This window comes from Lyngbya sp. CCAP 1446/10 (genome assembly GCF_026130175.1).
Taxonomy (GTDB): Bacteria; Cyanobacteriota; Cyanobacteriia; order Cyanobacteriales; family Microcoleaceae; genus Microcoleus.
The window spans coordinates 1-57671 of record NZ_JAIGNI010000153.1 but is presented as its reverse complement, the minus strand read 5'-3'; the positions used below and the strand labels follow the sequence as shown (position 1 = coordinate 57671).

The window sequence follows — 57671 nt, the reverse complement described above, 5'->3', positions numbered from 1 at the left end:
GACAGCACTCAAAGAAAAAAATGCTTTTTACAAAAATGAGACGCTCCCATTAACTCTCTATATAACCTTGCATATTTTCTGGTTCAAATTGCTGCAAAATATTAGCAGCTTGATTGGTTAAATCGTCATTACCTTTAACTGCAATCAAAAATTTGCCGGCATTCAAACGGTTGCGGTAGGGCAAAGCATCGCCACTACCAAAAGCCATTCCTCCGGCACCGCCGACAAAAACGCTGCCCATCCCGGCGGCGATCGCACCTAGGACTCCGCCGATCGCATGATCGCCAATTTCGCCCGCCCATGCAAAGGTTTTCAACTCAGTCATCAAGCTGAAAGTAACCCCGGCAATAAAGCCAAACGGTATCAGCCAAACAGCCATGAGTTTTGCTTGTTTTTTCGCTTGCTGGTTGGGGTCGATTAAGCCAAATTCATCAGCCGTTTTGTAGCCTCGGCCCAAAATGCTCACTTGGTTCATGGGTAAGCCTGCTTTTTCGAGGGCACAATAGGCAGCTTCGGCTTGCATTCGATCGGGCAGTACAGCGATAAGATAATTCATTAGAAACAATTCCTGATACTTAGGTTTCAATACCCAAAATTTATTATACCCTGAAAAGACTTGCTAGCTAAGCAATTGGGCGTTTTTAAGACGATCGCTCGCATTCGATCGCCCGCACAGCTAAAATATTTCCAGCAAAAACGGCCGACCTTGACCGAATACAGATACAATTCAGACTGCACAAAGGCAAGCTTGAGCTGAGCTGTTAGATACTGCTCTAAGTCTAAGTCTCAACTGTGAGTTCGCCAATGCTCGGCCTATTTTTAACTATTGCACTCAATTGCTTGCTATGCCTAAAGTTCTAGTATCCGATCCGATCGACCAAGCCGGAATTGACATCCTCTCCCAAGTCGCGCAAGTTGACGTAAACACAGGACTTTCAGCCGAAGAGCTGGTTAAAATTATTCCAGATTACGACGCTTTAATGATCCGTTCTGGCACCCAAGTTACCAAAGAAATCATTGAAGCCGGAAATCTACTCAAAATCATCGGTAGAGCCGGAGTCGGCGTAGATAATGTAGATGTACCCGCCGCTACCCGCAAAGGAATTGTAGTCGTCAACTCCCCCGAAGGCAACACGATCGCAGCAGCCGAACACGCGATCGCCATGATGCTTTCCATGTCTCGCCACATCCCCGAAGCCAACGCCTCCGTCAAAAGCGGTAAATGGGAACGCAACCGCTTCATCGGCGTAGAAGTTTACAAAAAAACCCTCGGTATCGTCGGTTTGGGCAAAATCGGCTCCCATCTAGCCGCCGCAGCCAAAGCAATGGGCATGAAACTGCTCGCTTACGATCCCTTCATCTCCACCGAAAGAGCCGAACAGTTGGGCTGTCGCTTGGTAGAACTCGAACTGCTGATGCGCGAATCCGACTACATCACCCTGCACATCCCCAAAACGCCGGAAACCCTGCACTTAATTAACGCTGAGGTGCTGTCGAAGATGAAGCCCACGGCCCGCATCATTAATTGCGCTAGAGGTGGCATCATCGACGAAGCAGCCCTGGCAGAAGCTATTAAATCAGGCCAGATCGCCGGTGCAGCGATCGATGTTTACGAACATGAGCCGCTGGAAGCTGATTCTCCGCTGCGGACTGTCGGCCAGAACATCGTGCTGACGCCCCACTTGGGAGCTTCCACGGCTGAAGCTCAGGTGAATGTGGCGATCGATGTTGCTGAACAAATTCGCGATGTCCTGTTGGGGCTGCCGGCGCGATCGGCTGTTAACATCCCAGGAATTTACCCAGACTCGATCGAAAAACTCAAACCCTACCTGCAACTAGCCGAAACCCTAGGCAACCTCGTCAGCCAGCTAGCCGGAGGCCGAGTCGATTACCTCAACGTTCAACTACAAGGCGAATTGGCCAACAACCAAAGCCAGCCCGTAGTCGTTGCCTCCCTCAAAGGCCTGCTCTCCCAAGCCCTACGAGAGCGCGTTAACTACGTCAACGCCAGCATTGAAGCCAAAGAACGCGGAATTCGCGTCGTCGAAACCAGAGACGCCTCAATTCGCGACTACACAGGCTCTCTGCGCCTCTCGGCCAAGGGAACTCTGGGCGAACACACAGTCACAGGTGCAGTGCTCGGCGAAAGCGAAATTCGGATTACCAGTGTTGACGATTTCCCAGTCAACGTTTCCCCGACTCACCATATGCTGTTTACCCTGCACCGCGATATGCCGGGGATTATTGGCAAGATTGGTTCCCAATTGGGCAGTTTTAATGTCAATATTGCCAGTATGCAAGTAGGCCGTAAAATCGTGCGAGGCGATGCGGTGATGGTTTTGAGCCTTGATGACCCTCTACCAGAGGGCATATTGGCCGAGATCCTCAAAGTTCCGGGGATTCGGGATGCTTACACCGTGAATCTTTAAAGGATTGTAGATTTTAGGTTCTGCTAATCTAAAATCTCAAATCGTTAGATGGTAAATCTTTAAAAGATTTGAGATTTTAGGTGATGCCAATCTCAAATCTAAAATCTCAAATCGTTAGATGGTAAATCTTTAAAGGATTTGAGATTTTAGGTGATACCAATCTCAAATCTAAAATCGTTAAACAGTAACTATTTGAAGGATTTTGGAGCTGAGATTTGAGATGCAAGGACTGATAATTATTAATGGGTGATTGGTCATTGTTAATTGGCAAGAAAGCTGGAATTTTTATATTAGTCCATCCTCATTCCTAACTCCCCAGTTCCCCCTGCTCCAGTTCCTGACGGGCCAATCTAAAATCTAAAATCTAAAATAGTCATGGCACATAGCTGGTGGGAAATTAGAATTATTTGCGATCCGGCGCTGGAAGATATCATCTTTTGGCGTCTGGAACGGTTTAACTGTCGGGGAACGGCCACTCAGATTAAAAGCAATTCCTGCCTGATGTCGGCTTATTTGCCCGAAGAACAGGCCGGATTGCTGGATTTGGCGGCCCTGTCTTTGTGGCTGCGCCAAGATGCTTTGTGCGCAGGTTTGCCCTTGCCTGCGATGCAGTGGGATTTGATTGAAGATGAAGACTGGGGCAGCACTTGGAAGCAGCATTGGCAGCCTCAAGAAGTGGGCGATCGCTTTTTAATTAATCCGGCTTGGCTGCCTCCACCAACTGATACCGATCGCCTAATCTTGCGTTTAGATCCCGGTGTCGCTTTCGGTACGGGTGCTCACGCTACGACTCAACTGTGTTTGGAGTCGCTGGAAATGCGCCTCGGTTTTGACGACAAAGAATATGTAGTTGCTGATATCGGCTGCGGATCGGGTATTTTGTCGATCGGCGCGGTGTTGCTGGGTGCAACAAAGGTTTATGCTTTAGATACAGATCCTTTGGCAGTGCGATCGACAATCAGCAACCGACAACTCAACCGCATTAACCCACAGCAGTTGGTTGCAGAGCTCGGAACTATCGATCGGCTGATCGAAATGACTGGCGGCCCGATCGACGGTTTGATGTGCAATATTTTAGCAGAAGTAATCATAGATTTAATACCGCAGTTCACAGCCATTAGCAAGCCAACTACTTGGGCAGTTCTTAGCGGGATTTTGCTCGATCAAGCTAAACCAATTGCTGACACTCTCGAACAGCATGGCTGGATTGTCGCTACTCTGTGGAAGCGCCAAGATTGGTGCTGTTTCAATATTCGGCGGAGTTAATAATTGGGAATTGGTCATTGGGAATTGGTCATTGGTAGGGTGCGTCAGCTAGGATAATTCAATCCACAAGCAATCAGATTTTGGCTGACGCACCTTAAAAAAGTTGGGTGAGATAGCAATTGCAGCAGAATAATTAAGAACTATAAATTAGAGAACGAACGTAAAAAGACACAGACCCGATCAAGTAAAAACAATTCACCAAAATCAACAATATCTTACCAACAAAAGAGTTAACAAAATCAAAAACGCGGTAAGTTGACAGCATCACCAATAACATTTCAACCAAAGAAACAATTGATCCGTAGTGATTCCTATCCCAATAAGAAATCGGACTGATAAAACGGTAATTACTGAACGGGAAAAAGTGCCTGTGAGCGTCATCATTATGTACAGGCAAATCCCCCAAAGAGTGCAAAATCATACTCAAAAACAGAATTTGTAGATTTTGCCTGCCAAAGTAATAAGCAATTAACCAACCAATCACCGCCAGCGGAATCGAATGAAACAGAGCCACAAGATTCTGGACAAAAGGCTCATAGTATGATTCCGACCAGATTTTCGCTTCCGGCAAGCGAGCAATGTACTTCGCCCAAAAGTAAAATAAAAATATTGGGAGATCGGGTAAGATTCCGCCGATCGCAATAATCAGATTAAATTGCGGCAGTTGCGGTTTACCGAGAATCGCCAGATTGATAATAGCGTGACTGGGCGTTTTCATAGGTAGGGTGCGTCAGCTACGACTATTTTGTTGATAATGTATCAGATATTGGCTGACGCACCAAGCCTGTGAGATAATCGGCGGTGGTTACAAGTGAGGTTGCAGTCGATCGATCAACTGCGGTGCTTGCAATACACCCTCAATGCGATCGACCTCAACGCCATTTTTAAACAGCACCAAAGTCGGCAAAGCATAAATGTGATACTGCGATGACAACTGCTCGTACTTATCCGTATCAATCTTAACAACCATCAGCTTATCTTTGGTCTGATCGCTCACCTGCTCTAAAATCGGCACCATCATCTGACAAGGCCCGCACCAAGTAGCATAGAAATCTACCAGTACAGGCAACTCAGAGCTCGATAGTAACTCCTCAAAACTGTTGAACTGTTTTTGAACTGCCATTTTAAAAATGTGGTAAAGGGACGCCCATTATACCCGAAGGGTTAACGAGTAGGGAATTGTCACAACTGAACTCAGTAAGTCAGTATAAATTTTTTTGGTTCTGGATCGATTTTAGTGCAGAATTTTGTGAGCGTAGATTTGCGAGGACAGAATTATGGAATTATTACCAGAGACATATCAGCGATTGCGGGGTCAAGTTGCAGTCGTCACCGGTGCATCGCGGGGAATCGGCCGCGCGATCGCTTTAGCATTCGCAGCAGAAGGCGCTAAAGTCGCCGTGAACTATGCCAGTTCGAGCGCTGCGGCTGATGAGGCGGTAGCAGAAATCATCGCAGCAGGCGGAGAAGCTGTGGCCCTTGCAGCGGATGTCTCCAAAACTGACCAAGTAGATGCACTCATCAGTAAAGTCATGGAAAAATGGGGAAGAATTGACATTTTGGTGAACAATGCCGGCATCACCCGCGATACATTGCTGCTGCGGATGAAGCTAGAAGATTGGCAAGCCGTGATTGATTTGAATCTCACCGGCGTATTTTTGTGTACAAAAGCTGTCAGCAAAATCATGCTGAAGCAGCGCAGCGGCCGAATTATTAATATTGCTTCGGTTGCCGGCCAAATGGGCAATCCCGGACAAGCTAATTACAGTGCGGCAAAAGCTGGAGTAATTGGATTTACTAAAACTGTGGCAAAAGAGTTGGCCAGTCGCGCGATTACTGTAAATGCGGTTGCACCTGGATTTATCACCACAGATATGACAAAAGATGTCAAATCTGACGATATTTTAAAGTACATTCCGCTGGGAAGATACGGCGAAGTTGACGAAGTTGCCGGGATGGTGAAGTTTTTGGCGGCGGATGCGGCGGCGGCCTATGTTACGGGGCAGGTTTTTAATGTGGATGGGGGCATGGTGATGGCTTAGGATTTGGGGATTTTTTTTACCGCAGATGCACGCGGATTAACGCGGATGTCTGCGGTTGAATTTATGTCTGTTAGCGTATTTGAAGTGAAATTAATTAGGCAGAATTTACATATTTTAAGTTTAGTTAATAAATAATAATTACTTTAAGGCGACACGCAACTGGCTGAGAACTTTTTGGTATTTTGCAATGCGTTGAAAATCTGCTTCTGTGGGATTGGCAATGCGACGCAGATCGAGGTTATGAGTAACATCAGCGATTTTGACTCGCAGTGCGATCGGGTTGGCAATCACACGTTCTAAATAAGCTGCATAAGCTTCTCCTTCTATTTTGGTAATCGCCGCGATCGCCGAGACTAAAACTTCAGGAAAACCTTCGCTTCTAAGTTGCTCCAGTGTAAGTTCAGAATCTTCGACCGCATCGTGTAGAACCGCTACGATTTTCTGCTCTATAGAATGTACATTTTCCATCACAAATAGCGGATGATCGAGATAGGGATTGCCTGCCTTATCAACCTGCCCCTCATGAGCTTTGGCGGCGATGGCGATCGCTCGTTGTAGTAAGGATTCGTACTCTGAATTCATATTTGACAGCATAGTAAAGAAGTTGTCTATTAAAGTTTCAGTTCTCTGGCGGGGAAGTGGTCAAGCGTTGCATCGGGCGAGATGCTTAAGTTCCTTCGCAGTCCTGAGCTATGGTTGGCTCGTCCCTGCGAAGGAACGGGACTCAGAATGACCCAATTATGTTAAAAAAAATATCACCGTTTTAACTAAAAATTTGCCTAATCCAATTGTAGACCGCAGCAGACCAAGCCAGTAACTTATTGACAAAACTTTGCCAAATAGAACCTTCCCTTACCTCGGAAATCTCCTCGATTTCCACCGGCAGCGGCGGCATTCCGACAACTTCGTAAAGCGGATATTCGCCGCTCTTTCCCGGAATTTGAACTGATACGCGCTGGTTGACGATCGCCAAATCCTTGATTTCCTGATAAGTCTCCTCGGAAATCAGCAAACTTGTTCCCACTTGCTTGTTAGCAGCTTCAATCCTGCTGGCAAAATTCACCGCATCCCCGATCGCCGTTACCGTCTGATTTTTCTCGGCCCCCAGATTCCCCACAACCACCAAACCGCAGTGAATCCCAATCCCAATCCGCAACCGATGACGGTATAAAGTCTCAAAATAGGGATTGAGTTTCTCTAATTCCTCTAGCATATCTACCCCAGCCCTCACGGCTTGTTCCGCCGCCTTCTCTGAGTTTTCTAACCCAAACAGCGCCATAAAACCATCTCCCATATAATTATTGATCATCCCGCCGTTGCGGTTGATCGCATAACTCATTTTTTGGAAATAGCGATTTAAAATATAAATTACATCGTAGGGTAATAGCGATTCTGCAAAGGCCGTAAATCCTCGAATATCGGCAAACAAAATGGCAATTTTCTTTTCTTGACCCACAGGTGCATGAATAAACTTTCCGACCATTTCGTCGTTAAATGATTCCAAGTCTTCAGAATCGATCGCCAGTCGGCGCAAAATCACCTTCCCGCCCGCCACCTGCGTCTGACACGCCAGCCTAATTTCCGGCTCTAAACGCAGTTTTTTGGCGAGCTCCTCTTCCGCTGAATTGCGGGGCGAGCAAAATTCTAAACCTTCGACAATCAAGACGCGACAAGTCGAACACCGGGCGCTACCGCCGCAGATGTGGGTGTGGGGAATCCCTGCACGCAGGGAAGCTTCCAGAATTATATCGTCGTCGTCTATCTCGATCGCGCGATCGTCCGGCAGATAGTAAATCTGTGGCATATGTGGCGTATCTAGCTAATTAGGAACGAATCTCGCGGACATCTGTTATTGCAACGACTCTATCTGCAAACCCGGTTTTTCGACATTTTTTCTGCATTGCCTGACTTATTCAGTATAAGTCGCGATCGGCATCAGCTTCTCGTGTCGTTACCTCAACCGCCAAACTCACTCAGCAGTAAAATCGCGATCGCACCTGAAAACACCCCAATTCAATCGCCCAGTAAAGGTTGTGGAATCAAGCTCAAATTTCAATTTTCAAATCTTAAATCGACTGACATAATTCTTAATAAATTTATAATGGCTGAAAACCTTATAAATGCGTTATCAAATCCCCTTCTACCGTCAGATATTTTGAGGATTTTGCAGACTTTTGCTGTGCAAACCTTAGTTGGTAATAGTTTGAGCTTTTTGGCTCTTTAACCACCAGCAAATTTGCGTGAGATAGAATAGCAGCATCTTTAAAACCCGTATAACCATGAGTTCATCAACAGCCCTACAAAACATCGAGCAGCACATCCCGTTGGTGGGAAATATCCACCTCAAAAGTCCGATCGCCTACCGAGCAACCCGCGTCGCAGTCAGTGCAGTTAACGCGGTGCAAATGGCCGTAGCAGAGTCCTATATCAACGGCTTAGAAGTACCGGATACTGTATTGCGATCGCTTTTTGATACCTGTATGCCCGTCTTCTTTAAGTATTTTCCCTCCCTCCTCGCACCCTACGAATGGGTACTAACAGAAACAGATCACACCGCCGAAGGCCCACGGGATTTAATGAAAATTCAGTACGACTTACCTCAAGCCATGCTGAATCCCATGTTAGGCGAGAGCAAACTCATTTATCCTAAATACAGCATGGGATTGTGGGAAAACGGAGCCGCCAACCTCGAACAATCCCAAATCCAGATGATGGATGATGTGATTGAAAAGCTAGAGATTCAGGATGGCGATCGCATTTTAGACTTTGGCTGTGGTTGGGGCTGCGTTCCAAATTACATTCTGTCAAAATTCCCCAATGTCCAGTTTACAGGGATTAACCTCAGCCAGCATCAATGCGAATATATGCGTCACAAGATGCAAGACCCCGAAAGCTACCTAAGTTCCGGTCGATTCACCTTATTTGAAGGCGATTTGAACGACGCCCAATTCGATACCAAATTTGACAAAATTCTCTCGATCGGAGTTTTTTGTCATGTCGGCAATTTAACCCAAGCTTTCCAAAAGCTCGCCTCTTTCCTCAAAGATAACGGTCGCGTTTTCATTCACATCATCACAGTTCGCACCCCTAACAACATATCCAGCGTTTTCACCCACAAATACATTTTTCCCCACGGCCGTTACTGGAAATACGATGCTGTTCCCAGCCACAACAAAGACCTCAAAACCATAAACAAATGGTATCTCAACGGCTACAATTACTCTACAACCTTTGCTAACTGGCTGAAAAACTTTGATGATTCTCAGGCGATAGTCAAAGATTTAGACTACGGCATCGACTATGCCAAATTCCGCCGCATCTGGCGGTTTTACTTGATGTGGTTTGTTGCTAATTTCGCCAGTTGCGATGGTGAATATAATGGTAATGGCCAATATTTAATGGTTCATGCCTAATCGCTGAGATTCCTGGACGCATTAACCAGGTTTTTCGCTTCGTTAATTAAAGAATCTCACTTGTAGAGAAACGGCACTGCCGTGTCCGGCGGGGAGTTAAGCCAAGTACAAAAAATTGTTGCTACGGTTATTAAACGTAGCAACAATTTTTTAGGCTTGGTATTATTTGACGATCTTAGATTATAATTAAAGTAGTGGGACTGTTAAAGAAGTAGACTTTTTAGTTACTACAGCAACCTTTGGTAATTTCCAATTAGAATCTAAAATTGACTGATGTTACAAAAAGAAGAACTGTTAAAAGGCATCGAAAACCGCGAATGTGTAGCGCGGGCCCTTGATCAAGCGGAACAAGCAATTAAAACTTGGGAAGTTACTCTGACTGATTTTCTGTCGCCGCCGGAATTGGCGGACACTCTGACGGTATTTAAGCGCTTAACTGATGTGGAATTAGTGGCTTGGGGCGGCTATCCCCAGGGTGAAAGGCAGAGAATTGCGATCGCCCGATCGGAAATCCCGATCGACTCTGGGAGTGTTAGCGTTGCTGCGGTGGAGATAGCCGGCAATTTCCTGTTTGACACCGCCAGTCACCGCGACTTCTTAGGCGCAATGCTGGGTACGGGGATTGTCCGCGAGAAAACCGGCGATGTGATTGTGTTGGGTGAACGCGGCGCGCAGGCGATTGTCATGCCCGAAATGGTAGAGTATTTGGAGATGAGTTTGCAGCAAGTGCGATCGGTTCCCGTGAAAACTCGGCGCATTGAGTTGAGTGAACTCAAAATTAGAGAACCGAAAAAGAAAGAAATGACAACCGTTGAAGCATCGATGAGATTAGATGCTGTCGCCTCGGCGGGATTCGCCATGTCTCGCAGCAAAATGGTTGATTTTATTGACAGAGGCGATGTGCGAGTTAATTGGAAAGACATCACTCAAGCCAGTTATAACGTTAAGTCTGGAGATTTAATCGCTGTTAGCGGTAAGGGAAGATTGGAAATTGGGGAAGTTATGATTACTAAAAAAGAACGGTATCGAGTGCAATTAACTCGATATTTGTAATTATGATAGCCTCGTTGAACTCAAAGAAACCGGGTTTTTTACGAGATTTAGGGCGATCGCAAAGTATTTCAAAAAAACCCGGTTTCTGGCCACCTCGTTGAGTTCAAATAAACGGTTTTTTAGTAGATTTAGGGCGATCGCAAAGTATTTCGATAAAAACCCGGTTTCTCGCCCCCTCGGTTCAAAAAAACGGTTTTTTAGTAGATTTAGGGCGATCGCGAATTATTTTGGACTTTATATATTTTAATAATTATCTTGTAGAGCAGCCTGTAGAATAATTAAAAGGAAACAGGTGAGTTTTATGGGGCGTCTTACCGATCGAGCTTTTGACATTTTACAGGCGGAAGTTGACAAGTGCGTGGCTGATGATGCTCTCGCGGGTGCAGTCTACCGCAAGATGGTGATCAAGCGACTGGAAAAATTGCGATCGCAAAACGGCACTTTCGCATCAAGAGAAGAAATCCGCGATACTTTTAAAGATGAATTTCCCAACTTCAGCGAAGAAGCTCTCAAAGCTGCTGTCAAAGCCAACCGTGCGCCCGGATTGTTCGATAAAATCATCTTAGCTGGCGGTTTGTTGGGCGGCGCAGCGGGGATAATTTGGCTGATTAACCTGCCTTTCCCGATGATTCGCTGGCCCGTGGCGAAAACCATGCCGATATTGTTGCTGCCGAGCTTTATCAGTATGGATTATAATTACCGACAGGCGATCGCCCTTGTAGAACAATCCGATCAACTGATCAATAAAGCCACTGCTGCGGCAGATTTTGACTTAGGCGAAACCAAAGCAAAACAAGCGCAAACACACCTCGACGCTTTGCCGGTATGGTTCCTCGGTTACTATCCACAAACTTATTGCTCTTTTTCGGGCTGCACTTGGCGCTTTACAGTCGATGAATTTCAAGCAGCCCGCAAAAATATCGGGCGGATGGATGCTCAAATTTTCCAGCAAAAAAATGCTTTTATTGAGTTAAATCAAGCCGAACAAACGCTAAACAGCGCAAAACAGGAATACCAGCAAGCGAAAAATGCGGCAGATAGACAAAAAGCTACTATAAATTGGCAAAGTGCGATCGATCAACTCAATCAAATTCCCGCCGAAACCCTTGCGGGAGAAACCGCTAAGAAAAAACTCCAAGCAGCAGAAAGAGACTTTCAAGCAATGGGAGGTGTCGCCACCGGTTCTGTGCGGGCTGACAACTTAATTGAAGCAGCAAAAGAATTTGCCTTAACTGCCGCCTCCGCATCGCAGAAACCGCCCCATTCAGCAGAAAGTTGGCAAAAAATAGCAGATTTGTGGCAAGCAGCCATTGAGAGGCTCAGCCAAATTACATTTGATAATCCGGGCTATCTTGCCGCTCAAACAAAACTAGCTGAATATCAAAATAATTTAGGCACTACAAAGATTCGACTCACAGCAGAGAGAGAGTCAGTGGAATCTTTGAACCAGGCTAAAAGCTTGTTTGCAAACTTGCAAAATAATGTAAATTCTCCCCGTCAAAATCCCGGTTACGCCCTCGGCCAATTGCAACAAATTATCAATCAATTAGAATCCGTCAAACCTGGGACAACTGTTTATCCTGAATCCCAGAAATGGCTGCAATCTGCTCGCAAGAAACAGCAAGAATGGCAAAAAAATTAAAGCGTATCAGTCATACCGCTCGATCGCAATACCGCCAAATTTCCCTTCTTCGGCCCAACACTTGACCCCTTCAATATAGCAAAGGTGGCTGGGATATTCTTCTTTAGTATCCGCAAATCTCGCCAGAAAACCTCCACTCATATCGACGTTATAAAACTTCACCTTTCGCCCTTTACTGTCACAGGCTTTGCTACAGCAAGTCGAGCATACTAGACGGGGATATCGCTCCCAATAGGGGGATGGGATGGAACAGATGGGACAGGGCTTAAGTTGTCGATCGCTCATATAACTAATGACTGATGACTGATGACTAATGACTAATGACTAATGACTAATTACCAAGTCGGATCAACATACAGATTAATTGTAACTTGCTTTTTCCCGGAAGGGATGCCGGAAATACAAGCACAAATCGCCTCCCCGCCGTCAATTTCTACTTCGCAAGCGTGACAAGAGCCCATCATACAACCAGTAGGAATAGAAACTCCTGCACGTTTTGCTACATCTAGCAAAAGCTCTCCTGCTTCAGCTTCCACTGTCACATTATCCGGTAAAAAAACAATCTTTGTCATTCAATTTTTACTCCTGATATAATACAATTTTTACCAAGTTTCGCTAGGGAAAAATGTGAGTTTTATTGACACGAATTCTGCAAGTACAGGTGCGTCGCTGTGAGATTGTCGATATGCAAGCTAGGGATTTATCGCAGAGCGACGCACCCTACGAATCTTCCCTCTTCCCTCTTCCTTCTTCCTTCTTCCTTCTTCCTTCTTCCTTCTAACCTAAAATATGCTTGATATCCAAATGCTTTTCCACTGTATCTGCTAGACTCTCTAACAGAGCTTCTCGGTGTTCCCGGTAATTAGGAATACCCGTAGGCAATGCGCGGAGTCCCCGCTGCTGCCGCAAGTGATTCAACCAAGCTCGCCGCCAAGCTCCATTATCAAAAACACCGTGCAGATATGTGCCCCAAACTGACTGAGAAGTGTTGACCATTCCTAAACTTGGATCGTCAAATAGCGGTTGAGTCGAGTCTGACTCTAGCATTTGCGTTCTTCCTTGGTGAATTTCGTAACCGGAAACTGGTAAACCTGGCTGAGGATAGTTAGATGTTACGATCCGCTGGCGGGCAATTTTGTTCGGTGCGATCGCAGTTTTCAAAGGTAATAACCCCAACCCTTTGAACTCTCCCTGTTCTCCCTCAAGGCCTTCTCTATCGCTGATACTTTCTCCCAGCATCTGAAAGCCGCCACAAACTCCCATGACAGTACCGCCAGCTACCAAGTAATTTTGAATAGCTTTTGCCATACCTGTTTGGCGCAGCACCTGCAAATCGGAAATTGTAGTTTTAGAGCCTGGTAAAATCACGGCATCTGGATGGCCTAACTCGTCTTTTGGGCTGACATATTTGACTGTGACGGTAGTTTCCGAATCCAGAGGGTCAAAGTCGGTAAAATTGGAAATTCGGGGCAGGCGGATGACGGAAATATTGATGTCGGTTTGAGAATTGGGAGCACGCCGATCGAGTAAATCGAGCGAATCTTCGGAGGGAAACACTTCATCTATCCAAGGAATTACCCCAACTACGGGGATTCCAGTCCTTTCTTCTAGCCAAGTCAAGCCGGGATCTAAGATCGATTTTTGTCCTCGGAACTTATTGATAATGAACCCTTTAATTAAAGCGCGTTCGTCGGGATCGAGCAATTCCAGAGTGCCGATAATGTGAGCAAAAGCGCCACCGCGATCGATATCAACTACTAGCAAAGTCCGAGCATTCAAATGTTTTGCTACCCGCATATTTGTTAAATCGCGGTGTTTGAGATTAATCTCAGCAGGGCTGCCGGCTCCTTCGCACACAATCATGTCAAAGCCTTCTTCCTTCAGAAATTCTAAAGATTCCCGAATCGCTTGCCAGCCAATATCAAAATACTGCTCGTAATATTGAGATGCTCGCACATTTGCGATCGCCCGACCCTTGACAATCAATTGAGAAGTCATGTCTCCTTGCGGCTTGAGCAAAATCGGATTCATTTCTACCCAAGGTGCGATGCCCGCGGCCCAAGCTTGCACTGCTTGAGCGTAGCCCATCTCTCCGCCGGCGGCTGTGACATAGGAATTTAGTGCCATATTCTGACCTTTAAACGGAGTTACCCGCCAGCCGGATCGAGAAAAGATTCGACACAATGCTGCAACCAGTAAAGATTTTCCTGCGTGAGATGTTGTTCCCACGACCATAATTGCTTTCATAATATTAAGTGAGAAGGAAGAAGGAAGAAGGAAGAAGGAAGAAGGAAGAAGGAAGAAGGAAGAATGTAAAAAACAGAATATAAAAGGCAGAAGGAAGAAGGAAGAAAGAAAGAAAAATGTAAAAGTAAGGATTTACGGGATTACAAAATTCGACCAAAGAGACGGTTTTTTTACTGAGTATGCGAGTGGCAACGAATTATTTCTTTTTGGGAAAACCCGGTTTCTCGCCACCCGCGCCTAAGTCCTAAAAGGAAGACGGAAGAAGGTAGAAGGCAGAATTTTTTAAATTCTGGTTTCTACCTTTTGCTTTTTGCGTCAAGATGACGGCGGATCTTCGCCGGATATATTCTCAGACTTGGATTCAGTGGCTGGTGTGGCAGGTTCGATTAAATCGGGTTGTTGTCCGTCAGAAGAGGGTTTTTCTTCTGTGGATTCGATCGAGATCACTGACACTGAAACCGTTTCTACCTGCACGCTCAACCCTGGTTCTCCCGGTACTTCTATCTCTACAGGCGGTGCTGAAAAGATTTCCACCACAGTCATTTCTAGAGATACAGCAGGGGCTTCGGCTTCCGGTGCGGCAGCATCTTCTGTCGCTTCATCAACCTCAGCCGCAGGTATTTCTTGGGCTAACGGCGTTATCTGAGTCTCAGCGGATGATTCTTCGATCGCACTTTCCCTTATTTTGGCAGAACTCGCGGTTTCTGCCGCTATCAATTCAGCCATTGCTTCAACATCGGTGGGAAACGGCAATCCTTGGCTTGTTTCCACAGCAGTGTTGCTGGTTTCGGCTACCACTTCGGCGGCCGCCTGGGCTAATTCTGATTCGAGAATCTGGTCGATCTCCGGTGCAGGAATTGCCGTTACCTTAGATTCAGGTGCGATCGACTTCTCTGCCACTTTTGCTGTTGTCACCGGAGTATTTGCATCAGGCTTGTTTTTAGTCGCACCTCGTCCCAACATACCACCGAGACTATTTTTGATATTGCCGAACAGACTTCCGAAACCGCCGGATTTTTTAGCTGTTTTGGCAGGAGTTGGGTTAGCCGTTGGGGCTGCGGCTGCTGTCGCCGCTGCGGTTGCTGTCGCCGCTGCGGCTGCCAAACTAGCATCAGACTGGGAATCTTTAGCCATCGACCTCCACATCTCGTCAAAATCATCATCATCTTCAGTCTGCTTTTTAGCTTCTGGCTGAGCCTCTGCTGGCTCCACAGTTGGTGTGGCCGCAATTTCTGAAAATTCTAGAGGTAGGGGTAAAGGAGTGAAGTTGCTGGCTGATTCTACTGGCGCGGGTTTAGTCTCAGCAGCAGGAGTTTCGACGGAAAACACGGGTATTTCTGTAATTGCGGGTGCGCTCTTGTCGGGAATTTTTAAGTCAGGGGCGATCGAACTTTCGGCAATAATTTCCGCGATTGGGGGAGTCGCCGGTGGTTGAGCTACCTTGACCTCGCCCTGATTCGCAGGTGCTGGAACCGCATCAGTTTTCGGTTTGGGCGATCGGACAAACTTAGGTTTTTTGGCTGCGGGTTCAGGTTTCTTACCAAACAAACCTGCTAACGGCCCGCCCATCGCCCCAGCCAAATTCGGAGATTGAGGAATCGGAGTTTGCTGAGCAATTGGTGCTACCAGCCTGCGCAAAGTCAAAGTTTCCCAAGCAAACCAGCCCAGCAGAGCCACCCCCGCCATTTGACCCAGCAGGAGAGCACCAGTAATTCGCCCCGCACAAGCCCATAAAATTAACGCATAAAAAAGTCCTACCCCGCTCCAAGTAAAATCACTTTTCCGGTGAACTTCTGGAAAAAAGAAGGCCGCCATGTAAATACTAAAGCTGCCCAGACCGACCGCCAACGCCAGAATGTATGCAAGCATCTTGTCGGTACCTCCGCTGTGTCAAATAACTTCTACGCGCTAATTCTACCTTTCTGAGACACTCAACGGCTTCTTTCTGAAGGACAATTCTCGATTTGGAAGGAAGAAGGAAGAGGGAAGAGGGAATAAGGAAGAGGGAAGATTTTTCCCACTACCCCACTCCCCCAGTCTCCCCACTCTCCCTCTCACCCCCTCTTGCTCTCACCCCCTCCTCCCTCGTGATATGTGTCACTTAACTACGCTTGTACGATCGCACTTGCCGGAGAAGAAGTTCTGTATGGTGTAGGTGTAAGAGGAATTATGCCGGAAGGCATACGTAATTGGAGGTAGTGCCATGTTAGAAAAACTGTTGTTAGCCGCGGCTTTAACCTTATCGCTTCAAATTTTTGCCGGAGTCAACACTGCCTCGAAATTACCGAAAAATCTCGTATTGCGATCGATCGATGGGCCGACTCAAACCCTGAAACTTCCCCTCGTTGCAGTACCTGCGCCCTTCAAGTCGAACGTCGAATCCTAATCATGCGTGCCAATATATATAGCCTTTCTCAGAAAGATCAGGTACGCGAACGGCATTGGGCAAACAGGGCAAACAGGGCAAACAGGGCATTGGGCATTGGGCATACCTCACCACGCTTGAGAACCGCTATACGTGCAAATGCCACTTATTGTAAGACAGAGCTTGTCTAATATTTTTTTCAAAGTGTTCTTTTTGATATATAATCGCCAGATGAAACTCAAAGCTAATCAGCACATTGACTGTTAAATCAAGGAGAGTAAAAATGGGACTTAGCGATATTCTATTGAATGAAAAAAACAGAGACACTTTTGTTGATGAGTGTGTAGAGTTGATAGAAAAACAAGTTGCTTCAGCGCCGGGATTGGGTGGTTTAGCTCTGAAAGCTGCCTACTCTACTGTCAAAAAGATACGGGCTGACTATTGCGCCCAAGTCGTCGATCAACTTCTGCCCGAAATCTCGATCGCACTCGATCCGATGTGGACTGAAGCCGTAAACAATGGCAACCCAGTCGAATATCTGGCTGCAAGAAAAGCTCAAGTAGCAGACGAATTGCTCCAAATCAGTGACAAAAAAGCCGAAAACAGCACAAGAGCAGTTGTCAAAGGCGCCTATGCAAAACTCCGCCCCTCAGCTAAGACTTACGTGGAAAACGGCATACCGGATTTAGCTGAAATTATTAATAAACATAGTTCGATTTGATCTTGAATTAGTCGGGCTTTCCCACCAATTCTAATCCTTATCCGGGCGGGGACTTCCCGCCAGCTTAGTTAAATCTTGGGATACAAAAGCTCTCAAAAACAGCTTACCAGAAAGAATTGGTTTAAAGCCGGAACTCCTAAAGGCGAGAAATTAAAATCAGACTATTCATTACTCCAATCCTCGGACTTCTAGGTAGAAGTCGCCCTCATCCCTTCGACTGCGCTGAGGGCAAGCTGTCAACTGTCAACTATCAACTGTCAACTGAATAAATTATCCATTGCCAACAATCCATTGATTCGCAGCCAATATTTTCAACATAGCCTCTCCAGTAATACCCAACCCCAACAACATTACAAACATCGCGCTAATTGCAGGTAGAAATTTGACTGCTGTAATCTGTTTTGGCAGTTTATTAAAATTTTGTTTCGCATAAACCAAGATTAATCCGATCGCACTCAGCACCAAAGCCAATCCCAAACTAAAAGCTACCACAAGCGTCATCCCCAAACCAACATTGCCCAAAGCCGACGCACTCAACAGCATCACCAAAGCGGAAGGACAAGGCAACAAACCGCCGGAAATTCCCAACACTAATAAGCTTTTCCAAGTAATCGGAGAACCGTCAGATCCCGGCGGCAAATGCGAGTGAACGCGGCCGTCTCCATGATGGTGATAGTGGTGAGATGTATCTGGTTTGACAGGTTTAAATTCTCTCTCCCAAGTTCCCCTAGTTAAAAGATTTACTGGTTCTTCAGTTTTTTTATAAAATAATTTATTTCTGATTTGTTTTAGAAGTGAATTCGTCACACCGAACCGAATTTTGATTCTTGCTAGTAGGAGTTTTAAGCCAATAATAGCTACTAATAAACCGGAAATTAAACTCAGCCAAGGATCGAGTTTTTCTGGATCGACTAAATTAGAAGCGAAAAGCGTAATTCCGCCGACAGCAAACACGCCCGCAGTGTGAGTTATTGTGGTTGTCGCTGCTAGAAACAAAGCGTGTACTGGAGTCGCCCGCGAACCTACTAAATAAGCACCGACTATGGTTTTCCCATGTCCGGGAGACATTGCGTGCACGCATCCCCACGCAAATGCTCCCGCTACTGCTAGCACCAAACTCCAACCTGAATCCCAGATAGATTCTTTTCCAGCTAACAAAAATTCCCGGTTTTGTGCTGTAAATACAAAGCTTTTTACAGCACCAGCTTGCACAATCGTAGCTTGACAGCTAGCTGTCACCACTCCGGGCAAAAACAGATTGTAGTTAATCCGCAATTTGTTGTCTTTTGAAATTACATTAGATACGGGCCAGGTGTAGTCTAAGATTAAGGTGCTGTGGGTATTTGGCTGCTGGATTAGGCTGGCAGTTTTACCTGATATTTCTAGGGGTTTTACTGTAACCAATCCTTGAATTTTGCTACTGTTGATGATGCTAATTTCTTGACCAAAAAACTTTTCTAGTTCTGTTTGATGATTTCTAACTTCTGCCAGTTGTAACTGTCCATCTCCATTGTCGTCGGCGAATTTTGTTAAGCCGGTTGGAAAGGTTAATGTTATTTCGGTTTGCAAATCGTTGACGATTATTTCGGCTACTGATAAGTCGGACCAGTGGGAGTAAACTGGTCGGGTTGAGGTTGTTAAAAATAGTAAGATTGTGAGCGCAAAAATAATCAGATATTGGCGCGATTTGTGCCATTTTTTGTGCATAAATTTATCCTGCTTAATCTGTCTATAGCTAATCTTAAAATTCATAACTTCCCAAACCTAATGTTTTGCCCGATCGACTATCAAAACTCGGATCGATTTCCTTAGCCTTTTGAAAATAAGCGCGTGATTCGGCATCTTTACCTAAACTCCGCCCGATCGCACCAGCCCGGTAAAACATCCCCGCATCCCGAACACCCGATCGCACTATTTCGGCCATCACCCGATCGGCTTTTTGGAATTCCCCAGCGCTAGAAAGCGCCCAGGCGTAGATATCCAGCGTTACCGCATCCCTGCGAATTTTCACCTCATCCTGCATTAACAGCAGCGCTTCGGCGACATCCTGCGATCGACCTTTTTCCAGCAGCAAACTCGCCAAATCCCTGCGGTGTCCGAAACCACCAGAAACCTGTTCCTGTCGCAGCCCAGCTTCTGCTTTGTCGCGCAATCTCCCGGAGGCGATCGCATCTCCCTGCAACTCCTTCACCCTCGCCATACCACGATCCACCAGGCGATCGAACACCGTCGCAGCCCCACCAGAATAGGCAGAAACCTTGCTGTAATTAGCCTCTGCTTCCCGATAATTTCCCTGGCGCGTCTCCAAATCCCCCAAATAAATCAGCGCCAGCGGGTATCGTGGAACTAACCGCAAAGCTTCCAAAAATAGCGCTTTCGCCTGCACAAACTGCCCACGACGGGCGTAAAATCGACCTAAGAGCGATCGGGCGCGCGCCGATCCGGCAATTTCTCCCGGTTCCTCCGCCGCCATTGCTTGCCGGTAATCCTGCAAAACCTCCGCATCTCGCCCCTGCGACTCTCTCACTAATGCTCTTAATGTGAGAGAACCTAAGTTGGGAATCCGATTAACTAAGGCTTCGGCTGCTATACTTGCCTCACTCACTTTTCCGGTGGCTAAGTGAGATGTGACGGAAAGGGCGATCGCATCTTCATTCTCAAAACCCACCTGTTTAGCAAAGCGCAAAGCCGTAGCAAAATCGTGTCTAGCCTCGGCAATTCGAGCTAAAACTAACAGCGCACCTTTGTTGTCAAAAGGCAAAAGGGCGATCGATCTTTGGGCCGCTTGTTCCGCTAATAAAAACCAACCACCCTCCCCAGTTACGCGAGCCATTTTCAAATAAGAACCCGCCAGTGCCGCCCGATTCAAACCACTCTGGGAATCCACAGCCAATCGCTGCTGATAAAAAGCTATTTCTTGCTGAATTGCTTCCTTTTGATTCGGATTATTTCTCAAAGTAGCCGAGAAATTATAGCGGTAATTAGCATCGAGATTTACCGGACTTTTGTTAGCAAATTTATCTGAAATTTCGCGCAAATTCGGCAGCAAATTAACTGCGACAATTCCCACTATCGGTAGTCCGATTAGGAGCAACCACCAGAAAATATCTGATTTAGGTTTTTGTGATTTATTCGCAGTCATAATATTGTATGGTTCGTCATTTTTTGCTCTAGCACAAAAAAATACGGTTTAATTCGACGGGGCACTTTGCGAACTGTCAACTGTCAACTGTCAACTGTCAACTGTCAACTGAAAAAAGTTTTGCTACGAAACAATTATTAGGTTGGTTTCCTCAATGATTGTGGAAGGTGCGTCGCTCTGAACTTGTTGCTCTTTTTTTCAGAATTATCGATGGCGACACACCCTACAAATAACTGTCAACTGTCAACTGTCAACTGTCAACTGTCAACTGTCAACTGACAACTGTCAACTGTCAACTGTCAACTGTCAACTGACAACTGACTAATTCGGCAAAGCCAAATAAGGAAAATTCGGTTCTAAAGGTTTGTGTCCCTGACCCGGATTCCCCGGAGTTCCGTTATATGAAACATTATCGCCAACCGGAGAACCCACCAAAGCTCCCAGAGTGATATCAATAACGTCGTCCAAAAGCAAACGACCTCCGATCAAACTTCCTTGAGCATTTGCCGCGCTACCGTACCCGCTGGGCCTTGTAGTATCGATCCGCATGACATCGGGTAAGAAAGCTTGGGCGATCGCATTTGGATCGACATTTTGCTGACCGTCCAAAAGATCCACAGCCTTCAAAGTAGCAACAGCTTCCTGGCGCACCGGAGCAGCAGCAGCACTCAAATCCAATCTAGGAGAAATATTATTAAATGCCTCCATAAACGCGGGAGTAACTACCAAACCCTCATTAATTGCAGGTCTCGCCAAACGCTCGAATTGTTTGAATCCACCAACTCCATCCCTGACAGCAACAGTTGACCAAACATCAAAAGTATTCGCCCCAGTTCCTGCTTGCAAAAGTGCTTTCGGAACGCGCACCGCAATTGTATTGACGTTATAACCTTTAGCAAAGTCGATCGCTTTACTCGGTTCCTTGAAACCTACTTTCGCCCCTGTTCCCAAAGCTCCAGCGCGAACTCTAAAAAATTGTTCTACATCAAAGAAAAATGGGTCTTCCCGCAAGCCTGCAAATACAGTTAAGTTAGAACCGTCCACAGGTACTGTATTCAAAACATCATTAGAATTCAGCGGAGTTGTGGCAATTAAACCGCCGTTAACTGTAGTCTTAGTAGTTGTCTCAGAGCCGCCGCGAATCACAGTTATCGCCACTGCTTGCATACCTTGATTGTTAGGCGGACTGAAGGCAAACCGCAAGATAATATCGGCGCGTCCAGTCGGGGTAGAATTTACATCGCCTACCTGGGTGATGTGAAATTGGTAAAGGGCTGTAGTGCTGAAATAATATTGATAACGGGCTACAGAACGGGGATTTGAATTCATTGTCAATACTAAATCCCCGTCCGCAGCACTGGAATTTTGGTCTTTTTCTCGATATACGTACAGGTCGGTTAAATTGACAGTACGACCTTTGATATCGACTTCGCCGTCGTCGTGGTCGGAAGCAGCAATTATTCCGGGAGTTAATACCACAATTAAAGCTACTTCAATTGCTAATATGGTTCGCCGAATTCTTTTTGTGAGATTCACAGTTAGCACCTCTATTTCTAATGAGATTTTTACAAGACTTCTAGATGTAGGGTGCGCCGTCCGCACCTTACCGCTGTATAGGGTGCGCCGTGCGCATCCTATACAGCGCTTTAAATAGCGTGTAAAACTAATTTTTGTGTAAGTCCTAATTGGTATACGAAGGTTTGGGGATTTTGGATCTCTACTGCAAGATTGGGTATTAAAAATTATGCAGAAGTGATAAAATGCAATATCAATCGGGAAAATTACAATTCAAAGCATGACGAAATTAGCCCGCCAAGGCATACTTATGCTTGCATCCCCAATTAACTTAGAATTATGTTCTATAGTGATATACGCCGAATATTTGATTTTGGATCTGCACACTCAAAACAAAATTTTTTAGGTACACTGAAATGACAGGCGAAAAGTCAAGCGATTCATCGCTACTTTTAGTGCAGATTGCCCACAAAGACCAAACGGCATTAGCTAAACTTTACGATCGCTACGGTCGTCCAAGTTACGGGCTCGCTTACAAAATCCTGGGTTCGGTAGAAGAAGCTGAAGAAGTGGTACTCGATGTTTTTTCCCAAATTTGGCAAAAAGCAGCAACTTACGATCCTAGTCGCAGTCGAGCGGATACGTGGTTGTTCATGCTTACCCGCAGTCGTTCCCTCGATCGCCTCCGAGTGTTGCAGCGAACAGTCCGCGCGGCCCAAGCTTGTCTGGAAGATGCGAAAATTCCGTCTTCGAGCCTTGCAGAACCGATGGAAGATGCCATGATCGAAGAACGCAGCGCACAAGTTACAGCGGCGCTAGAAAAACTGCCAGCAGAACAGCGAATTGCGATCGAACTAGCCTATTACCAAGGATTGACTTGCGCGGCAATCGCGACTAAACTCGGTATCCCAACAGGTACAGTTAAAACTAGAATTCGCTTGGGAATTTCTAAATTGCGCCAAAATTTGAGCGAAGAAATTTAGGTTGTTAAAAAACAAAATTTAAATTGTTTAAGATCAATCTAAAATTATGGCATCTCCAATCTTCCATCTTTCTTTAGTGCAATGGCAAAAAGAAATCTAAAATTTACAATCTAAAATCGATCATGCCGGAGAACAGATGGAAATGATGCCAGACGAGGAGTTTAATACCCTTGCAGCCCTTCAAGCTCTCGATATCCTCGATGAGTCAGAACGCCTCGCACTTGCAGAGAAATTGCAAGCATCTCCAGAACTACAAAGTGAATTAGCTGCCTTTGAAACAGCAATTGCTGCGATCGGCTACACAGCCCCTGCCGTTCCCGTCGCCCCCGACCTGAAAAACCGCCTATTTCAGCGCATAGCGGAACTGCCACTAACGGCAGAATCAGTCAATTCAAAGCCAATTGTTACCTCCCCAACAGAGAACAATACTCCATCTGTAATCGTGCGATCGCGCGATGTCAAATGGAGACCTTACTCAGTTCCGGGAATCTCGATCGGCAAGCTTTACATTGACAAAAAAAAGCGCGAGATTACCTGCTTGATGCGACTAGAACCGGGAGTAACTTTTCCCCTGCACCGACACGCTGGCTCGGAAGAAGTGCTTGTATTAGAAGGAGATTTAATTGTAGAAGGGGAAGTTTGCTATCAAGGCGATTATATTCGATCGGTTCCCGGTTCTACACATTATTCGCTCACACAAGGGGGATGTTTGCTATTAATTAAAACTTCCACAGACAATGAAATGCTAGTTTGAAAATGGCAGGCATCTTGCCAGCCCCACAAGAGTTTTTGGAGATGTCTATTGTGGCACGGGCATCTTGCCAGCCCCGTGAATGGCAGGCATCTTGCCAGCCCCGTGAATGGCAGGCATCTTGCCAGCCCCACAAGAGTTTTTGGAGATGTCTATTGTGGCACGGGCCGAAGAGCCCGTTAAGCATCAATTAACAATTACAAATAAAGGATAGTGCCATGCTAAATTACTGGCGTTTAACTGCTCTGATGTCCGCGGTTATTATACAATTTGTCCCGATCGCCAAAAGTGCGATCGCCCAAGAACGCGCAGGCTGTTTTCTGGTAAACTCAGCGGGAGAAGTGATTACCTTAAATGAGTTGTGCGCGCCCCAAGAATCGGGAATTAAGCTGACAGGAGACGATGGGAAATTTATCGAAGACTACAAACGCTTAGCAAAAAGCTACTCTCCAGACGCAACGAACACTTTACTGCAAGGAATTCAAACTAACCCTGGTCAAAAAATTGCCGCAGCGAAAAGGATATGTGCAGAAGCTAAAGCAGGAGTTTCTCTGCCGGAAGTTAAATTAAGGGCGATCGCGCAAGCTCTCAGTATCGAAAATCCCACAGTCAAAGAAAGTTTTCTCGCGGATGCCGATATTATCACAACCCTTGCAGGAAATCATTACTGCCCCGAATTAGCCAGCAAGTAAGATCTTGAAATCTGTAGAGACACGGCAATCCCCTGTCTCTATTTGCAGTTAAAATATTAATAGTCCTCTTGTCGCGGCACGACTCAGGAAATTACTGGGCATGAGATGAAACATTTAAAATCAAGTTCCGCCGATTTGCGGGATTTATTCAAAGACAGTATTACAGTTAAATATCTCGCGGAACCGCTAAAATCTGTCCCGGCGGTTGAAGATGCAGCTAAATTGCGATCGTGGATGGAGGCGCGCGATTTTGACGTGCTGGGGATCGAAGAAAACGGGACGGTTTGTGGCTATGTAGAACGATCGCACTTAAAGACAGGTAAATGCAGCGATTACCAGCAAATCTTCCACCCATCACAGCTAATCGCCGCCGCGACTCCGTTGATGGAATTGCTGCCGCTGCTGCGAGAAAAACCGAGATTATTTGTATTAGAAAGCAACCGCATCAACGGGATTGTCACCTGCGGCGATTTGCAAAAAGCACCGGTACGGATGCTACTGTTTGGGTTGGTGACGCTGCTGGAAATGAATTTATTGCGGATTGTGCGGATCTATTTTCCCCAAGATTCGTGGCAAAAGTTGCTGAAGGGCGATCGCATTGTAGCAGCAAAACACCTGTGGCAATTAGGGCGATCGCGAAATGAGGCAATTGACTTGATCGATTACCTGCAATTCTGCGACAAGCGAGATTTAATCCTGACGAATGCCGAAATAGTCGATCGACTGGGGCTCAAATCCAAACGTTACGGGGAGCGTTTTTTAAAGTCAGCAGAAGCATTAAGAAACAAATTAGCACACGCCCAAGATTTAATCAACGGTTCTTCTTGGCCTGAAGTAATTTCTCTCGCCCAGGAAATAGAATCGCTGTTGCAGCGCTGCGAAGAAATTGAAATTGCCGCACCCGCCGAATTAGACAAAATTTAATCAATTTCGCCTTTATTTCTTAGTCCGCGGAGGCGGACATCGTTTGTGTAGACGCGATTTCAATCGCCGAGTTTTATCTTAATTTCTTAGTCCGTGGAGGCGGACATCGTTTGTGTAGACGCGATTTCAATCGCCGAATTTTATCTTAATTTCTTAGTCCGCGTCGGCGGACATCGTTTGTGTAGACGCGATTTCAATCGCCGACTGATTTAGTTTTTTATCTTGAGTTTCCTATTAGTATACTGAGGAACCCAACCTTGAGCAGTGGTGTAATACTGCACGGCTTTTAAGTACAGCAACGGAGTGAGATAAAACCAATGTTCGGTATTAGCCGGTACTTTAATATATTCTTCAGCTTCCAACATTAATTGTACCTGAGAGCCGTTAGGACACACGAAACCAAAAACACATTCCCCAGCTAAAATATGTAGAACTTCTGCATCTGCGTGGGTGTGAGTGCGATCGCTTTTAGTCATCAGCGAGTAAATCTGCGGCGAACCGGGATGCAACACCTTTAAGTCGCACCACTGACATCCGCTGGCGCGCTTGAAGTATTCAAACTCGGTTTTAAATGCTGCGAGTACCTGCTGTTTTTCTGTTACGCTGAGAATGTCTTGGAGTAGGATTTCTCGAACCGCAGGATTTTTGTTCGTTGACAGGCGATCGATCTGAATATTTAAAACATCCAGTTGGCGAGCGATCGCCCCGATATCCGTATATGTCCTACCGTCTTCTAGTTGCAGAACAGCCATATTACACCACCTATTTATTTGGCTTTGAGGAGAATTTAGTTTCCAGTTTCTATATACCGTTGTTACAGACTAAATTCCTGCCTATTTTCCATAATAGCCGATCGCTAAAATTAGATGTTTTTCGTTATATATTAAACATCTACCAGATTTTAATTATCAAATTTTAACTTTTATTTAATAACCTTGAGAGTAGAAAGTAGGGTGCGTACCGCGCACCTTACAAAACTGAGAACTTTTAAAGCAGCATTCCCGCAATACAAGCAGTCATGAAACAAGCCACAGAACCAGCAATCATCGCCCTCACACCCAACCGAGCCAAATCGCCTTTGCGGGATGGCGCGATCGCACCAATCCCCCCAATTTGAATTCCGATGGAACCAATATTAGAAAAGCCACACAAAGCATAAGTCGCAATAATTGCTGCTCGTTCTGAAATCGCCTGTTGTTTCACCAATTTCATCAAATCTAAATAAGCAATAAATTCATTTAAAATCGTCTTTTTTCCGAGAATAACTCCTATTTTTCCACAATCCGCCCAAGGGATACCCATCAGCCAAGCCACCGGAGCCATCAAATAAGAAAAAATCCATTCCAGCGACAACTGAGGCAAACTAATCAGCCCTCCAAACCAACCCAAAAGTGCATTAAAAAATGCCAATAAACCCAAAAAAGCAATCAGCATCGCCCCCACATTAGCAGCTAACTTCAAGCCGTCGGTAGCACCAGAAGCTGCCGCATCCACCGCATTAGCATAAACCTGATCTACCTTGATCTCCACCTCGCCAGCAGTCAGGGACTTTTCAGTTTCTGGGTACAGCAATTTAGAAATAGCCAAAGCAGCCGGTGCCGACATCACCGACGCAGCAATTAAATGTTGAGCTGACACTCCAAAAGAAATGTAAGCCGCCATTACTCCGCCGGCAATTGTCGCAAAACCCCCCGTCATCACAGCGTGAAGTTCCGAGAGCGTCATTGTCGCCACATAAGGCTTAATTAACAGTGGCGCTTCTGTTTGTCCGACAAAAATATTGGCAGCACAAGAAAGCGTTTCTGCACCGGAAGTTTTCATGGTTTTAATCATGCCCCAAGCGACTGCTTGCACCACCCGCTGCAAAATGCCATAGTGATAAAGTAGGGTGATAAACGAAGAGAAAAAGATAATAGTCGGCAGCACTTTAAAAGCGATAAAGTGGTCGGCAAAATTGTCTCCAAATACGAACTTTGCCCCGGCATCTGAAAAATTGAGAAACTGGGTGACTAAATCTCCCAAAAATTTAAATACCGCCAAACCCGGAGCAGTTTTGAGAATCAAAATTGCAAAAATTAGCTGCAAAGCAATTCCCCACAGTACGGGAGGCCACTTAACCGCGCGCCGATCGACTGAAAAGGCGTAGGACAAACCGACAAAAACAGCTAACCCCAATACAGAAATAAGTCTTTCCATTTCAGTCACATTCCCTTATAATCAAAGATTAAAGCTCAAAATTACGGCGCAGCCTGATTGCTGCTACTTTTATGCCTCTACCTATAGTTGCTATTATTGGACGACCCAATGTAGGCAAATCGACGATCGTCAACCGTTTAGCCAACAGCCAAGACGCGATCGTCCACGACGAACCGGGAATCACGCGCGATCGCACGTACAGACCAGCATACTGGGGCGATCGCGAATATCAAGTCGTAGACACCGGCGGGCTAGTATTCGACGACGAGACCGAATTTCTGCCATTAATCCGCGAACAAGCACTGGCAGCCCTATCAGAAGCCAGCGCAGCCATTTTCGTAGTAGACGGAAAAACCGGACTCACAGGCGGCGACGAATCCATCGCCTCTTGGCTGCGGGTGCAAAAAGTCCCGATCATTCTCGCCGTCAACAAATGCGAATCGGAAAATACAGGACTCACCCAAGCAGCAGACTTTTGGACATTGGGACTAGGAGAACCATACCCCATTTCCGGGATTCACGGTAACGGCACCGGCGAATTGCTAGACCAATTAATGACTTACCTTCCCACAGAAGTAGAGCCAGAAGTAGATGAAATAAAAGTAGCAATAATCGGTCGTCCCAACGTCGGCAAATCGAGCTTGCTTAACTCATTTCTCGGAGAAAACCGCGCCATAGTCAGCCCGATTTCTGGCACAACCCGCGACGCAATTGACACCATAGTAGAACGCAACGGTCAAACCTACCGCCTGATCGACACAGCCGGAATTCGCAAAAAGAAAAACGTCGAATATGGTGCCGAATTTTTCGGAATCAACCGCGCTTTCAAAGCCATCCGCCGCGCCGATGTCATACTGCTAGTCATTGACGCAATTGACGGCGTTACTGATCAAGATCAAAAATTAGCCGATCGCATCAGCCAAGAAGGTCGAGCCTGCATCATCGTCATCAACAAATGGGATGCCATAGAAAAGGACAACGACACGATCTACGAGTACGAAAAAACAGCAAGAACTAAACTGTATTTCCTCGACTGGGCAGAAATGATCTTTGTCAGCGCCATGAGTGGACAGCGAGTTGAAAAAATCATTGAATTAGTAGACAAAGCCTCCGACGAACACAAGCGTCGCGTCGCTACCGCCGTGATTAACGAAGTCATAGAAGAAGCCACAACCTGGCACTCAGCGCCAGTTACCCGCCAAGGAAAACAAGGCAAAATCTATTACGGTACTCAAGTGCGATCGCAACCACCGACAATCGCGCTGTTTGTCAACGATCCCAAACGCTTCACCGAAAACTACCGCCGCTACATGGAAAGCCAATTCCGCAAACACCTCGGCTTTACCGGTACACCAATGCGGCTGCTTTGGAGAGGCAAAAAAGTTCGCGCCAGCGAAGAAAGTACCACCAACAGAGCGCTACGTGTGAAGTAATTCTAGACTCTAGATTAAAGAAAAAACGCAGTTTAATGATTTAAGCAAATTGCGTTTTTTTCTTTTCTCTTCCTTCTTTCTCTTCCTTCTCTTCCTTCACGTTTTTCGCAGTTCAATAAATTGATATTCTTAAAAATCTTAAATCGACAAAATGGATTTATTGCGATCGCTCCCCATTGGACTATACCTAGAACAACCAGTAACCTGGCTGCACCGGCTCGACTCCCGCGTCAAATTAGCCTGGTTGATGACATTTCTGATTGTACCAATACTCGCCAATCCCGTTTGGCGGTTGATGCTAGTAGCGATGTTAATCGTACTGACACTCAGCGCAGCCATTCCCTTCCGCGTGTGGAAACAGCAAATGGGAATGCTTTTGCTATTCTGCCTTTTAGTATTTTGCCTCAGCGCGATCGCCCCCGACGGACTTCCCTCAGAACACCAGCCCCGCATCCCCGCCGACGAATTAACCTTTTCCCAACAGCCCGCAACGCTTCCACCCCCTCAGAAGCCCAAACCCTGGTACAAACCTTTTAACTTAGGCTCAAACTCCCCAACCCAAAATCCCAAATCCCCAATCCCAAATAAACTCCCGCAACCCACAAAATACAGTTACGTTTTATTCAAACAAGGCCCGATAAAAATCACCCGCAAATCCCTAGATTTAGCTATCAACGTCAGCACCCTATTTTTCACAGTAATTTACAGCACCAACCTCTACCTCCTTACCACAGCCAGCGAAGAAATCACCGCAGCTATAGAAAACTTAATGCAGCCGCTGCGTCGTTTAAACTGGCCTGTCACCGAAATCGCACTAACATTAACGTTATCTTTGCGCTTCATTCCCCTAGTATTGGAAGAAATACAAAATTTAGTGCGATCGGTCAGCACCAGAGCGATCAACTGGAAAAAACTCGGATTTCGCCGCGCCGCTCAAGTTTGGTTACTGATTGCCGAGCGGCTGTTAGAAAACTTGCTCCTGCGAGCCGAACAAATGGCTAGCGCTATGACAGTTCGCGGCTTCACCAGTCCCGATCGACACCGTGTAGAATGGCACCAGTTGGATTTCAAAATCCGAGACTGGATCGCCCTCGGCTGCTTACTCGCCCTCTGGAGCGCCCGCTTGGTTTGGGGTTGGGACAGTTGACAGTTGACAGTTGACAGTTGACAGTTGACAGTACGGGAATCAAACCATTTATGCTTGACGGGTATGGGCCACCCATCCAAGCAAAACTAATACCAGTTTCCAACAAGAATGCAGATCGCGATAGTGCTGCTAAAGTAATGGAGACGAATATTTAGAGATTCAAGACTTTGAACATCTATCTTGGGACAGATATCGTATATATTCCCCGCATTCAAGCTGCATTAGACCGGTTTGGCGATCGCTTCCTAGAAAAAGTTTACACGCCCGCCGAACAAAGAGATTGCCGACAACTAAATTCTCAAGACAGCAGCATTAAAGGTAAAATGAACCGAGTTTCCTGCAACCAACTAGCCGGGCGGTGGGCAGCCAAGGAAGCTGTTGTCAAGGCCCTAGGCACGGGATGGCGGGGAATACGGTATGCAGATGTGGAAATTCGGCGCTCCGAAAACGGTGTTCCCAACGTGCAACTGCACGGAACCGCAGCAGCACAAGCCTCTGTTTGGGGAAATTGCCAGTGGCAGTTGAGCCTCAGTCACGATGGAGACTATAGCATGGCTACGGCGATCGCCCTTTGCACCCCGCGATCGAGTGAAACTAAAATCTAAAGTCTAAATCTTTAATCTAATTATCGATCGATTGTGAGTGTGAATGACTACCGAAACCTACCTGAATCATCCAAACTTTGGCCTCCTCTTCAGGATATCCCAGGTTGAAGACAGCCAAGAATTATTTACCACCCTATATGCCCAACGCCTATTTTTCTTAGTAACCAACGGCCCTGGCGGCCTGAGATTTGATCCCATCAGTCGCTCCGACGCTCGCCTGATGGTCGAAATTCGCCTGCGAACCCTCCGTCGCAGCGGTCAATATCAGGAGTACGACCAATTACAGGTTATTCACAAGCGGACATTTCAGTAGCGAAAATCGGCCATTGGTAACTTGGTAATTGGTAATCGGTAATTGGTAATCGGTAATTGGTAATTTGGTAATTGGTATCTGTTTTAATTTTCTTGCCCTCCAGTTCTCAGCGATCCAGAACCTATGACCATTGCCTCTCGAATTAACAGCATTCGCCAAGACTTGCCCGAATCAGTGCGGTTAATTGCCGTTACCAAACAGGTATCGACTGACGCTATCCGCGAAGCATACGAGGCGGGTATCCGAGATTTTGGCGAGAGCAAGATTCAAGAGACTGCCGATAAACAAAGCCAACTGCAAGATTTGCCGGATATCAACTGGCACTTAATCGGCCACTTGCAAGCCAACAAAGCGGCCAAAGCCCTAGAGCTTTTCCAGTGGATTCATTCTGTGGACAACTTAAAACTGGCCCGTCGGCTCGATCGCATAGCGGGCGAACAGTCCTGCTCTCCCCAAGTCTGCCTGCAAGTAAAAATGTTGCCAGATTCCGACAAATACGGGTGGAGCGTCCCAGAACTGCTTGCCGACCTTCCAGAACTCAACGAATGTCAGCATATCAAAATTCAAGGTTTGATGACAATACCTCCGTTGGGATTAGATGACTCGCAAATCCGAGAATTATTTAACAGCACCCGCGAACTTGCTGACAAAATCCAGCAGCAAAATTTGCCCCGCATTCAAATGCAGCAGCTCTCGATGGGGATGTCGGGAGATTATCATTTGGCAATTCAAGCAGGTGCTACTATGATACGGCTAGGAACAAGCTTGTTTGGCTCTAGGAGGAGATAAATTGTTGAAATCTTCTGATCAGCACAACTTGGGTTAAAAATAGAGTAGTTAGCGACCCGCGGCTAACCCGCAACGCGAGTATAGTCGGGGCAGCACAGTCGTGAAGGAGCTTAAATGGTGAACATTTTTTCTAAGCTACGAGATTTTGTAGGCTTCAACAATGAGCCTGAATACGATTACGAGTACGACGAAGCGGAAGGAGAACGCTTTCAGAACGTCTACCAACAGCCTGAACCGAACGCCGCCGCTGCTGCTGTCGCCGCAGCAGAAGAAGAACGTCGCCAAAATCGCAGAATGCGGGAGCGGTCAGTAGTAGGATCGACAGGTACGGATGTTGTTGCACCAACCGGGGGAGTAGGGTCAGTAATGAATAACGTGATTGGAATGCCTGGAGCTATGAACGGGATTTCGGAAGTAGTAGTGATGGAGCCGCGCACTTTTGAAGAGATGCCGGCAGCAATTCGAGCTCTTAAAGAACGCAAATCTGTGGTTTTGAACCTGACGGTGATGGATCCAGACCAAGCGCAAAGAGCTGTGGACTTTGTGGCGGGCGGTACTTACGCCCTTGACGGTCATCAAGAGCGCATTGGCGAAAGCATCTTCTTGTTTACGCCTAGCTGCGTGCAGGTGAGAACTCAGTCTGGTGTGGTTCACGAAGTGCCTCCAGCCCAAGGACGCCCGCGCCCTGCTGCGGCTGCTCCTGCACCGACAGTCTGGCCGGCAGAACAAGCTCAAATGGTTCAGTAAGAATGAAGGAAGAAGGAAGAGGGAAGAAGGAACAAGGAAGGAAGCAAGAAAAATATCGTAAAAGATGAGATTGTCTGTTGGTTTATAGTTTTAAACTTGCCGAAATCAGATGATCGCATTCTGGATATTTTTCGATTATTACAATTTTTTTTCCTCTTTCCTTTTTCCTTCTTTCTTTTTCCCTCTTTTTTTATTCTTCCTTTTTCTCTCTTTATTCTTCCTTTTTCCCTCTTCTTTCTTCCCTCTTCCTTCTTCCTTCTTCCCTCTTCCTTCTTCCTTCAGAATGACTAACATAAAATTTGGTACGATCGGCGGCGGAGTAATGGGAGAGGCTCTCTTATCCCGCCTCATAGCACAAAAAGTTTATTTGCCCTCAGAAATATTGGTGAGCGATCCGCAACCCCAACGGCGGGAATTTTTGACGGAAACCTACGGAATCGGAACAACAGCCAGCAATCTTGAAGTTGCTACCGCTACAGAAGTGCTGTTTTTGGCGATTAAACCGCAAATTTTTGAGAAGGTAGCTTTGGAGTTGGCCGTGGCGGCCGATCGCAAACAAGGAAATAATGGAGAAACGGCTAATTCCCAGCCCGAAGCGGTGGTAGTGTCGATTTTGGCAGGAGTCCCGCTCAGCAAGCTCGAACCGGCGTTTCCGGGGCGAGTAGTGCTGCGTGTGATGCCAAATACTCCGGCAACGGTAGGCGCGGGAATGAGCGCGATCGCCCCAGGGAAACTCGTGCAACCGGCTGATTTAGAATTAGTCAAGCGCATCTTTCAGGCGGTGGGAGAAGTGGTGGAAGTGCCTGAAAGTATGCTGGATGCGGTGACTGGCCTTTCCGGTTCCGGGCCAGGTTATGTAGCGATTTTGATCGAAGCCTTGACAGATGGCGGAGTTTGTGCAGGTTTGCCACGGGCGATCGCCTCTCAATTAGCCCTGCAAACTGTATTCGGTACAGCGAAGCTATTGCAAGAAACGGGAATGCACCCAGCAGAATTAAAAGATCGAGTTACAAGTCCCGGCGGCACAACGATTGCCGGAATTGCTACATTAGAGAGTAACGGCTTTCGGTCGGCTTTGATCGAAGCAGTCAAAGCAGCTTGTTTGCGTTCTCAAGAATTAGGTAAATAACCACAGAGAATTTAAAGACCTACAATAAAAAAATAAGAGTTGAGTTCAAGGGAGGACGATCGCCAATGCCAGAAAAGTTAGAAGAAAGAAAGGGTTGCCCTCTTAGAAGCTGAAGTTGCTCGCCTCAAAGACAAAGTAGAAAATAACTCGTTTTCTCAACCTTAGTGGGAACGAATTGCTGGAAAATTTGCTGACAATCCGCCTTACAATGAAGCGATGCAATTGGCTATAGAATACCGTGACTTTCTGCGCTCAAATTCTACCCAGCAATCCGCAGATTAAATCTATAGCGGTTCTCAAAAAGGTGAGGTACGACTGGGCATAGGGCATAGGGCATAGGGCATAGGGCATAGGGCATACCTCATCTTTCTGAGAACCGCTATAGATTATTGATACTAATCGTCCGATCAATCGCTAGCTGCTGTTTCCAATTTCTGTCCAATTTTCGGCTCAGTACCGTTCAAAAGCCGCTGAATATTGCTGCGATGCCGCACAATCACAAACACGCCGCCCGCAATTCCAAACAATACATAAGCCAGCGGCTGATGTAAAGCAAACATCAATCCAGCAACGCTAATTGCTCCGATAATCGAGCTTAAAGAAACAATGCGCGATACCGCAAAAACTATGCCAAAAATTCCGAAAGTTCCCAAACCAACTGGCCAGTACAAACCCAGCAAAACTCCCAAACTCGTCGCCACAGATTTACCGCCAGTAAAGCCCAGCCAGATAGATTTGCTGTGTCCCAAAACTGCAAACAAACCTGCCAAAGTTGCCATCCACGGGATGATAGTTGCAGTATTTTCTAAACCGGCGGCGATCGCTAGTTGGCTGGTAAACTCTAGAGAGTAGATGTAGCGGATTAGAGCGATCGCACTTACGCCCTTCAACACGTCAACCAGCAACACCGCCAACCCCGGCCACTTCCCCAAAGTCCTGAGTACATTAGTCGCACCAGTCGAACCCGAACCTACTTCGCGAATATCAATCCCCAGCATCAATTTACCCAAGGTGTACCCAGTCGGAATCGAACCCAGCAAGTAAGCTGCGATTAACAATGCGCCATTTAAAATCAACCACAAACCCATAATAAATTCCCTCATTCATTACTTTTGAGAACTCAAGTCTTCGCTACAAATTTAACGATAATTCTTTAACCTGCTGGGAGGTGACATCTTCCTAAATTAAATTTAGTTCTTGGATTACAAGAAATTAAAACTAATTTATGAAGATGTCTTCCTTCTTCCTTCTTCCTTCTTCCTTCTTCCTGATGACTAATGACTAATGACTACTGACTACTGACTACTGACTTCTTCCTTCTTCCTTCTTCCTTCTTCCTTCTTCCTTCTTTAAAAATCCTTAGCAGCCATCAAACTTTGCGGATCGGGAGCAAAGGCTAGCCACAGCGGAAATTGCAGCATTGACAAACTAATTAAATCCTCAGTTTCATCAATCACAATTAACGGCAATTTTCCATCTCTCACCAGTCGATCGGCTTTTTGAGCCAAAGCCTCCGCAGACTCAAACATAATAATGCCACCTTCCGGGCCAAAATCGGTGCGAGTAATCCCCAAACAGTCCTGCAAACCCCGGCGCCACTCTCCCAAACGTTCGGGACTGTTCGCGAGCACCAATGTCCGCACCCGTCCGCCGTAGACGCTTCTGAGTACAGAAATAATGGTCGAACTAATCAAGATATTTTGCAACCGCGAACCCATAGTCCGCAAAGCGCCCCTTCCTCCTTGGGTGAAAAACCAGTTAGAAACTCGTTCCGCGTGGATGGGTTCAAAGGTGCGGCGGAGTTGCCAAGGCGGGCCGTAATAGTCGGGGAGAGTGCGATATTGGTCTAGGGTGCGGCGAATTTGTTTGGCTTGTTCTTGAAATCCTTGTTCAGCAAATCTGGGATTTACCGGGGAAGAGGATGGAGAATTATCAACAGAGATTTGTTTGGTAGTTTCTTGCACCGGTGGCGTCAAATCTAAGAGTTCGGCGGTAGCTGCTAAATCCTGCAAACTGCCGACTAGATAGTCTTTGAAACCTTGGACTCGGATTGCTAAATCTTGGGAAACTCCGGCAAAAGTTGTCCGCATTTCCTTTTGAATTCGATCGCGCCTTCTTTCGAGTTTTTCGACTTCGATTTGCAGTGTTTGTTTGCGACTATCTAGTTGAATCAAGCCGTCTTGTACCAAACGCCCGATCGATGCTTGAGCCTCGCCCAACGCTTCTTGGGCCTTGGCTTTGTCGGCTTCCAAGGCGGCAATTCTGGCAGTCAAATCTTGTTCTTGCTGCTGCAATGCTTGAACTCGTTGGGCCAAATTGTCGGTGACATTTTCTGGTACGGGCGTTACCGTTTCTGCGGTTGTTGCTGGCTGGGATTCTGTTTCGGGCTCGATTGGCTCGATCGCACTTTCAGATTCTCTATCCTCTGTCTTTGGCTCTATTTGGGCGATCGCGCCCGCTTCGTCCACCACAGGGGTAATGTGGGGATTTTCCTCGTCCCAGGGGTCTCTTTCGGGCAGAATTTGGGATGTGAGATCGTTTTGGGCGATCGACAATTTCCGTATTTGAAATGGCAATTGGTCGTCCATCTGATTCACGGGTAAAGTTGGTTCGCCGTCAGCGGCTGGTTGTGATTCGGGCTTTTGGGTGGGAAATTCGTCTGAATTCATGAGAAATTTGGTTCGGCGTGGGGCACGGAAAGTTAAAAATTAAAAATTAACAACTTGTTTAGTCTTGACGGGGACAGCGTTGTTCTAAGCACGTCTGTAGCATTTTACGATCGAACAGAACCGGCAGAAAGTGAATGCTGTTAATTTCTTTGAAGTAAAACAAAATCGGCACAGCGGGCCAAAATATCCGCCAATTTTGCCATTGTCGGAAAGGAAATTGGCGGATCAACTTGGACGATCGATAAATGTCCAAATCCGTTGGAGTAAACTGTAGCCGGATCGTGGCGGCTTGGTACATCAGAAACAAGCCGAACAGCGCCAGGGGTAAACTCACCCACTTCTGCACAAACAGCAGCGGTACAGCAGTCAGTACCAGAACTAGGGGAATCGCATAACTAGGGGCGAGTTCGATCGTATCTGTGGGCGCAGTCCCAGAGGTAGTTGTCGTCACGGGTTTAAATCAGGGGTAGATAAAGGAATATTGCCAATTATTCATATTTTACTGTTTCCTAGCTTACAAGCCTTTGAGTACGCTAGAGCCCGTGCCCTGGAACATCAGCCAAGTCAGGAAAAAGTTAACAATAAAAATTGCCAGCAAAGCCGTCACCACCGCCGTAGTCGTCGATTGTCCCACGCCTTTTGCACCGCCAGTAGTCGTCAAACCCCAGCTAGTACCGATGACAGCAATCAAACCACCGAACACAAAAGCCTTAATACCCGCGCTACAAATATCCCACAGAGTCAGGAAACTGCGGACTGATTCTAAAAACACGGTTTGAGATACGCCGTACATTGTCGTCGCAATCAGCAGCCCGCCGGCGATGCCCGTAACGAGGGACAATATTGTCAGAATTGGCAGCATTAAGCAGCAAGCCAAGACGCGGGGAATTACTAAATAGTCGATCGGGTCTGTTCTGAGCATCAGCATGGCATCTATCTGCTCTGTGACCTGCATCGTACCGATTTCCGCCGCAAAAGCCGAACCGACTCGTCCCGTTACGATCACGGCTGTTAAAACAGGGCCGAGTTCGCGAGTCAAAGACAAAGCCAAAACGCCGCCGACGACATTACCCGCACCAAGGTTAATAAACTCCCTCGCTACCTGAACCGTAAATACCATGCCGACAAAACCCGCAGTCAGCAAAGCAATCAGCAGCGATTCCGGGCCAACTGCTGCCATTTGATCGAGGGTATTGCGGCGGTTAATTTTGCCCTTCAGCAAGTGCAGCATGACTTGGCCGCCCAATAAAATTGCTGCTAGCAACCGCTGACTCCACAAACTGAGGCTCGATGGTGTAGTTGTGCTCAAGGGATTTTGACTCTAGAACAACTGCAAAAAATGAAATCTATCTACAAATCTTAAACAAGTTTCTTCTCTAAAATTTAAGATTTTTGACAGAACTGCCTACGGAGGGCGATCGCTGCCTATCGTAGAAAAGGACAAGTTTATTTTACTTGCACCTTTCGGCAGTTTAGCTGAATTTACTGAATATTATGAGCATTTTCCCTAATTTTCTTCGCTCTTTACTGCTAACGAGCCTATTGAGCTTTATCGCTCCCTTATTGTTAATCGGCGCGGGATTGACTAGCTGTTCGTTGATCGGTCTCGTGCCTGCTCTCCAAGGGGTCGGTCGTTCTGGAGAAGACCAGATTTTACAGTTCTTAGCTACTTTCGGCAGCGGCTGTCCCTTCCAAGGTTTTTTGGTGATCGGCTTAGCTTTTGGTTTGGTGGGTGCTTTATTTGATACTTATGCTGCTTATCAGCATTCGCGCTGGGGTTAATTCTGTTTCGATACAGAAAATGCTAGGGACACAACGATGTTGTGTCCTGCAAAATGTATTGTGTTAAACTTAAATCAGCAATGGTTGGTGAGGAAACTTGGCAATGCCGAGTCAGGGAGTTGGAGGAAATGGAACTGCATCGGAATTTGGAGACTTGACCGGGATGACTCGCCAAGAAGTCGATGACTTTTTGCGAGGACTGGGTGCAGAAATCAGACCGACTAAAGGTGGTTATCTTGAATACGAATTTGCCGATCGTTCGCGAGTCAATATTCGTGCTGATGGTAAAGTTATACGAACCCCAGTGCCTAGATACGGTTCAGATGGCAGAAAAATAAACAAAGGTTTACGTCTTGATAAAGACGGCAGCTTGGTCAAAACACGCGATGAGTTTGGCAACCAAATTCTGGGAACACACAATACGGGAGAAAAAGTGAGGGATTAATATGCCGGATGACTACAACTTGCTTAATTTAGGTGAACTGACATCCCTAGTAACCAATGTCAATGTCTCTTTCTGGGGAAATAAAATTGTATTTGAATGTATTTACGATCCTACACGGGATCGATTGCCTTATACTATCGTATTTCATGACTGCCGAGATATCAGTTGGGAGGTTTTCCATCCAGAAGATGTACAAGATCCAGAAGCTGATTTGATTGGCATTCATTTGGGTGAAGAGGCGCACCGAAAAGCAGCTTTAATCCATACGGATATTTTTGAAATTTCAATTTTGTACGGCAGTTTCACTATTCATAAGGGAGAGGATTTAAATCCAGAACTAGGAGGATTAGAAACAGAGGTTTTAATATCTGAACCGCAAGCAGTATTGTAGCAGCAATTTAAATGAGTGATTGAAAGGACGACTATAACTTACTTGGCTTGGGTGGCTTGACCTCTTTAGTCACAAATGTCAAAGTATCTTTGTGGGGAAACGAAGTATTAATCGAATGCGTCTACAATCCTGAAGAAAGATTGCCTTATGTGCTGGCATTCAAAGACTGTCGCGATATCAGGTGGACTGTACATGATGAAGAGGAAGTCGGCGAACTTGAAGCTGAATTTTTTGGGATTTATTTGGGCGAATCTGCTCACCGCAAGCCTGCTGTGCTTACTACAGACATCTTTAGAGATTTCAATTTTGTATGGCAGTTTTAGAATTCACAAGCAAGAAAACCTAAATCCTCAAATGGCAGATTTAGCTAAACAAAGGTTTTGGTGTCATAAGCAACCGCAGTCTTGTAGCAATTTACAAATTTACAAATTCGCAATTATCAGCATTTTCAAAAAAGAGAGTAGCTATTCAGGATTTACGGACTGCGACCAAGAAACCGGGTTTTTCAACGGAGATTGAGGGTTTGAACGAAGTATTCTGGTTAAAAAACCCGGTTTATGTGTCTAGGACTATATTGTTGCCCGCATCAGTTTAGGATACTTAATATAACTTTTTATCCCAGACGAGGTAGAACACCATGCCTGATATTGTTGATATTGCCGTAGGTGCCGGTTCGTTCCAAACCCTGGTAACGGCGGTGCAAGTAGCTAATTTAGTAGATGCGCTCAAAAGTCCGGGCCCTTTCACTGTCTTTGCACCGACTGACGATGCTTTCGCGAAATTGCCGCCGGGAACTATCACTACCCTAGTGCAGAATGTCCCCCAACTGAGCAGGATTTTGATGTTTCACGTTGTCTCTGGCAAGTTTATGAAGGCTGATTTGGCAAAACTCGGTTTTGTGACTTCCTTGGAAGGTTCGCCGATTAAAATTGATTGTTCTGACGGTTTTGAAGTAAAAAATGCTACTGTTGTCGCGGCTGATATCGAAGCTGACAACGGTGTCATCCACGTCATTGATAACGTGATTTTGATGGGATAATTTCACCTTTAAACGTTGCTACGGGAGCGAAGCAGGTGCATTGTTCTGCCGCTTCGCTCCCGATCGCGCCACTGTTTTTTAGCAATTAAAGGTAATATAAATATAAAAAAGTTGTCTTTTCGCCGGATGTATTTTAAGATGATTGTTTAAAAAAATTTGAAAATCGATAATTATAATATAAGCAAACCAGTGTGGTGAGCACTATGCAAATCCTAGCCGCCAGCCTCAAGGCCAAAGTCCGCCAGCGTACCTTGGAACTGCAAGTTCTCAATGAACTTACTGCAAAAGTACAAATCGCTCTGAGTGCTGATGAAATTTGGTCTGCGTGTCTGGTACATCTGGCGCGCCTGATTCCTGGGGAGACGATCCTCTTCGTTGGCGCAGCCCCCGTAGGGGCGGGCTTCGCTAACGCACTTTTAACTGTAGCAGACAATACAATACACCTGCAACAACAGTCACAGCCCTTAACAACCCGCGCCAGAGATGAAATTGAAGCACGTTTGCAAGCAGCCCGCGTGGAATGGCTGGCGGGAAATCGGGATTGGGCGCACAACATCGGTGGCCCACCAATTGCTCAGTTTAAATCGGTATTGATGGCACCAGCTAACCCGGATCAAAGTGAAGAATTATTAGCAGTATTTTTTGTCGGTGCAGAGCAGGAATCTGCTTTTAATTTTGAACACCTTTGTTTGCTGCATACTGCTGCTCAAATCTGTGCTAATTCGCTAATGACTTTAGCAGCTCAAGAGACCGATGTCAAGGGAGAAACTGAAAAAATTCCACTATCCGATGCGGATGGTAATGTATTTGCAGTTTTAGGTATTTCTCGCGAGATTGCTCAATTGCAGGCCACAGATGAAGCCAGGAATCAAAGCCAAGCTAAACTGCAAAAAATTACTGCTAGTGTACCGGGCACTGTATATCAAATTGACTTGCATCCAGATGGCTCGATGACCTTCTCGTTTGTGAGCGCCGGTTGCCGAGAATTGTATGAAATAGAACCGGAGGCGGCTCAGCAGGATATTAATGTAATTGTTGACATGATTCATCCCGAAGAACGAGATGATTTTATGAACTCGCTGAGGCTTTCTGCTGAAAATTTCCAGCCTTGGCGGTGGGAAGGAAGAATTGTCACTCCGTCGGGAAAACTTAAATGGGTGCAAGGAGCTTCCCAGCCAGAATTTAAAGCATCGGGGGAGATAGTTTACTACGGCTTGTTCACGGATATTAGCGATCGCAAACAAGCGGAATTAAAACTGCAACTTTATCAAGAAATATTTTTAAAGTCTAACGATGCGATCGCCATTTTAGACCCCCAAGGCTATTATTTAGAAACAAATCAAGCTCACACGGCTTTGCTGGGTTACACTTCATCGAAATTGTGGGGAAAAACCCCTGCAACTCACATGGGAGAACAAGCATTTGCGTCGGTGCTGCAAAGCTTGGCCGAAACAGGGAGTTATCGAGGCGAAATAACCTGTGTTAAGGCTTTGCAAGCCGGAATCTTTGAGGTAGAACTTTCGGCTTTTGCGGTTCTCAATGATGCTGGGGATGTGGTTTGTTACGTCAGCGTCAAAAGAGATATCACCGAACGCAAGCGAGCTGAGGAAAAACTTAAACTTTATCGACAAATATTTTTAAACTCCAACGATGCGATCGTAATTATCGATGCTGACGGGTTTTTTCTCGAACAAAATCGCGCTCACCAATCGCTGCTAGAATACACAGACGCGGAATTAGAAGCAGAAGCGCCGCCGCTGGTGGCGGGCGAGCGTTTTTCGGCAATTGTCAAAAGTTTAGCGAAAACTGGAACTTTTCGGGGCGAAATTACCAACTCTACTAAAAAAGGTCGCACGCTGGCGATCGACGTTGCGGCATACTCTGTGATTAACAACAGCGGCGATGTAATTTGTCACGTCTGCGTCAAGCGCGACATTACCGAACGCAAAAAAGGAGAAGAAGAACGGCAAAAATTTGTGTCGTTGATTGAAAACAGCAGCGATTTTATCGGTATGGCTACCCTAAAAGGCCAAACGCTGTTTGTCAACGAAGCCGGACGAAAACTGGTGGGTGTAGAGAATCTTTCGGAAGTGCTTTATACAGAGATATGGGATTATATCGGCCCAACTTTTCAACAGAAATTCAGTCAAGAGATTTGGCCAAGAATCATCAGTCAGGGCCAGTGGCAAGGAGAAGGTCAAATGCAGCACTTGCCCAGCGGAAGACGCATTGATGTTGTGATGAATGCTTTTCTGGTCAAGCACCCTCAAAGCAGCGAACCGCTGTGCTTTGCTGCGGTAATTCGCGATGTCACCGAACGCAAGCAAGCTGAGAGAATGCTGCGGGAACAAGCAGAACAAGAACGGCTGGTTTCGGCGATCGCCCAGCGAGTCCGGCAGTCTCTCAACCTCACTCAAACTCTAAACACTGCGGTAGAAGAAGTGAGGCAGTTGCTGGCAACTGACCGCGCGGTAATTTATCGTTTTGATTCCGAGGAAACAGCGAGTGTTGTTGTGGAATCTGTAGGGGATGATTGGAGGCCGTTGCTGGGCATAAAAGTTCCAGAAATATCTTTTGGCGAAAGTTATCTATCGCTATACCGCGCCGGAAAAATTCAAGCAAGGGCAGATATTTATACGGCCAGTTTGAGCGACATCCACCGAGATTTTCTGGTTAGTTTGCAGGTAAGAGCTAATTTAGTTGTACCAATTTTTATCGGCGATGAAACTCAGGATTTGGCAATAGAAGATTCGCCGGAAACTCCTCTGATTGGGTCGCAAATCGAGAGTTTGGAAACGAGTCAAAATCGCTTGTGGGGATTGCTGGTTGCTCACCAGTGCAGCGGCCCGCGCACTTGGACTGATTCTGAGGTGGATTTGTTGGGAAGGTTGAGCGTACAGTTGGCGATCGCCATTCAGCAATCTACTTTGTTTGAACAAGCGCAGCAAGCCCGAGAAGCCGCCCTGGAAGCGTCTCGCATGAAGTCGCTATTTTTAGCAAATATGAGTCACGAAATCCGCACTCCGATGAATGGAGTGATGGGCATGACTGATTTGCTGCTGAAAACCAATCTTACTCCCGAACAGCTAGACTTTGTGCAGACGCTGAAACTCAGCAGCCAAAATTTGCTTTCGATCATTAATGATATTCTCGATCTGTCCAAACTGGAAGCAGGAGAAATGCGCTTGGAAATGATCGAATTTGACCTCAGTATCTGTCTGGATGAAGTGCTGGATTTGTTGGCAACTCCCGCACAAACCAAAGGTATAGAATTGGTGGCGCTGATTGACAGAGACGTGCCACTGCAAATTAGAGGTGATGCAGCACGGTTGCGGCAAATCCTCACTAATCTGGTCAACAATGCGATTAAGTTTACAGAAGCAGGAGAGGTGGTGATTGAGGTTTCGACTGACAGGACTCCGAGGTTGTTCGGAACCAGCGATGAGCAGAAAAATTTAGAGAAAATTCAACCGTTAAAACTGGGAACCAGTCGATCGCTATTTTTGATGTTTCAAGTCAGAGATACAGGAATCGGGATTGCTACAGAAGACCAAAAAAAGCTGTTTCAATCTTTTAGTCAAGTTGATGCTTCTACTACGAGAAAGTATGGTGGTACTGGTTTGGGATTGGCTATTTCTAAGCAGTTGGTGGAATTGCTAGGTGGTAAAATTGGTGTAGAAAGTACCCCTGGTAAAGGTTCGACTTTTTGGTTCACCGTGCCGGTTGTTAAGGAAAATTTAACTGCGGTTGAGACAGCGTGCGAAGTAAATTTAGAAACGGTGCTGGCTGGCCGAAAACTGTTAGTTGCTAGCGATAAGCCGACAGTCCGAAAAGTGCTGCTGAGAATGGCTGTTTTGTGGGGAATGGAAGTTGAGGAGGTTGAGAATGGTTGGATGGCGATCGCATCTTTGTACAAAGCTGTCAGCATAAAATCCCCTTTCGATATCGTTTTGGTTGATATTCAGTTGCCGGAAATGGTGGCGGGAAGTCTGGAACGTTTGATGATTGCTGAGCCGGCAATGCAGCAGACAAAGTGGGTGGTGCTGACTTCAATTACTCAGATCTCGGAGGCGAAACGCTTTGTAGATATCGGTTTTAGCAGCTATTTAACTAAACCTGTGAAAGCTCATCGGCTATTTGAGTGCTTGGTAAATGCGATCGCCCCTAGTGCTGAAATCGATCTGTCGCTGGCAAATTCAACCAAAAATCAAGCCTCAGTTATTGACAACCGGGAGTTAGCCAGCTTAAAGATTTTGTTAGTTGAAGATACTCCGATCAATCAAAAAGTTGGTCTAAATCAACTCAAGGTTTTGGGATGCACGGCGGATGTGGCAAATAACGGCGCCGAGGCGCTATCGATGGTTGCCCTCAAAAAGTATGACATTGTGTTGATGGACTGTCAGATGCCGATTTTGGATGGTTACGAGGCAACGCAGGAATTGCGCCGGATGGAAGCGACAAATGCTGCTGGTTCGAGGGAGCCCGATCGCCAGACGGTGGTGATTGCAATGACGGCGAATGCTTTGAAGGGCGATCGGGAAAAGTGTCTGGCGGCGGGTATGGACGATTATATTAGCAAACCTATTGCGATCGAAAAGTTAAAATCTGTACTTAAAAATTGGTCGGCACATTTGAAAATTGAAAGTCCCAAGTTTCAGGGCGAGGAACTCCAAAACTCTGCTTCGGATCTAGACTCTGTAGTGGATATGGCACGTTTGCGTGAAATTGCGGGGGCTGATTTAGATTTTGAGCGGGAAATTCTGCAAGCTTTTGTGGTGGATACTGGCGGTTATTTAGAAGCTGCTAAAACTGCGATCGCCTTGGGAGATGTGGAGACACTGGCCCGTCGCGCGCATCAAATTAAAGGTGTCAGCGCTACGGCGGCGGTGCGGTTAATGCCCCAGATGGCAGATCAACTTCAAATCCTGGCGGAATCCAACGATTGGGAGGGGGCTATGAAAATCATCGCTGAATTGGAAGTAATTCTGGCGGGGGTTCAAGAGTTGGTGGCTGCTGATTAATTGATTTTTGGGTTTTCTGGCTCTTGGGCCCGATCCCAAATAGCTCCGATTAGCCCGCGCGATCGAGAGAATGTAAAGATTGTTAACTTTTTATCAAAATGTGTCTCTGAATATGAAGAAATTAGAAACTATTATAACATCTTGTGTGTTGTAGGTTTTGACACTAATATATTCAGTTATTGTGGTCAAATATAAAATAATCATTAAGCCGATAACTTAGGTGCTTTTCGTCGATCGGCTTGAAACACTAAGACCAACCGATCGCCCAGCCAGCCCATTCAGTGCGTATTTACGCTCAACGAGGTTTTATGACTCCAGTCATGTTACGCCAACTCTGGTCATTAATTGAGACCACCCAAGCCACTCTGTTAGTGAATTTGGACGATGCAACCCTAGTACAGTGGCTGCTGAAGCAGTTAAAGACTAACTCTGCGCTCAATGGCAAAGAAACAGATTTGTTGAACGAATACATCGAGTCTCGGCTGTCGCTAATCCGCGATTTAGCTGAGCAGCGCCTAGCACCAGAGCGGTTCTGAGCGCATTAAATTAAAATTGGATAAAAATTGTAGGAAAGGTCGATCGCCCGTGATAGGTAAAAAATACAGGCGAGTAGTCGGTATATGTCAGGGTGTAGCACCGGGTTCAGAATGGTTAATTTGAAGCCGCCTGATGTTGTGCGATGCCGATCGCCAAAGTTATCGACAGCTACAAGGTAGGATCGTCGAGAAAGCGTTCTACTAAAATTTATGCCTAAATGGGGATTTCTGTTGGCAAGTATGTTGTTTGTCGCACCATTAGCATCTTGTCGAGATCGATCGGCACAAGTCGGACAAACACCAGCGACAAATGCTGCTGAAGGTAAATCGCAACAAGGGCCGAGCCGGATAGATACAATTGTCAGCCGCGGCAAACTGATTTGCGGCGTTAGTGGCGAATTGCCAGGTTTTAGCTTTGTAGACGAAAAAGGCAAATATTCGGGACTCGATGTTGATGTTTGCAGGGCTATAGCGGCGGCAATATTTGACGATCCCGAAAAAGTCGAATACCGAAAGCTCAACGCCAAAGATAGATTTACAGTTTTGCAGGCCGGAGAAATCGATATTCTCAGCCGCAATACCACCTACACGGCGAGTCGCGACAGTACGACGGGACTGGAATTTGCCCCGGTGATCTTTTATGACTCTCAAAGCATCATGGTCAAAAAAAATAGTGGCATCAAAAGTTTAAAAGATTTTGCGGGTAAATCTATCTGCGTACAAACAGGTACGAGCACTGAACAAAATTTGTCCGACCAAATGCGAAAATTAGGAGTTAAATACACTCCTGTGGTGTTTGAAGATGTGAATAGTACCTTTGCTACGTATCAAGAAGGTCGCTGTCAAGGAGTTACGGCCGATCGATCGCAACTGGTCTCGAAGCGCACAACTCTACCGAATGCCGATAATAACGTTGTTTTGCCGATCGTGATGTCAAAAGAACCGTTGGCCCCAGCCGTGAAAAGCGGCGATCCTAAATGGTCGGATGCGGTAAGATGGATCATTTTTGCGACGATTGAAGCTGAAGATTTGGGAATTAATTCTGCAAATGTAGACCAAACTGTCGCCAGCACTACAGACCCGAACGTCAAACGTTTGCTAGGAAAAGAAGGAGATTTAGGTAAAGGTTTGGGACTCCCGAACGATTTCGCCCTCCGGGTTGTGAAGAAAGTGGGGAATTACGGGGAAATGTACGATCGTAACCTCGGCCCGAAAAGTACACTTAAGTTAGACCGGGGTCAAAACAGACTTTGGAAAGATGGCGGTTTGCTTTACTCGCCGCCCTTCCGTTAATTTCATCAGTAGGGTGCGCATTGCGCACCGGTTGAGTCTGTAGGGTGCGCATTGCGCACCGATTAAGTTTGTAGCTAATAACTACAAGATATTTTAGGCAGCAATGTGCTCAGCGCGTACCCCACAGATAAGGTGCGCAGTGCACACCCTACAAGATTTTTGCGAGTTTTATGCGATCGACCAATTTTCTCGATCTACTACATTAAACAGTTATGAATACAGAACCTAAACCGGGCAAATCCGAGAACTCATCCAAATTCAAAGATATATCAACACTACTGCGAGACGATCGCTTCTGGAAAATAGCCGGACAGGCGATCGCCCTAATTTTAGTAATAACAGTCATCGCCATTCTCTGGGACAACCTCAGCGCCAATTACGCGCAACTGGGGATTGCATTTGGATTTGACTTTCTCAATTCCCAAGCATCCTTTGACATCGGCGAAAGCGTGATTCCCTACAGTCCCGAAAACAGTTATAGACAAGCTTATTTAGTCGGTTTAATCAACACGCTGCGGGTGATGGGTATCGGCCTGATTTTCGCAACGATTGCGGGTTTGACTGTAGGAATTGCGCGCCTTTCCGACAATTGGCTACTGCGAAATTTAGCAGCTTTGTACGTAGAAGTTCTGCGAAATACGCCGTTATTGCTGCAATTATTTTTCTGGTATTTTGCAGTGTTCATTTCCCTGCCAAAATTGGAAGACAACCCGCAGATGAGAGGGCCGATTTACTTGACAAATCGTGGCATTGCTGTACCTTGGCCTGCACCTTTGCCCGGTTTTGAGATTTGGTTGATTTTGCTAACTGTCGGGGTTTTGGCGGCGGCTGGGCTGTGGATGTGGCGGGCGCGGGTGATGCTGGAAGAAGCTAAGCCGGGAAGACAGTTGTTTTGGGCTGCTGGTGCGATCGTCCTAAGTGCAATCTTAGCTGGGATTATCACCCAAAATCCACCTTTTCGCCTCGATTTTCCGCGCCTGACATCAGCATTGCAACTCGAAGGAGGATTAAAATTAACTCCAGAATTTGCAGCTTTGGTGACAGGACTCAGCTTGTATACTGGCAGTTACATTGCAGAAATTGTCCGCGCCGGAATTCAGTCAGTCTCGCGAGGCCAGTGGGAAGCGGCCAAGTCTTTGGGACTGAATTCTGGAACAATCATGCGGATGGTAATTTTGCCGCAAGCTTTGCGGGTGATTGTGCCGCCTTTAACCAGTCAGTATCTGAATTTAGCTAAGAATTCGAGTTTAGCTGTGGCGGTGGCTTATCCCGACGTTTACTTTGTGGTGGGTTCTCCGACGTTGAATCAGACCGGTCGTGCGATCGAAACAATGCTAATTATCATGGTAACATACCTAACAATTAGTTTGATAATTGCTCTATTCATGAATTGGTACAATCAAACCGTACAAATCAAGGAAAGGTAAACAACAGTGGACAGTGGACAGTTGACCGTTGACAGTTGACAGCGAAGTCAAAAGTTAAGTTTATTATAATCTGGAACTAAGATTGAAATGAGTTACAGAGATTTTGACTTAAAAACAGTAACAAAAAATTTCTCTTTGACGATTAGCGATCGAATCAATCTGTTCTCTAATGTGCCAGAATTAGAACCAAGTCCCTTACTTGTAGAAATTCTCAAAGAGAACGTACCCATTGCTTTAAGTAGCAATACTGACAAGTCTCGATCATCCATGATTACCGCACCGATTTTAATCGAACTTAGAAAACTCTTGAACCATCAAATTGGTCTTTTTTGTGGAATAGATTTTACAGTTGATACCGAAAAAGGATTAAATGGAAATTGCGATTTTTTGATTAGTCATTCTTCACACTTATTAATGCTTACCGCACCAGTAGTTGCAATCGTCGAAGCACAAAACGAAGATATCAATGCAAGTTTGGGGCCATGTGTAGCCGAAATGTTGGCAGCTAGAATATTTAATGAACGTGAAGGCAACCCAAATGCAACAATAACTTATGGGGCTGTTACTAGCGGCCAAACCTGGAGATTTTTAAGATTTAAAGAACAAGTAATTGAAATTGACTTAACAGAATATTACCTGAGAGATGTCAATAAAATATTAGGAATTTTAGCAAGTGCAATTAAAAGTGAATGACTCACACTTTGATTTACCACTATCAAACTTGAGAAAAATAAAATGACACAAGAATTAATCGCCCTTAGAAATAGCATATTGCAAGGAAGATATACGGATGCTTTAGCAATAGTCGATGAGTTAGATGGAATGAGCAAACAGGCAATTTTGCGACACATTCAATCTTTTTTAAATGTTTTACTGATTAACTTGATTAAAAATCAAGCTGAACAGCGATTAACTGGTTCTTGGGTAAATTCGATTCGGAATTCAATCAGAGAAATTAAAAAGGCAAATATTAAAGACAATAAAACATCTTATTACATCAATTCTGATGAATGGGAGAGTTTCATAGAAGAGGAGGTGATTGAAGATGCCATCGCAGAGGCTGCGGAGGAAGTATTCAACGGTGCTTATAGTCAATTTCAACTTGCAGAGATGGTGGATAAAAACCTGATCATCGAGACTGCTGTGAGATTATTGAACTTAACTTATATCCATTCCGCAAAAGATTTACCCGCGGTGTTAGCCTCACATTTAAGTCAGTTACCTGGTGGGGAAAATTGGATAAATCGGCGACAATAAGTAGTCGTAGGGTGTGTCGCCGTTGAAAGTCCCTAAATTTGACAGACAATCTCACCGCGACGAACCTGATAAACGGTGTTCAGAAACAAGTCTAATAGTTTTTTTAGTAGCAAGAATTGAGAAAATTTGTATAAGTCACAATCTTCGCTCGTTATCAGTATCCAATCTAAAATCTAACATCTAAAATTGCGAAAACTATGGAAACAACTCCCGTACTGCCGCCCCCAGCCACTGAATCGCCCACACCTTGGAATTGGGCGCGCAAAAACCTATTTAGTACCTGGTACAACAGCATTCTGACAATAGTTTGCCTGATTGTCGCCTTCCAAACTATCAAAGGAATTATCCTTTGGGCTACAACAAAAGCTCAGTGGCGGGTATTAGAAGCCAACTTGCCGCTATTTTTCGCGGGCAGATTTCCCAGCGAATCTTACTGGCGGCTGTGGATAGTGGCGGGAATAATTGCTTTGTTGGGAGGTTTGACTTGGGGAAATATTCAGCGGGAAGAACGACTTTGGAATCCGCCTACACTGATTTTACTCGGTGCTGCGGTTGTTGGTGCGGTCATTTCGCCGATCGACCAAACCTCTCGCTTCTACCTCTTAGGAATTATTATCGCAACCGCCGCCAGCTATGTCGCCGCCAGACAAATCAACCCTAAAATCCTGGGTTGGATGCCTGCAATCTGGGCTCTTTCCTTCCCAGTAATTCTGTGGCTAATTAAAGGCGGGCTGGGCTTAACAGAAGTCTCAACAAATGATTGGGGCGGTTTAGTGTTGACGCTGTTTTTAGCAATTATTAGCATTGTGCTTTCGTTTCCCCTGGGAGTATTGCTAGCCCTCGGCAGACAAAGTTCTTTGCCAGTCGTTAAATTGTTGTCAACATTATACATTGAAATTGTTCGCGGTTTGCCTTTGATTGGCATCTTGTTTTTAGGTCAAGTGATGCTGCAATTATTCTTGCCGCCGGAATATCCCAAATTAGATAGAGTGATTCGGGCGATCGCCGGATTAACATTATTCAGTGCGGCATACTTGGCTGAAAACGTGCGCGGAGGCTTGCAGGCCGTACCGAGGGGGCAAATAGAAGCAGCAAGGGCGATCGGGCTAAATACACCCCTACTCACAATTTTGATTGTACTACCTCAAGCGTTGCGAATTGTCATTCCGGCGATCGGCGGTCAATTCATCGGATTATTCATGGATACATCCCTACTTGCCCTATTCGGAATGTTAGAATTAATCGGCATATCCCGCGCAGTTTTAGCAAATCCATCCTATATAGGCAGGTACGCCGAAGTTTACATATTTGTCGGCATCATTTATTGGGTATTTTGCTACTCAATGTCACAAGCTGGCCGCAAAATAGAACGAAGTTTAGAAAAAAGTCATTAGTTATTAGTCCGTAGTCATTAATCTGTAGTCATTAGTCCTTAGTCATTAGTTTGTAGTTATTAGACAATTTCTAAACACAAATATCTATCAGCGTTCATCAACTTTCATCAGCGGTTAAAAAATAAAAAAAATGATAGAAACTCAACCCACAAGCCCAGAAACAGTAATCGTCGCAGAAAACGTCCACAAATGGTACGGACAATTTCACGTACTGCGTGGTGTCAGCATGAACGTCAACCGAGGTGAAGTCGTCGTCGTGATGGGCCCGTCAGGTTCCGGGAAATCGACGTTTATTCGCACTTTCAACGCTTTAGAGGCTTATCAACAGGGTAAAATCACGATCGACGGAATCGAACTTTCCCACGACTTGCGCAACATCGATAAAATTCGCCAAGAAGTAGGAATAGTGTTTCAGCAATTCAACCTATTTCCCCACCTATCAGTCCTACAAAACGTCATGCTAGCCCCGGTGTGGGTGCGCCGCTGGCCCAAGAAAAAAGCTGAAGAAGTAGCAATGCAACTGTTAGAAAGAGTGGGGATTTTGGAACAAGCACAAAAATATCCCGGACAGCTATCTGGCGGACAGCAGCAACGGGTAGCAATTGCACGTTCTTTAGCCATGCAGCCTAAAATCATGTTATTTGATGAACCGACATCAGCATTAGACCCAGAAATGGTGCGGGAAGTTTTAGATGTCATGCGAAATTTGGCTCAAACTGGAATTACAATGGTAGTGGTGACTCACGAAGTCGGGTTTGCGCGCGAAGTTGCCGATCGCATTGTATTGATGGATGGCGGTGTTTTGGTTGAAGAAGCCGGGCCGGAAGAGTTTTTTCAGAACCCGAAGGAAGAACGCACGCGCAAGTTTTTATCTCAGATATTGTAGGAATTGGGCGAAGCGAAGCGGAGGGATTGGGCATTGGGCATTGGGCATTGGGCATTGGGAATAACAAATAACAAATAACAAATAACTAATGATCCAAAGAATGCTTCCGCTAATTAAAGATGCAGAACGCCTAGAAAGCCGCCTCAAAGAAATTCCGGCGGTTCCTGGTGTATACTTAATGCGCGATGAGGGCGATCGCATTCTGTACATCGGCAAATCCAAAAAACTCCGAAACCGCGTCCGTTCCTACTTCCGCGAAAGCCAAAATCTCAGTCCCCGCATCGCGATGATGGTGCAGCAAGTACGCGAAATTGAATTCATCGCCACCGACACAGAAGCGGAAGCTTTGGCGTTAGAAGCAAACCTCGTAAAACAGCATCAACCTCACTTTAATGTCCTCCTCAAAGATGATAAAAAATATCCTTATTTGTGCATAACTTGGTCAGAAAAGTACCCGCGCATTTTCATCACCCGCAAACGCCGCGCCGGTAGTGCAAAAGACCGCTACTATGGGCCCTACGTCGATACAGGGGCGCTGCGGAGTACGCTACATTTAATTAAGCGGATTTTTCCCTTGCGACAGCGCCCTCAACCGCTGTTTAAAGACCGTCCCTGTCTGAATTACGATATCGGCCGTTGCGTCGGCGTTTGTCAGGGGTTAATATCTGCGGAAGATTACCAAAAAATTATCCAAAAAGTTGCGATGATTTTCCAGGGAAGGACTCAGGAATTACTGGATATTCTGGAGCCACAAATGGAACAAGCAGCCGAAGATTTAAACTTTGAAACTGCGGCACGGATTCGCGATCAAATTAAGGGTTTGCAGTCTTTGAGTGCTGGTCAAAAAGTGTCTTTACCTAATGATACTGTTTCCAGGGATGCGATCGCCCTTGCAGCCGACACCCAGCACGCCTGCATTCAATTATTCCAGATTCGTGCCGGTCAATTAGTCGGCAGATTAGGATTCATGGCTGATGTTCCCGCGTCCCCAACGCCTTTGCTGCCAGAAAATGTGAGTGAAAATAGTTCGCCTTCTTCCCAGGAATCACGAATAGGGAAATGGGAATTTCAATGCGGCGTGGAACCGGGAGCAATTTTGCAGCGGGTGTTGGAGGAACATTATCAAAATGTCGAATCTGTAGAAATTCCCAGCGAAATTTCTGTGCAGTACGATTTGCCAGAAGCGGAAATATTAGCAGATTGGCTGAGCAATCGCAAGGGACGAAAAGTGACAATTTTAACACCGCAGCGGCAAACTAAGGCGGAGTTAATTGAGATGGTGGAACGCAATGCTGAGTATGAATTGGCGAGAATGCAACGATTGAGCGATCGCAATTCTCAAGCCATGCAAGATTTAGCAGAAATTCTAGATTTGCCAGAAGTTCCCCACCGTATTGAAGGTTACGATATTTCTCACATCCAAGGTTCGGATGCGGTAGCTTCCCGCGTCGTATTTATCGATGGTTTGCCCGCAAATCAACACTATCGCCACTACAAAATTAAGAATCCTGAAATTAAATCGGGTCATTCGGACGATTTTGCGAGTTTAGCAGAAGTTATCGGTAGGAGATTCCGAGATAAAAAAGAAGAAGGAAGTTCGGCAGCGGATTATGTAGCGGATTTAACGGATGGGAAGAAGGAAGATGAATCGAGTAATGTAGGAGAACCGGAAGAAATCAGCAGTTTCTCTTCAGTTTCTCATACTATTTCTGACAAACCTGACTTGATTATGATCGATGGTGGCAAAGGTCAATTGTCAGCAGTTGTGGAAGTTTTGCGGGAGATGAATTTGCTAGATGAGTTGCGGGTTGTCAGTTTGGCAAAGCAGCGAGAGGAGATATTTTTGCCGGGGGAATCTTTGCCAGTGCCAACTAATTCTGAGCAGCCTGGTGTACAGTTATTGCGTCGGGTGCGGGATGAGGCGCACAGATTTGCTGTGAGTTTTCACCGGGATCAAAGAAGTCAGAGAATGAAGCGATCGCGCTTGGATGAGATTCCGGGATTGGGACACCACCGCCAAAAACTGTTGTTAGCACATTTTCGGTCGATCGACTATCTGCGTTTAGCGACTCCCGAACAGTTGGCTGAAGTTTCTGGGATTGGCCCGCGTCTGGCGCAGCAAATCTACGATTATTTCCATCCGTAAAGCTTTCGCAGCATGGAAGAGGCGGATTTTTGGGGCGGGCTACAAGTCCCTATTCAACCACTTTCAGAGAACCATTAAAAAATTTTGCACAGACCTATTGCTATTCTCCGAAGCTTGTGGTATGTTTAGGTTCTGTGTGTGCGGGCATAGTTTAGTGGTAAAACTTTAGCCTTCCAAGCTAACTATGCGGGTTCGATTCCCGCTGCCCGCTCTTTAATTAAATTACCTCAAACCTAGGATAAATCAACGGTTTGAGGCTTTTTATTGGTAAGAATACGGGTGGATCGTGCATGGGACTGACTAGAAATTGACTACAAACTGAGTATCAAATGACCAAATTGGAGACAAATTGACTAGAAATTGACTAGAAATATTCAGTCTCTAGTCAACCCTTCCCCCAAAACACGGAACCGCTAGTGACATACTCCTACGCCAACTGAGTACAGTATGGCGTAGGCTTCTCAGTGACTCCAGCTATTGCTTCGGACATTGACTGAGCGTTAAAGACGGGATGACCCACCGCCCTATTTTTTATATTTATCGCAGCATTATGATCGCGGTCAAGACTACATCTACAATGTGGGCAGTCGTGCCATCTTTCATGCAGCTTTTTTTGTACTTTTTCGCCACAACCAGAACAATCTTGTGAAGTATTATAGGCACTTACTGGGATTACCAACAGACCAGCATTTACGGCTTTGTTTGTTAGAATCGACAGAAAGCTTGACCACCCAGCGTCCAACACAGATTTAGCTAGTTTTGTACGAGCAAGTCCTTTAACATTCAAATCTTCAACTGCAACAACATCATATTTTTGCAATAAATTATTGGCAGTTTTAAAATGAAAATCTTTGCGTTTGTCTGCTACTTTTTTGTGACATTTCCCCAGTTGTTTGACTGCTTTTTGCCTGCGGTTACTGCCTTTTTTACGACGCGAGACTCGCTTCTGAATAGTTCGCAGGCGCTTTTGAGCTTTGCGGTAATGTTGAGGAATTGCCACAGTCTCGTTTTCTGATGTTGTCAAGAAATCCTTCAGCCCAACATCAATTCCAACAATCTTTTGAGGATTAAAATCTGGTTTAATTTCAGGGACTGTAGAATCTTCTAAACTGAGAGTGACATAGTACCCGTCAGCTTTCTTGGTAATAGAGACGGTTTTGATTTTGAATCCATCAGGTATCGAACGGTGCAAAACAACTTTAACTTTTCCGAACATGGGCAAGTTAATTAAGTTGTTTTGCAAGCAGCCGTCTTTAATTTGAGGATAGGTGAACGTGCGGTAACGACTGCGTTGTTTAAATCTTGGTCTACCGCTGCGTTTTCCGTTACCATCACCTTTGAGGAAACGATCAAACGTTACCTTAACTCGTTTAACTGCATCTTGGAGGACTTGAGAGTAAATCTCGGCATACCAAGGATGGGTCTTTTTGAGTTGAGGTAACGTTTTTTTCTGGGTGTAGTAATCGGGATTGTCCCGCAGTTCAGGTAAGTAGCAAACTAGGGGACACGCATTAATGGATGAACGATTTTGCTCGTACCAGTTGAATCGATCTGCCAACAAATAGTTGTACTGTGCACATAACATTGACAGCCATCTGTCAATCTCAATGGCTTGTAATTTTGTTGGACGTAATCGATACTGGTAAGAAGTTCTCATTTAAGCGGTGAATGTGTAATTTTAATCGCGATTTATCAATTACTGTTAATATACTTGAATGCGTTACTTTATGTCAAGTAAGCGAATAAATATTTTATTTATACATTCAAAGAAACTTCTATTATTAAGTATTAACTTTTATTGCCCAATCTCAACTGGCTACAGAAATGGTTAAAAAGGTGTATTGAAAAAAGTCGAATAAAATAATTTGTTCGCCTCGTCATCCACCCGTCATCGGTCAAAACATAGTTTTGAATTGGTTGACAGGTGGAATCAGGAGTCTCACCGCGTCTTTCATCCCACACTAATCGAAGCGATATAATGTGGGGATTCCCGTCTGTTTAGCTAAATCAAGACTGGGAGAGCAACTCTAGAACAGCGTCCATATCTGCCAAGTCCGCCTTCGATTTTTTGCGCCGCGCTTTCAACTGGTTGAGCAAGTCGGCCGCTTCTACTTTTGACAAATCGGTTCCGACTGTCGCCAGGTTTTCTGATTGAGTTGGCTCACGACTGGCAAGCTCGGACTCTAGTCTGTCGATTTGCTCGTCCAGTTCTGCGATCGTTTCATCCTTCGTTGCCAGTCGAGAATTTAGCTCAGAGATTTCTTGATTTTTTCTGACGACTAGGCGATCGGAACCATCTAAACTCTGGCGCAAGCTTTCGAGTTCCTCTGCGATGTCCGGCCTGAGTGATTCTGTGGGTGATTCACTCAGGCCCTCAATTTTCCCAGCCGTTCCTCAATCTCTTCAAACCGCTCAGATAACTGATTTTCGAGTTCAGCCAAGCGTTGAGCTACTTTGTTGCCTGGTATGGTATCTCGTGTGGCACTAAGTATGGTATCTGGTGTGGTACTAGGTATCCCGAAAAATTGTGCCAGTGCTTTATTAACTGCCGCCGAATACATCGGCCCCTTCTTAGATTCCATACTGTTAGCGATGCAGAATTCATTCAGCGCATCCTCTACAGCCTTATCGAGATATACGGCGATGTGTTTCTTGTCTGTTGCCATAGTATGTTACCTTCTAGGATCGGTACAATACCAAGATAACATATTAATCGTCTGGTAACACACCTATAAGATAATCAACATACTCAGTAACACACTATTAGTTATTCGTATGTTACCAAGTATGTTACTATAGCTTAGTGACAGGCTAGTAACATACTCAAGAAAGTTACCTAAATTCATAGGTAATACCATTTTTCTAAAGTTATGCTAGACTTATCTAAAAAGTAAAGGAGAACATTAAAATGTCTGGTCGTCCTCATATAACGATTGCCGAATCTGTAGAGGTATTGCTAGAGATTCGGAAACAACAACAAAAAATCTTAGCATATAATAAAGTTCAAATGCTTTATTTATTTCAGTCAAAACAAGTAGAAACAGTCCGAGAAATATCGTCTATTTTGGGCAAAAGTGAAACTACAATTCATCGTTGGCTCTTTCAATATAAAGAGGGTGGTATAGAAAACTTGTTAAAAAATCGACAGATTTTTGGCAGACCCAAAAAGTTTTCTGTTGAAGTAGCGGCTTTAGTACAACAAGAATTGAGAGACTCCGAAGGGTTTTCTAGTTATAAAGAAGTTCATCTTTGGCTCTGGTTGATCAAAGAGATACCTAGTAGTTATCAAGCTGTATACTCCTTGGTCAAAGGGGAGTTAAAAAGTAAATTGAAAAGACCAAGACCCCGGAGTAGTGAGCAAGAGCCAACGGCAATTAATGAATTCAAAAATAGCCTATCTGAGAGAATCAAAGCCTTGCTGGATAAAGCTCATGACCAAGTAAAGAAATACAAAAGATTTGTTTTTTGGTCTAGTGACGAAACTCGACTAGGGCTACATACAATTCAGAGACGAAGGATCACACTACGGGGTGTGAAACCCGTAGGAAAACATCAATGGAAATTCAAATGTTTCTGGCTTTACGGAGCAGTATCCCCATCTACTGGAAGAAGTTTTTTTTGGGAGTTTTCCCATTTAGATAAAGTTTGTTTTCAAGCATATTTGGAACAATTGTCGCTTGAATATCCCGATGAATTGCAGATAATTCAAGTCGATAATGCCCGTGGTCATCTTTTAAGCACATCTGAATTGCCAGACAATATTATTTTACTATTTCAGGTAGTGATAAATATGTAGTGATTAGATATTCATTGGCTCAAAACATAGTTGTAATGATGGATA

Annotated in this window: 57 protein-coding genes and 1 tRNA gene; 36 read left to right on the top strand and 22 right to left on the bottom strand. The window is 45.6% G+C overall.

Annotation, left to right across the window (positions count from 1 at the left end):
* Nucleotides 1-49 precede the first annotated feature (49 nt).
* The gene (locus K4039_RS27910; RefSeq protein WP_265239754.1) at nucleotides 50-556 is read right to left on the bottom strand and encodes a hypothetical protein; all 507 of its coding nucleotides are present in this window, start codon (nucleotides 554-556) and stop codon (nucleotides 50-52) included.
* A gap of 60 nt (nucleotides 557-616) precedes the next feature.
* Here K4039_RS27910 and K4039_RS27905 point away from each other — a divergent pair, with 60 nt between their 5' ends.
* The 3 genes from K4039_RS27905 (at nucleotide 617) to prmA (ending at nucleotide 3695) form a co-directional block, all read left to right on the top strand.
* Entirely contained in the window at nucleotides 617-757 is a 141-nt protein-coding gene (locus tag K4039_RS27905; protein WP_265239753.1) for a hypothetical protein, read from the top strand.
* A gap of 88 nt (nucleotides 758-845) precedes the next feature.
* A complete protein-coding gene (gene serA, locus K4039_RS27900) occupies nucleotides 846-2429 on the top strand; it encodes a phosphoglycerate dehydrogenase (protein ID WP_265239752.1) in 1584 nt (527 codons plus the stop codon).
* Between the two features lie 375 nt (nucleotides 2430-2804).
* A complete protein-coding gene (gene prmA, locus K4039_RS27895; RefSeq protein ID WP_265239751.1) occupies nucleotides 2805-3695 on the top strand; it encodes a 50S ribosomal protein L11 methyltransferase in 891 nt (296 codons plus the stop codon).
* 133 nt (nucleotides 3696-3828) lie between these two features.
* Here prmA and K4039_RS27890 read toward each other — a convergent pair whose 3' ends face one another.
* On the bottom strand, nucleotides 3829-4413 hold the full coding sequence (locus K4039_RS27890; RefSeq protein ID WP_265239750.1) for a hypothetical protein: 585 nt from the start codon (nucleotides 4411-4413) through the stop codon (nucleotides 3829-3831).
* Nucleotides 4414-4500: 87 nt separating this feature from the next.
* A complete protein-coding gene (gene trxA / locus K4039_RS27885; RefSeq protein WP_265239748.1) occupies nucleotides 4501-4818 on the bottom strand; it encodes a thioredoxin in 318 nt (105 codons plus the stop codon).
* A gap of 154 nt (nucleotides 4819-4972) precedes the next feature.
* Between trxA and fabG the strand changes: the two genes are divergently transcribed.
* Entirely contained in the window at nucleotides 4973-5737 is a 765-nt protein-coding gene (fabG, locus tag K4039_RS27880) for a 3-oxoacyl-[acyl-carrier-protein] reductase (protein ID WP_265239747.1), read from the top strand.
* A 138-nt stretch (nucleotides 5738-5875) separates the two neighbouring features.
* Here fabG and K4039_RS27875 read toward each other — a convergent pair whose 3' ends face one another.
* Together K4039_RS27875 and K4039_RS27870 are read right to left on the bottom strand one after the other, a co-directional pair.
* Nucleotides 5876-6319: an HD domain-containing protein gene (locus K4039_RS27875; protein WP_265239746.1), complete on the bottom strand. Its 444-nt coding sequence runs from the start codon at nucleotides 6317-6319 to the stop codon at nucleotides 5876-5878.
* A gap of 181 nt (nucleotides 6320-6500) precedes the next feature.
* Nucleotides 6501-7541: an adenylate/guanylate cyclase domain-containing protein gene (locus K4039_RS27870; protein WP_265239745.1), complete on the bottom strand. Its 1041-nt coding sequence runs from the start codon at nucleotides 7539-7541 to the stop codon at nucleotides 6501-6503.
* A 475-nt stretch (nucleotides 7542-8016) separates the two neighbouring features.
* Between K4039_RS27870 and K4039_RS27865 the strand changes: the two genes are divergently transcribed.
* The 3 genes from K4039_RS27865 (at nucleotide 8017) to K4039_RS27855 (ending at nucleotide 11845) form a co-directional block, all read left to right on the top strand.
* Nucleotides 8017-9150 carry a cyclopropane-fatty-acyl-phospholipid synthase family protein gene (locus K4039_RS27865; protein ID WP_265239744.1) on the top strand — a complete coding sequence of 378 codons (1134 nt, stop codon included), beginning with the start codon at nucleotides 8017-8019 and terminating at the stop codon, nucleotides 9148-9150.
* Nucleotides 9151-9423: 273 nt separating this feature from the next.
* Nucleotides 9424-10203, top strand: coding sequence for a photosystem II S4 domain protein (locus K4039_RS27860; protein ID WP_265239743.1), 780 nt, complete (start codon nucleotides 9424-9426; stop codon nucleotides 10201-10203).
* Between the two features lie 301 nt (nucleotides 10204-10504).
* The gene (locus K4039_RS27855) at nucleotides 10505-11845 is read left to right on the top strand and encodes a hypothetical protein (RefSeq protein ID WP_265239741.1); all 1341 of its coding nucleotides are present in this window, start codon (nucleotides 10505-10507) and stop codon (nucleotides 11843-11845) included.
* Between the two features lie 6 nt (nucleotides 11846-11851).
* On the opposite strand, the gene K4039_RS27850 is transcribed toward K4039_RS27855, so the two are convergent.
* The 4 genes from K4039_RS27850 to K4039_RS27835 form a co-directional block, all read right to left on the bottom strand.
* On the bottom strand, nucleotides 11852-12007 hold the full coding sequence (locus K4039_RS27850) for a hypothetical protein (protein ID WP_265239740.1): 156 nt from the start codon (nucleotides 12005-12007) through the stop codon (nucleotides 11852-11854).
* A gap of 173 nt (nucleotides 12008-12180) precedes the next feature.
* Complete coding sequence (locus K4039_RS27845; protein ID WP_265239739.1) at nucleotides 12181-12417, bottom strand: 2Fe-2S iron-sulfur cluster binding domain-containing protein; 237 nt, start codon at nucleotides 12415-12417, stop codon at nucleotides 12181-12183.
* 205 nt (nucleotides 12418-12622) lie between these two features.
* The gene (gene cobQ, locus K4039_RS27840) at nucleotides 12623-14092 is read right to left on the bottom strand and encodes a cobyric acid synthase CobQ (protein ID WP_265239738.1); all 1470 of its coding nucleotides are present in this window, start codon (nucleotides 14090-14092) and stop codon (nucleotides 12623-12625) included.
* 315 nt (nucleotides 14093-14407) lie between these two features.
* Nucleotides 14408-15961, bottom strand: a complete 1554-nt coding sequence (locus K4039_RS27835; RefSeq protein WP_265239737.1) for a Ycf66 family protein — start codon at nucleotides 15959-15961, stop codon at nucleotides 14408-14410.
* Between the two features lie 334 nt (nucleotides 15962-16295).
* Between K4039_RS27835 and K4039_RS27830 the strand changes: the two genes are divergently transcribed.
* Both K4039_RS27830 and K4039_RS27825 read left to right on the top strand, forming a co-directional pair.
* Nucleotides 16296-16478: a hypothetical protein gene (locus K4039_RS27830; protein WP_265239736.1), complete on the top strand. Its 183-nt coding sequence runs from the start codon at nucleotides 16296-16298 to the stop codon at nucleotides 16476-16478.
* Nucleotides 16479-16740: 262 nt separating this feature from the next.
* The gene (locus tag K4039_RS27825; protein ID WP_332971268.1) at nucleotides 16741-17178 is read left to right on the top strand and encodes a DUF6918 family protein; all 438 of its coding nucleotides are present in this window, start codon (nucleotides 16741-16743) and stop codon (nucleotides 17176-17178) included.
* A gap of 270 nt (nucleotides 17179-17448) precedes the next feature.
* Here K4039_RS27825 and K4039_RS27820 read toward each other — a convergent pair whose 3' ends face one another.
* The 3 genes from K4039_RS27820 to K4039_RS27810 all read right to left on the bottom strand — a co-directional run bounded on the left by K4039_RS27820 (nucleotide 17449) and on the right by K4039_RS27810 (nucleotide 21856).
* Nucleotides 17449-18885: a nickel/cobalt transporter gene (locus tag K4039_RS27820; RefSeq protein WP_265239734.1), complete on the bottom strand. Its 1437-nt coding sequence runs from the start codon at nucleotides 18883-18885 to the stop codon at nucleotides 17449-17451.
* A gap of 34 nt (nucleotides 18886-18919) precedes the next feature.
* Nucleotides 18920-20320, bottom strand: a complete 1401-nt coding sequence (locus K4039_RS27815; RefSeq protein WP_265239733.1) for a hypothetical protein — start codon at nucleotides 20318-20320, stop codon at nucleotides 18920-18922.
* A 321-nt stretch (nucleotides 20321-20641) separates the two neighbouring features.
* Nucleotides 20642-21856, bottom strand: coding sequence for a DUF4331 domain-containing protein (locus K4039_RS27810; RefSeq protein ID WP_265239732.1), 1215 nt, complete (start codon nucleotides 21854-21856; stop codon nucleotides 20642-20644).
* A gap of 395 nt (nucleotides 21857-22251) precedes the next feature.
* Between K4039_RS27810 and K4039_RS27805 the strand changes: the two genes are divergently transcribed.
* From K4039_RS27805 to K4039_RS27790, 4 genes are all read left to right on the top strand, one after another.
* Nucleotides 22252-22818: a sigma-70 family RNA polymerase sigma factor gene (locus K4039_RS27805; RefSeq protein WP_265239731.1), complete on the top strand. Its 567-nt coding sequence runs from the start codon at nucleotides 22252-22254 to the stop codon at nucleotides 22816-22818.
* Nucleotides 22819-22960: 142 nt separating this feature from the next.
* Nucleotides 22961-23572 (top strand): cupin domain-containing protein, encoded by a 612-nt coding sequence (locus K4039_RS27800; protein ID WP_265239730.1) that lies wholly within the window; start codon nucleotides 22961-22963, stop codon nucleotides 23570-23572.
* A 215-nt stretch (nucleotides 23573-23787) separates the two neighbouring features.
* Nucleotides 23788-24261, top strand: a complete 474-nt coding sequence (locus K4039_RS27795) for a DUF732 domain-containing protein (protein WP_265239729.1) — start codon at nucleotides 23788-23790, stop codon at nucleotides 24259-24261.
* Nucleotides 24262-24366: 105 nt separating this feature from the next.
* Nucleotides 24367-25185, top strand: a complete 819-nt coding sequence (locus tag K4039_RS27790) for a hypothetical protein (protein WP_265239728.1) — start codon at nucleotides 24367-24369, stop codon at nucleotides 25183-25185.
* A 209-nt stretch (nucleotides 25186-25394) separates the two neighbouring features.
* On the opposite strand, the gene K4039_RS27785 is transcribed toward K4039_RS27790, so the two are convergent.
* Nucleotides 25395-25937: an acireductone dioxygenase gene (locus tag K4039_RS27785; RefSeq protein ID WP_265239727.1), complete on the bottom strand. Its 543-nt coding sequence runs from the start codon at nucleotides 25935-25937 to the stop codon at nucleotides 25395-25397.
* Between the two features lie 235 nt (nucleotides 25938-26172).
* Entirely contained in the window at nucleotides 26173-27381 is a 1209-nt protein-coding gene (locus tag K4039_RS27780) for a NupC/NupG family nucleoside CNT transporter (RefSeq protein WP_265239726.1), read from the bottom strand.
* A gap of 71 nt (nucleotides 27382-27452) precedes the next feature.
* Between K4039_RS27780 and der the strand changes: the two genes are divergently transcribed.
* The 6 genes from der to K4039_RS27750 all read left to right on the top strand — a co-directional run bounded on the left by der (nucleotide 27453) and on the right by K4039_RS27750 (nucleotide 32415).
* Nucleotides 27453-28814: a ribosome biogenesis GTPase Der gene (gene der / locus K4039_RS27775; protein ID WP_265239725.1), complete on the top strand. Its 1362-nt coding sequence runs from the start codon at nucleotides 27453-27455 to the stop codon at nucleotides 28812-28814.
* Nucleotides 28815-28965: 151 nt separating this feature from the next.
* Nucleotides 28966-29961, top strand: a complete 996-nt coding sequence (locus K4039_RS27770; protein ID WP_265239724.1) for an energy-coupling factor transporter transmembrane protein EcfT — start codon at nucleotides 28966-28968, stop codon at nucleotides 29959-29961.
* Nucleotides 29962-30128: 167 nt separating this feature from the next.
* Nucleotides 30129-30566: a holo-ACP synthase gene (acpS, locus tag K4039_RS27765; RefSeq protein WP_265239723.1), complete on the top strand. Its 438-nt coding sequence runs from the start codon at nucleotides 30129-30131 to the stop codon at nucleotides 30564-30566.
* Between the two features lie 43 nt (nucleotides 30567-30609).
* Nucleotides 30610-30879, top strand: coding sequence for a transcriptional coactivator PipX (gene pipX, locus K4039_RS27760; protein WP_265239722.1), 270 nt, complete (start codon nucleotides 30610-30612; stop codon nucleotides 30877-30879).
* Between the two features lie 123 nt (nucleotides 30880-31002).
* Nucleotides 31003-31668: a YggS family pyridoxal phosphate-dependent enzyme gene (locus tag K4039_RS27755; RefSeq protein ID WP_265239721.1), complete on the top strand. Its 666-nt coding sequence runs from the start codon at nucleotides 31003-31005 to the stop codon at nucleotides 31666-31668.
* Between the two features lie 114 nt (nucleotides 31669-31782).
* A complete protein-coding gene (locus K4039_RS27750; RefSeq protein ID WP_265239720.1) occupies nucleotides 31783-32415 on the top strand; it encodes a cell division protein SepF in 633 nt (210 codons plus the stop codon).
* 138 nt (nucleotides 32416-32553) lie between these two features.
* Here K4039_RS27750 and K4039_RS27745 read toward each other — a convergent pair whose 3' ends face one another.
* Nucleotides 32554-32709 (bottom strand): hypothetical protein, encoded by a 156-nt coding sequence (locus tag K4039_RS27745; RefSeq protein ID WP_265239719.1) that lies wholly within the window; start codon nucleotides 32707-32709, stop codon nucleotides 32554-32556.
* Between K4039_RS27745 and proC the strand changes: the two genes are divergently transcribed.
* A complete protein-coding gene (proC, locus tag K4039_RS27740) occupies nucleotides 32699-33544 on the top strand; it encodes a pyrroline-5-carboxylate reductase (RefSeq protein ID WP_265239718.1) in 846 nt (281 codons plus the stop codon). The two genes, K4039_RS27745 and proC, sit on opposite strands and share 11 nt — an antisense overlap.
* 407 nt (nucleotides 33545-33951) lie before the next feature.
* Here proC and plsY read toward each other — a convergent pair whose 3' ends face one another.
* The 4 genes from plsY to K4039_RS27720 all read right to left on the bottom strand — a co-directional run bounded on the left by plsY (nucleotide 33952) and on the right by K4039_RS27720 (nucleotide 37522).
* Nucleotides 33952-34632: a glycerol-3-phosphate 1-O-acyltransferase PlsY gene (gene plsY / locus K4039_RS27735; protein ID WP_265239757.1), complete on the bottom strand. Its 681-nt coding sequence runs from the start codon at nucleotides 34630-34632 to the stop codon at nucleotides 33952-33954.
* A 261-nt stretch (nucleotides 34633-34893) separates the two neighbouring features.
* The gene (locus K4039_RS27730) at nucleotides 34894-36213 is read right to left on the bottom strand and encodes a DUF3086 domain-containing protein (RefSeq protein ID WP_265239717.1); all 1320 of its coding nucleotides are present in this window, start codon (nucleotides 36211-36213) and stop codon (nucleotides 34894-34896) included.
* Between the two features lie 58 nt (nucleotides 36214-36271).
* Entirely contained in the window at nucleotides 36272-36664 is a 393-nt protein-coding gene (locus K4039_RS27725) for a DUF3119 family protein (protein WP_265239716.1), read from the bottom strand.
* A 63-nt stretch (nucleotides 36665-36727) separates the two neighbouring features.
* Complete coding sequence (locus K4039_RS27720; RefSeq protein ID WP_265239715.1) at nucleotides 36728-37522, bottom strand: MlaE family lipid ABC transporter permease subunit; 795 nt, start codon at nucleotides 37520-37522, stop codon at nucleotides 36728-36730.
* 185 nt (nucleotides 37523-37707) lie between these two features.
* On the opposite strand from K4039_RS27720, the gene K4039_RS27715 reads away from it, so the two are divergent.
* From K4039_RS27715 to K4039_RS27645, 15 genes are all read left to right on the top strand, one after another.
* Complete coding sequence (locus K4039_RS27715) at nucleotides 37708-37995, top strand: hypothetical protein (RefSeq protein ID WP_265239714.1); 288 nt, start codon at nucleotides 37708-37710, stop codon at nucleotides 37993-37995.
* 103 nt (nucleotides 37996-38098) lie between these two features.
* The gene (locus K4039_RS27710; RefSeq protein ID WP_265239713.1) at nucleotides 38099-38440 is read left to right on the top strand and encodes a hypothetical protein; all 342 of its coding nucleotides are present in this window, start codon (nucleotides 38099-38101) and stop codon (nucleotides 38438-38440) included.
* Between the two features lies 1 nt (nucleotide 38441).
* Nucleotides 38442-38831: a hypothetical protein gene (locus K4039_RS27705; protein WP_265239712.1), complete on the top strand. Its 390-nt coding sequence runs from the start codon at nucleotides 38442-38444 to the stop codon at nucleotides 38829-38831.
* A gap of 56 nt (nucleotides 38832-38887) precedes the next feature.
* Nucleotides 38888-39154, top strand: coding sequence for a hypothetical protein (locus tag K4039_RS27700; protein ID WP_265239711.1), 267 nt, complete (start codon nucleotides 38888-38890; stop codon nucleotides 39152-39154).
* Between the two features lie 314 nt (nucleotides 39155-39468).
* On the top strand, nucleotides 39469-39870 hold the full coding sequence (locus K4039_RS27695; protein ID WP_194011615.1) for a fasciclin domain-containing protein: 402 nt from the start codon (nucleotides 39469-39471) through the stop codon (nucleotides 39868-39870).
* Between the two features lie 203 nt (nucleotides 39871-40073).
* On the top strand, nucleotides 40074-44891 hold the full coding sequence (locus K4039_RS27690; protein ID WP_265239756.1) for a PAS domain S-box protein: 4818 nt from the start codon (nucleotides 40074-40076) through the stop codon (nucleotides 44889-44891).
* Between the two features lie 308 nt (nucleotides 44892-45199).
* On the top strand, nucleotides 45200-45427 hold the full coding sequence (locus tag K4039_RS27685; protein ID WP_265239708.1) for a hypothetical protein: 228 nt from the start codon (nucleotides 45200-45202) through the stop codon (nucleotides 45425-45427).
* Between the two features lie 210 nt (nucleotides 45428-45637).
* A complete protein-coding gene (locus K4039_RS27680; RefSeq protein ID WP_265239707.1) occupies nucleotides 45638-46720 on the top strand; it encodes an amino acid ABC transporter substrate-binding protein in 1083 nt (360 codons plus the stop codon).
* Nucleotides 46721-46932: 212 nt separating this feature from the next.
* Nucleotides 46933-48147, top strand: coding sequence for an amino acid ABC transporter permease (locus K4039_RS27675; RefSeq protein WP_265239706.1), 1215 nt, complete (start codon nucleotides 46933-46935; stop codon nucleotides 48145-48147).
* A gap of 87 nt (nucleotides 48148-48234) precedes the next feature.
* Nucleotides 48235-48840 (top strand): hypothetical protein, encoded by a 606-nt coding sequence (locus tag K4039_RS27670; RefSeq protein ID WP_265239705.1) that lies wholly within the window; start codon nucleotides 48235-48237, stop codon nucleotides 48838-48840.
* 42 nt (nucleotides 48841-48882) lie between these two features.
* A complete protein-coding gene (locus tag K4039_RS27665; RefSeq protein ID WP_265239704.1) occupies nucleotides 48883-49404 on the top strand; it encodes a hypothetical protein in 522 nt (173 codons plus the stop codon).
* A gap of 197 nt (nucleotides 49405-49601) precedes the next feature.
* Nucleotides 49602-50798, top strand: coding sequence for an amino acid ABC transporter permease (locus K4039_RS27660; protein ID WP_265239703.1), 1197 nt, complete (start codon nucleotides 49602-49604; stop codon nucleotides 50796-50798).
* Nucleotides 50799-50928: 130 nt separating this feature from the next.
* On the top strand, nucleotides 50929-51684 hold the full coding sequence (locus K4039_RS27655; protein ID WP_265239702.1) for an amino acid ABC transporter ATP-binding protein: 756 nt from the start codon (nucleotides 50929-50931) through the stop codon (nucleotides 51682-51684).
* An 88-nt stretch (nucleotides 51685-51772) separates the two neighbouring features.
* Nucleotides 51773-53830 carry an excinuclease ABC subunit UvrC gene (gene uvrC / locus K4039_RS27650; protein WP_265239701.1) on the top strand — a complete coding sequence of 686 codons (2058 nt, stop codon included), beginning with the start codon at nucleotides 51773-51775 and terminating at the stop codon, nucleotides 53828-53830.
* Between the two features lie 140 nt (nucleotides 53831-53970).
* Nucleotides 53971-54041: transfer RNA gene (locus K4039_RS27645), tRNA-Gly, on the top strand.
* Between the two features lie 216 nt (nucleotides 54042-54257).
* On the opposite strand, the gene K4039_RS27640 is transcribed toward K4039_RS27645, so the two are convergent.
* From K4039_RS27640 to K4039_RS27630, 3 genes are all read right to left on the bottom strand, one after another.
* Nucleotides 54258-55487: a transposase gene (locus K4039_RS27640; RefSeq protein WP_265239700.1), complete on the bottom strand. Its 1230-nt coding sequence runs from the start codon at nucleotides 55485-55487 to the stop codon at nucleotides 54258-54260.
* Nucleotides 55488-55837: 350 nt separating this feature from the next.
* Nucleotides 55838-56143, bottom strand: coding sequence for a flagellar alpha dynein (locus tag K4039_RS27635; RefSeq protein ID WP_265239699.1), 306 nt, complete (start codon nucleotides 56141-56143; stop codon nucleotides 55838-55840).
* 53 nt (nucleotides 56144-56196) lie between these two features.
* Nucleotides 56197-56496, bottom strand: coding sequence for a hypothetical protein (locus K4039_RS27630; RefSeq protein ID WP_265239698.1), 300 nt, complete (start codon nucleotides 56494-56496; stop codon nucleotides 56197-56199).
* A gap of 242 nt (nucleotides 56497-56738) precedes the next feature.
* Between K4039_RS27630 and K4039_RS27625 the strand changes: the two genes are divergently transcribed.
* Complete coding sequence (locus tag K4039_RS27625) at nucleotides 56739-57626, top strand: IS630 family transposase (RefSeq protein WP_265239697.1); 888 nt, start codon at nucleotides 56739-56741, stop codon at nucleotides 57624-57626.
* Nucleotides 57627-57671: the final 45 nt, after the last annotated feature.

Excerpts from the sequence above, each read along its gene's own strand:
- K4039_RS27910 (WP_265239754.1), bottom strand. The coding sequence starts at position 556 with ATGAATTATCTTATCGCTGTACTGCCCGATCGAATGCAAGCCGAAGCT.
- serA (WP_265239752.1), top strand. The coding sequence starts at position 846 with ATGCCTAAAGTTCTAGTATCCGATCCGATCGACCAAGCCGGAATTGAC.
- prmA (WP_265239751.1), top strand. The coding sequence starts at position 2,805 with ATGGCACATAGCTGGTGGGAAATTAGAATTATTTGCGATCCGGCGCTG.
- K4039_RS27890 (WP_265239750.1), bottom strand. The coding sequence starts at position 4,413 with ATGAAAACGCCCAGTCACGCTATTATCAATCTGGCGATTCTCGGTAAA.
- trxA (WP_265239748.1), bottom strand. The coding sequence starts at position 4,818 with ATGGCAGTTCAAAAACAGTTCAACAGTTTTGAGGAGTTACTATCGAGC.
- fabG (WP_265239747.1), top strand. The coding sequence starts at position 4,973 with ATGGAATTATTACCAGAGACATATCAGCGATTGCGGGGTCAAGTTGCA.
- K4039_RS27875 (WP_265239746.1), bottom strand. The coding sequence starts at position 6,319 with ATGAATTCAGAGTACGAATCCTTACTACAACGAGCGATCGCCATCGCC.
- K4039_RS27870 (WP_265239745.1), bottom strand. The coding sequence starts at position 7,541 with ATGCCACAGATTTACTATCTGCCGGACGATCGCGCGATCGAGATAGAC.
- K4039_RS27865 (WP_265239744.1), top strand. The coding sequence starts at position 8,017 with ATGAGTTCATCAACAGCCCTACAAAACATCGAGCAGCACATCCCGTTG.
- K4039_RS27860 (WP_265239743.1), top strand. The coding sequence starts at position 9,424 with ATGTTACAAAAAGAAGAACTGTTAAAAGGCATCGAAAACCGCGAATGT.
- K4039_RS27855 (WP_265239741.1), top strand. The coding sequence starts at position 10,505 with ATGGGGCGTCTTACCGATCGAGCTTTTGACATTTTACAGGCGGAAGTT.
- K4039_RS27845 (WP_265239739.1), bottom strand. The coding sequence starts at position 12,417 with ATGACAAAGATTGTTTTTTTACCGGATAATGTGACAGTGGAAGCTGAA.
- cobQ (WP_265239738.1), bottom strand. The coding sequence starts at position 14,092 with ATGAAAGCAATTATGGTCGTGGGAACAACATCTCACGCAGGAAAATCT.
- K4039_RS27835 (WP_265239737.1), bottom strand. The coding sequence starts at position 15,961 with ATGCTTGCATACATTCTGGCGTTGGCGGTCGGTCTGGGCAGCTTTAGT.
- K4039_RS27830 (WP_265239736.1), top strand. The coding sequence starts at position 16,296 with ATGTTAGAAAAACTGTTGTTAGCCGCGGCTTTAACCTTATCGCTTCAA.
- K4039_RS27825 (WP_332971268.1), top strand. The coding sequence starts at position 16,741 with ATGGGACTTAGCGATATTCTATTGAATGAAAAAAACAGAGACACTTTT.
- K4039_RS27820 (WP_265239734.1), bottom strand. The coding sequence starts at position 18,885 with ATGCACAAAAAATGGCACAAATCGCGCCAATATCTGATTATTTTTGCG.
- K4039_RS27815 (WP_265239733.1), bottom strand. The coding sequence starts at position 20,320 with ATGACTGCGAATAAATCACAAAAACCTAAATCAGATATTTTCTGGTGG.
- K4039_RS27805 (WP_265239731.1), top strand. The coding sequence starts at position 22,252 with ATGACAGGCGAAAAGTCAAGCGATTCATCGCTACTTTTAGTGCAGATT.
- K4039_RS27800 (WP_265239730.1), top strand. The coding sequence starts at position 22,961 with ATGATGCCAGACGAGGAGTTTAATACCCTTGCAGCCCTTCAAGCTCTC.
- K4039_RS27795 (WP_265239729.1), top strand. The coding sequence starts at position 23,788 with ATGCTAAATTACTGGCGTTTAACTGCTCTGATGTCCGCGGTTATTATA.
- K4039_RS27790 (WP_265239728.1), top strand. The coding sequence starts at position 24,367 with ATGAAACATTTAAAATCAAGTTCCGCCGATTTGCGGGATTTATTCAAA.
- K4039_RS27785 (WP_265239727.1), bottom strand. The coding sequence starts at position 25,937 with ATGGCTGTTCTGCAACTAGAAGACGGTAGGACATATACGGATATCGGG.
- K4039_RS27780 (WP_265239726.1), bottom strand. The coding sequence starts at position 27,381 with ATGGAAAGACTTATTTCTGTATTGGGGTTAGCTGTTTTTGTCGGTTTG.
- der (WP_265239725.1), top strand. The coding sequence starts at position 27,453 with ATGCCTCTACCTATAGTTGCTATTATTGGACGACCCAATGTAGGCAAA.
- K4039_RS27770 (WP_265239724.1), top strand. The coding sequence starts at position 28,966 with ATGGATTTATTGCGATCGCTCCCCATTGGACTATACCTAGAACAACCA.
- pipX (WP_265239722.1), top strand. The coding sequence starts at position 30,610 with ATGACTACCGAAACCTACCTGAATCATCCAAACTTTGGCCTCCTCTTC.
- K4039_RS27755 (WP_265239721.1), top strand. The coding sequence starts at position 31,003 with ATGACCATTGCCTCTCGAATTAACAGCATTCGCCAAGACTTGCCCGAA.
- K4039_RS27750 (WP_265239720.1), top strand. The coding sequence starts at position 31,783 with ATGGTGAACATTTTTTCTAAGCTACGAGATTTTGTAGGCTTCAACAAT.
- proC (WP_265239718.1), top strand. The coding sequence starts at position 32,699 with ATGACTAACATAAAATTTGGTACGATCGGCGGCGGAGTAATGGGAGAG.
- K4039_RS27745 (WP_265239719.1), bottom strand. The coding sequence starts at position 32,709 with ATGTTAGTCATTCTGAAGGAAGAAGGAAGAGGGAAGAAGGAAGAAGGA.
- plsY (WP_265239757.1), bottom strand. The coding sequence starts at position 34,632 with ATGGGTTTGTGGTTGATTTTAAATGGCGCATTGTTAATCGCAGCTTAC.
- K4039_RS27730 (WP_265239717.1), bottom strand. The coding sequence starts at position 36,213 with ATGAATTCAGACGAATTTCCCACCCAAAAGCCCGAATCACAACCAGCC.
- K4039_RS27715 (WP_265239714.1), top strand. The coding sequence starts at position 37,708 with ATGAGCATTTTCCCTAATTTTCTTCGCTCTTTACTGCTAACGAGCCTA.
- K4039_RS27710 (WP_265239713.1), top strand. The coding sequence starts at position 38,099 with ATGCCGAGTCAGGGAGTTGGAGGAAATGGAACTGCATCGGAATTTGGA.
- K4039_RS27705 (WP_265239712.1), top strand. The coding sequence starts at position 38,442 with ATGCCGGATGACTACAACTTGCTTAATTTAGGTGAACTGACATCCCTA.
- K4039_RS27695 (WP_194011615.1), top strand. The coding sequence starts at position 39,469 with ATGCCTGATATTGTTGATATTGCCGTAGGTGCCGGTTCGTTCCAAACC.
- K4039_RS27690 (WP_265239756.1), top strand. The coding sequence starts at position 40,074 with ATGCAAATCCTAGCCGCCAGCCTCAAGGCCAAAGTCCGCCAGCGTACC.
- K4039_RS27685 (WP_265239708.1), top strand. The coding sequence starts at position 45,200 with ATGACTCCAGTCATGTTACGCCAACTCTGGTCATTAATTGAGACCACC.
- K4039_RS27680 (WP_265239707.1), top strand. The coding sequence starts at position 45,638 with ATGCCTAAATGGGGATTTCTGTTGGCAAGTATGTTGTTTGTCGCACCA.
- K4039_RS27675 (WP_265239706.1), top strand. The coding sequence starts at position 46,933 with ATGAATACAGAACCTAAACCGGGCAAATCCGAGAACTCATCCAAATTC.
- K4039_RS27670 (WP_265239705.1), top strand. The coding sequence starts at position 48,235 with ATGAGTTACAGAGATTTTGACTTAAAAACAGTAACAAAAAATTTCTCT.
- K4039_RS27665 (WP_265239704.1), top strand. The coding sequence starts at position 48,883 with ATGACACAAGAATTAATCGCCCTTAGAAATAGCATATTGCAAGGAAGA.
- K4039_RS27660 (WP_265239703.1), top strand. The coding sequence starts at position 49,602 with ATGGAAACAACTCCCGTACTGCCGCCCCCAGCCACTGAATCGCCCACA.
- K4039_RS27655 (WP_265239702.1), top strand. The coding sequence starts at position 50,929 with ATGATAGAAACTCAACCCACAAGCCCAGAAACAGTAATCGTCGCAGAA.
- uvrC (WP_265239701.1), top strand. The coding sequence starts at position 51,773 with ATGATCCAAAGAATGCTTCCGCTAATTAAAGATGCAGAACGCCTAGAA.
- K4039_RS27640 (WP_265239700.1), bottom strand. The coding sequence starts at position 55,487 with ATGAGAACTTCTTACCAGTATCGATTACGTCCAACAAAATTACAAGCC.
- K4039_RS27630 (WP_265239698.1), bottom strand. The coding sequence starts at position 56,496 with ATGGCAACAGACAAGAAACACATCGCCGTATATCTCGATAAGGCTGTA.
- K4039_RS27625 (WP_265239697.1), top strand. The coding sequence starts at position 56,739 with ATGTCTGGTCGTCCTCATATAACGATTGCCGAATCTGTAGAGGTATTG.